This window comes from Devosia sp. ZW T5_3, assembly GCF_044987315.1.
GTDB lineage: Bacteria > Pseudomonadota > Alphaproteobacteria > Rhizobiales > Devosiaceae > Devosia.
The window spans coordinates 111,266-167,421 of the sequence record NZ_JBJDRE010000006.1 but is presented as its reverse complement, the minus strand read 5'-3'; the positions used below and the strand labels follow the sequence as shown (position 1 = coordinate 167,421).

Annotated in this window: 54 protein-coding genes (2 of these 54 running past the window's edge); 32 read left to right on the top strand and 22 right to left on the bottom strand. The window is 62.5% G+C overall.

Annotated features, from left to right (window positions below):
• The 7 genes from ACI3KW_RS09790 to ACI3KW_RS09760 all read right to left on the bottom strand — a co-directional run.
• On the bottom strand, positions 1-1,387 hold the 5' portion of the coding sequence (locus ACI3KW_RS09790; RefSeq protein ID WP_404847914.1) for an efflux RND transporter permease subunit. 1,727 nt of this gene lie to the left of the window's left edge; only the first 1,387 of its 3,114 coding nucleotides appear in the window; the start codon lies at positions 1,385-1,387; its stop codon lies beyond the left edge, outside the window.
• 16 nt (positions 1,388-1,403) lie between these two features.
• The gene (locus ACI3KW_RS09785; protein WP_404847913.1) at positions 1,404-2,573 is read right to left on the bottom strand and encodes an efflux RND transporter periplasmic adaptor subunit; all 1,170 of its coding nucleotides are present in this window, start codon (positions 2,571-2,573) and stop codon (positions 1,404-1,406) included.
• A 123-nt stretch (positions 2,574-2,696) separates the two neighbouring features.
• On the bottom strand, positions 2,697-3,527 hold the full coding sequence (sseA, locus tag ACI3KW_RS09780) for a 3-mercaptopyruvate sulfurtransferase (protein ID WP_404847912.1): 831 nt from the start codon (positions 3,525-3,527) through the stop codon (positions 2,697-2,699).
• Positions 3,528-3,620: 93 nt separating this feature from the next.
• Positions 3,621-4,688 carry an ABC transporter ATP-binding protein gene (locus ACI3KW_RS09775; RefSeq protein ID WP_404847911.1) on the bottom strand — a complete coding sequence of 356 codons (1,068 nt, stop codon included), beginning with the start codon at positions 4,686-4,688 and terminating at the stop codon, positions 3,621-3,623.
• Between the two features lies 1 nt (position 4,689).
• Positions 4,690-5,481, bottom strand: a complete 792-nt coding sequence (locus tag ACI3KW_RS09770) for an ABC transporter permease subunit (RefSeq protein WP_113121472.1) — start codon at positions 5,479-5,481, stop codon at positions 4,690-4,692.
• Complete coding sequence (locus ACI3KW_RS09765; protein ID WP_404847910.1) at positions 5,478-6,353, bottom strand: ABC transporter permease; 876 nt, start codon at positions 6,351-6,353, stop codon at positions 5,478-5,480. Before ACI3KW_RS09765 ends, ACI3KW_RS09770 begins: the two co-directional genes overlap by 4 nt.
• Positions 6,354-6,502: 149 nt before the next feature.
• A complete protein-coding gene (locus ACI3KW_RS09760) occupies positions 6,503-7,609 on the bottom strand; it encodes an ABC transporter substrate-binding protein (protein ID WP_404847909.1) in 1,107 nt (368 codons plus the stop codon).
• 721 nt (positions 7,610-8,330) lie between these two features.
• Between ACI3KW_RS09760 and ACI3KW_RS09755 the strand changes: the two genes are divergently transcribed.
• From ACI3KW_RS09755 to ACI3KW_RS09740, 4 genes are all read left to right on the top strand, one after another.
• Positions 8,331-9,587 carry an imelysin family protein gene (locus tag ACI3KW_RS09755; RefSeq protein WP_404847967.1) on the top strand — a complete coding sequence of 419 codons (1,257 nt, stop codon included), beginning with the start codon at positions 8,331-8,333 and terminating at the stop codon, positions 9,585-9,587.
• Positions 9,588-9,804: 217 nt separating this feature from the next.
• Positions 9,805-11,319, top strand: coding sequence for a di-heme oxidoredictase family protein (locus tag ACI3KW_RS09750; protein ID WP_404847908.1), 1,515 nt, complete (start codon positions 9,805-9,807; stop codon positions 11,317-11,319).
• The gene (locus ACI3KW_RS09745) at positions 11,319-12,386 is read left to right on the top strand and encodes an imelysin family protein (RefSeq protein WP_404847907.1); all 1,068 of its coding nucleotides are present in this window, start codon (positions 11,319-11,321) and stop codon (positions 12,384-12,386) included. Before ACI3KW_RS09750 ends, ACI3KW_RS09745 begins: the two co-directional genes overlap by 1 nt.
• 2 nt (positions 12,387-12,388) lie before the next feature.
• Complete coding sequence (locus ACI3KW_RS09740) at positions 12,389-13,480, top strand: DUF1513 domain-containing protein (protein ID WP_404847906.1); 1,092 nt, start codon at positions 12,389-12,391, stop codon at positions 13,478-13,480.
• Between the two features lie 52 nt (positions 13,481-13,532).
• Here ACI3KW_RS09740 and ACI3KW_RS09735 read toward each other — a convergent pair whose 3' ends face one another.
• Positions 13,533-14,120, bottom strand: coding sequence for a uridine kinase (locus ACI3KW_RS09735; protein ID WP_404847905.1), 588 nt, complete (start codon positions 14,118-14,120; stop codon positions 13,533-13,535).
• 227 nt (positions 14,121-14,347) lie between these two features.
• Positions 14,348-15,367: a substrate-binding domain-containing protein gene (locus ACI3KW_RS09730; protein WP_404847904.1), complete on the bottom strand. Its 1,020-nt coding sequence runs from the start codon at positions 15,365-15,367 to the stop codon at positions 14,348-14,350.
• Positions 15,368-15,852: 485 nt separating this feature from the next.
• Between ACI3KW_RS09730 and ACI3KW_RS09725 the strand changes: the two genes are divergently transcribed.
• From ACI3KW_RS09725 to ACI3KW_RS09690, 8 genes are all read left to right on the top strand, one after another.
• Positions 15,853-17,121: an ABC transporter substrate-binding protein gene (locus ACI3KW_RS09725; protein ID WP_262166219.1), complete on the top strand. Its 1,269-nt coding sequence runs from the start codon at positions 15,853-15,855 to the stop codon at positions 17,119-17,121.
• Positions 17,122-17,271: 150 nt separating this feature from the next.
• Complete coding sequence (locus ACI3KW_RS09720) at positions 17,272-18,189, top strand: ABC transporter permease subunit (RefSeq protein ID WP_390888843.1); 918 nt, start codon at positions 17,272-17,274, stop codon at positions 18,187-18,189.
• The gene (locus ACI3KW_RS09715) at positions 18,189-19,034 is read left to right on the top strand and encodes a carbohydrate ABC transporter permease (protein ID WP_262166222.1); all 846 of its coding nucleotides are present in this window, start codon (positions 18,189-18,191) and stop codon (positions 19,032-19,034) included. Before ACI3KW_RS09720 ends, ACI3KW_RS09715 begins: the two co-directional genes overlap by 1 nt.
• Positions 19,035-19,047: 13 nt before the next feature.
• Complete coding sequence (locus ACI3KW_RS09710) at positions 19,048-20,055, top strand: ABC transporter ATP-binding protein (protein ID WP_113123707.1); 1,008 nt, start codon at positions 19,048-19,050, stop codon at positions 20,053-20,055.
• Between the two features lie 186 nt (positions 20,056-20,241).
• Entirely contained in the window at positions 20,242-21,024 is a 783-nt protein-coding gene (locus tag ACI3KW_RS09705; RefSeq protein WP_262166226.1) for a ThuA domain-containing protein, read from the top strand.
• A 166-nt stretch (positions 21,025-21,190) separates the two neighbouring features.
• Complete coding sequence (locus ACI3KW_RS09700; RefSeq protein ID WP_404847903.1) at positions 21,191-22,234, top strand: Gfo/Idh/MocA family protein; 1,044 nt, start codon at positions 21,191-21,193, stop codon at positions 22,232-22,234.
• 215 nt (positions 22,235-22,449) lie between these two features.
• Positions 22,450-22,950 (top strand): hypothetical protein, encoded by a 501-nt coding sequence (locus ACI3KW_RS09695; RefSeq protein WP_404847902.1) that lies wholly within the window; start codon positions 22,450-22,452, stop codon positions 22,948-22,950.
• A 103-nt stretch (positions 22,951-23,053) separates the two neighbouring features.
• Positions 23,054-23,305: a GlsB/YeaQ/YmgE family stress response membrane protein gene (locus ACI3KW_RS09690; protein ID WP_113123704.1), complete on the top strand. Its 252-nt coding sequence runs from the start codon at positions 23,054-23,056 to the stop codon at positions 23,303-23,305.
• A 175-nt stretch (positions 23,306-23,480) separates the two neighbouring features.
• Here the strand turns inward: ACI3KW_RS09690 and ACI3KW_RS09685 are convergent, their stop codons facing one another.
• Entirely contained in the window at positions 23,481-25,085 is a 1,605-nt protein-coding gene (locus ACI3KW_RS09685; RefSeq protein ID WP_404847901.1) for a bifunctional metallophosphatase/5'-nucleotidase, read from the bottom strand.
• 197 nt (positions 25,086-25,282) lie between these two features.
• Between ACI3KW_RS09685 and ACI3KW_RS09680 the strand changes: the two genes are divergently transcribed.
• On the top strand, positions 25,283-25,930 hold the full coding sequence (locus ACI3KW_RS09680) for a ThuA domain-containing protein (RefSeq protein WP_262166232.1): 648 nt from the start codon (positions 25,283-25,285) through the stop codon (positions 25,928-25,930).
• A 4-nt stretch (positions 25,931-25,934) separates the two neighbouring features.
• Here the strand turns inward: ACI3KW_RS09680 and ACI3KW_RS09675 are convergent, their stop codons facing one another.
• Together ACI3KW_RS09675 and ACI3KW_RS09670 are read right to left on the bottom strand one after the other, a co-directional pair.
• Positions 25,935-26,573 (bottom strand): DUF1109 domain-containing protein, encoded by a 639-nt coding sequence (locus ACI3KW_RS09675; RefSeq protein ID WP_404847900.1) that lies wholly within the window; start codon positions 26,571-26,573, stop codon positions 25,935-25,937.
• The gene (locus tag ACI3KW_RS09670; RefSeq protein WP_404847899.1) at positions 26,570-27,121 is read right to left on the bottom strand and encodes a sigma-70 family RNA polymerase sigma factor; all 552 of its coding nucleotides are present in this window, start codon (positions 27,119-27,121) and stop codon (positions 26,570-26,572) included. Before ACI3KW_RS09670 ends, ACI3KW_RS09675 begins: the two co-directional genes overlap by 4 nt.
• Positions 27,122-27,288: 167 nt before the next feature.
• Between ACI3KW_RS09670 and ACI3KW_RS09665 the strand changes: the two genes are divergently transcribed.
• The 5 genes from ACI3KW_RS09665 (at position 27,289) to ACI3KW_RS09645 (ending at position 32,311) form a co-directional block, all read left to right on the top strand.
• Complete coding sequence (locus tag ACI3KW_RS09665) at positions 27,289-27,645, top strand: hypothetical protein (protein WP_404847898.1); 357 nt, start codon at positions 27,289-27,291, stop codon at positions 27,643-27,645.
• Positions 27,646-27,725: 80 nt separating this feature from the next.
• Complete coding sequence (locus tag ACI3KW_RS09660; protein ID WP_404847897.1) at positions 27,726-28,577, top strand: cytochrome b/b6 domain-containing protein; 852 nt, start codon at positions 27,726-27,728, stop codon at positions 28,575-28,577.
• Positions 28,574-29,365 (top strand): molybdopterin-dependent oxidoreductase, encoded by a 792-nt coding sequence (locus ACI3KW_RS09655; protein ID WP_113120846.1) that lies wholly within the window; start codon positions 28,574-28,576, stop codon positions 29,363-29,365. The genes ACI3KW_RS09660 and ACI3KW_RS09655 overlap by 4 nt, the downstream gene beginning before the upstream one ends.
• A gap of 416 nt (positions 29,366-29,781) precedes the next feature.
• On the top strand, positions 29,782-31,353 hold the full coding sequence (locus ACI3KW_RS09650) for a DEAD/DEAH box helicase (protein ID WP_404847896.1): 1,572 nt from the start codon (positions 29,782-29,784) through the stop codon (positions 31,351-31,353).
• Between the two features lie 67 nt (positions 31,354-31,420).
• Positions 31,421-32,311 carry a 2-dehydropantoate 2-reductase gene (locus ACI3KW_RS09645; RefSeq protein ID WP_404847895.1) on the top strand — a complete coding sequence of 297 codons (891 nt, stop codon included), beginning with the start codon at positions 31,421-31,423 and terminating at the stop codon, positions 32,309-32,311.
• 18 nt (positions 32,312-32,329) lie between these two features.
• Here the strand turns inward: ACI3KW_RS09645 and ACI3KW_RS09640 are convergent, their stop codons facing one another.
• The 8 genes from ACI3KW_RS09640 to ACI3KW_RS09605 form a co-directional block, all read right to left on the bottom strand.
• A complete protein-coding gene (locus tag ACI3KW_RS09640) occupies positions 32,330-33,742 on the bottom strand; it encodes a trehalose-6-phosphate synthase (RefSeq protein WP_404847894.1) in 1,413 nt (470 codons plus the stop codon).
• 70 nt (positions 33,743-33,812) lie between these two features.
• Entirely contained in the window at positions 33,813-34,589 is a 777-nt protein-coding gene (otsB, locus tag ACI3KW_RS09635; RefSeq protein ID WP_404847893.1) for a trehalose-phosphatase, read from the bottom strand.
• A gap of 93 nt (positions 34,590-34,682) precedes the next feature.
• Entirely contained in the window at positions 34,683-35,312 is a 630-nt protein-coding gene (locus ACI3KW_RS09630) for a nucleoside deaminase (RefSeq protein WP_404847966.1), read from the bottom strand.
• A 4-nt stretch (positions 35,313-35,316) separates the two neighbouring features.
• Complete coding sequence (locus tag ACI3KW_RS09625; RefSeq protein ID WP_404847892.1) at positions 35,317-36,075, bottom strand: META domain-containing protein; 759 nt, start codon at positions 36,073-36,075, stop codon at positions 35,317-35,319.
• A gap of 74 nt (positions 36,076-36,149) precedes the next feature.
• Positions 36,150-36,650 carry an ureidoglycolate lyase gene (locus ACI3KW_RS09620; RefSeq protein WP_404847891.1) on the bottom strand — a complete coding sequence of 167 codons (501 nt, stop codon included), beginning with the start codon at positions 36,648-36,650 and terminating at the stop codon, positions 36,150-36,152.
• The gene (locus ACI3KW_RS09615) at positions 36,650-37,477 is read right to left on the bottom strand and encodes a bifunctional allantoicase/(S)-ureidoglycine aminohydrolase (protein WP_404847890.1); all 828 of its coding nucleotides are present in this window, start codon (positions 37,475-37,477) and stop codon (positions 36,650-36,652) included. Before ACI3KW_RS09615 ends, ACI3KW_RS09620 begins: the two co-directional genes overlap by 1 nt.
• Positions 37,478-37,491: 14 nt before the next feature.
• Positions 37,492-38,175, bottom strand: a complete 684-nt coding sequence (locus tag ACI3KW_RS09610; RefSeq protein ID WP_404847889.1) for a glutathione S-transferase family protein — start codon at positions 38,173-38,175, stop codon at positions 37,492-37,494.
• A 49-nt stretch (positions 38,176-38,224) separates the two neighbouring features.
• Entirely contained in the window at positions 38,225-38,554 is a 330-nt protein-coding gene (locus tag ACI3KW_RS09605; protein ID WP_113120856.1) for a helix-turn-helix domain-containing protein, read from the bottom strand.
• Positions 38,555-38,606: 52 nt separating this feature from the next.
• Between ACI3KW_RS09605 and ACI3KW_RS09600 the strand changes: the two genes are divergently transcribed.
• The 3 genes from ACI3KW_RS09600 to ACI3KW_RS09590 are packed head-to-tail and all read left to right on the top strand — an operon-like array spanning position 38,607 to position 39,611.
• The gene (locus ACI3KW_RS09600) at positions 38,607-39,059 is read left to right on the top strand and encodes an SRPBCC family protein (protein WP_262166266.1); all 453 of its coding nucleotides are present in this window, start codon (positions 38,607-38,609) and stop codon (positions 39,057-39,059) included.
• Positions 39,056-39,418, top strand: coding sequence for a VOC family protein (locus ACI3KW_RS09595; RefSeq protein ID WP_404847888.1), 363 nt, complete (start codon positions 39,056-39,058; stop codon positions 39,416-39,418). The genes ACI3KW_RS09600 and ACI3KW_RS09595 overlap by 4 nt, the downstream gene beginning before the upstream one ends.
• Positions 39,419-39,470: 52 nt before the next feature.
• Entirely contained in the window at positions 39,471-39,611 is a 141-nt protein-coding gene (locus ACI3KW_RS09590; RefSeq protein WP_404847887.1) for a hypothetical protein, read from the top strand.
• Here the strand turns inward: ACI3KW_RS09590 and puuE are convergent.
• Together puuE and ACI3KW_RS09580 are read right to left on the bottom strand one after the other, a co-directional pair.
• Positions 39,591-41,006: an allantoinase PuuE gene (gene puuE / locus ACI3KW_RS09585; RefSeq protein ID WP_404847886.1), complete on the bottom strand. Its 1,416-nt coding sequence runs from the start codon at positions 41,004-41,006 to the stop codon at positions 39,591-39,593. The genes ACI3KW_RS09590 and puuE overlap by 21 nt on opposite strands.
• Positions 41,007-41,089: 83 nt before the next feature.
• Positions 41,090-42,073 carry a LysR family transcriptional regulator gene (locus tag ACI3KW_RS09580; RefSeq protein WP_404847885.1) on the bottom strand — a complete coding sequence of 328 codons (984 nt, stop codon included), beginning with the start codon at positions 42,071-42,073 and terminating at the stop codon, positions 41,090-41,092.
• A gap of 108 nt (positions 42,074-42,181) precedes the next feature.
• On the opposite strand from ACI3KW_RS09580, the gene uraH reads away from it, so the two are divergent.
• The 11 genes from uraH to ACI3KW_RS09525 all read left to right on the top strand — a co-directional run.
• Positions 42,182-42,538 carry a hydroxyisourate hydrolase gene (gene uraH, locus ACI3KW_RS09575; RefSeq protein ID WP_404847884.1) on the top strand — a complete coding sequence of 119 codons (357 nt, stop codon included), beginning with the start codon at positions 42,182-42,184 and terminating at the stop codon, positions 42,536-42,538.
• A gap of 3 nt (positions 42,539-42,541) precedes the next feature.
• Positions 42,542-43,999: a xanthine dehydrogenase small subunit gene (gene xdhA / locus ACI3KW_RS09570; RefSeq protein ID WP_404847883.1), complete on the top strand. Its 1,458-nt coding sequence runs from the start codon at positions 42,542-42,544 to the stop codon at positions 43,997-43,999.
• Positions 43,999-46,326 carry a xanthine dehydrogenase molybdopterin binding subunit gene (gene xdhB, locus ACI3KW_RS09565; RefSeq protein WP_404847882.1) on the top strand — a complete coding sequence of 776 codons (2,328 nt, stop codon included), beginning with the start codon at positions 43,999-44,001 and terminating at the stop codon, positions 46,324-46,326. Before xdhA ends, xdhB begins: the two co-directional genes overlap by 1 nt.
• Positions 46,327-46,390: 64 nt before the next feature.
• A complete protein-coding gene (xdhC, locus tag ACI3KW_RS09560; RefSeq protein WP_404847881.1) occupies positions 46,391-47,251 on the top strand; it encodes a xanthine dehydrogenase accessory protein XdhC in 861 nt (286 codons plus the stop codon).
• Position 47,252: 1 nt separating this feature from the next.
• Positions 47,253-48,785, top strand: coding sequence for an ABC transporter ATP-binding protein (locus ACI3KW_RS09555; protein WP_404847880.1), 1,533 nt, complete (start codon positions 47,253-47,255; stop codon positions 48,783-48,785).
• Positions 48,769-49,851 (top strand): ABC transporter permease, encoded by a 1,083-nt coding sequence (locus ACI3KW_RS09550; RefSeq protein WP_113120866.1) that lies wholly within the window; start codon positions 48,769-48,771, stop codon positions 49,849-49,851. Before ACI3KW_RS09555 ends, ACI3KW_RS09550 begins: the two co-directional genes overlap by 17 nt.
• Complete coding sequence (locus ACI3KW_RS09545) at positions 49,852-50,775, top strand: ABC transporter permease (RefSeq protein WP_404847879.1); 924 nt, start codon at positions 49,852-49,854, stop codon at positions 50,773-50,775.
• A 55-nt stretch (positions 50,776-50,830) separates the two neighbouring features.
• A complete protein-coding gene (locus ACI3KW_RS09540) occupies positions 50,831-51,916 on the top strand; it encodes a BMP family ABC transporter substrate-binding protein (protein ID WP_113120966.1) in 1,086 nt (361 codons plus the stop codon).
• Between the two features lie 165 nt (positions 51,917-52,081).
• A complete protein-coding gene (locus tag ACI3KW_RS09535) occupies positions 52,082-53,308 on the top strand; it encodes a urate hydroxylase PuuD (protein WP_404847878.1) in 1,227 nt (408 codons plus the stop codon).
• Positions 53,305-54,606, top strand: coding sequence for a guanine deaminase (guaD, locus tag ACI3KW_RS09530; RefSeq protein ID WP_404847877.1), 1,302 nt, complete (start codon positions 53,305-53,307; stop codon positions 54,604-54,606). Before ACI3KW_RS09535 ends, guaD begins: the two co-directional genes overlap by 4 nt.
• Positions 54,607-54,756: 150 nt before the next feature.
• Positions 54,757-56,156, top strand: partial view of a malate synthase G gene (locus tag ACI3KW_RS09525; RefSeq protein ID WP_404847876.1) — the 5' portion only. The gene runs 757 nt beyond the window's last position; only the first 1,400 of its 2,157 coding nucleotides appear in the window; the start codon lies at positions 54,757-54,759; its stop codon lies beyond the right edge, outside the window.

Sequence of the window (56,156 nt, the reverse complement as noted above, 5' to 3'; positions counted from 1 at the left end):
GTCCAGTTTGTCCAGAGAGGAAGGACAGCGGAATGAAGACGGCGGCGAGGGTGAGCGTCGTGGCGATGACAGCGAAGAACACTTCCTGGGTGCCCAGCACGGCGGCAGCGCGCGGGCCGGCGCCCATGCCTTTGCGGCGCACGATATTTTCGAGCACGACAATGGCGTCATCGACCACCAGCCCCGTCGCCAGCACCAAAGCGAGCAGGGTGATGATGTTGAGCGAAAAGCCCATGACGTAGATGCCGGCTACGGCGCCGAGCAGGGCGATGGGCATGGAAATGGCGGGAACGATGGTGGCGCGCCAATCGAGCAGGAAGAGGAAGATGATGGCGACGACGACGACCAGCGCCACGACCAGCGCGATTTCGACCTCGTGCAGTGCGCCTTCGATGAACACGGCATCGTCGCTCGAAATGGTCACCTGGACACCGGCGGGCAGCGTCTGGTTCAGTACTTCGACGGCATTGTGAATGCCCTTGGAAATCTCGATCGTGTTGGACTGCGCCTGCCGCACGATGCCCAGCCCAATGCCCGGCTTGCCATTGGAGCGGAGCGAAGAGGTGCTGGCGGAGGCGTCGAACACGACGCTGGCCACATCGCCCAGCAGGGTGCGGCCCTTGACGACGATGTTCTCGAAATCCTGCGGGGTGGTGACTTCGGAAATGGCGCGAACGGTGATGTTCTGGTTGGGGCCGTTGATCGAGCCGGTGGGAGTGTCGAGCGCGATAGTGGCGAGGGCGGTGCGCACATCGGCGACGGTCAGGCCGTGGCTGGCCAGCTTGATGGGATCGACATCGACATCGAAGGCGGTGTCGCGCGTGCCATAGACCTGTACTTCGGCGACGCCGGCGACGGCGCCGAGCCGCTCGGAGATCGTGTCTTCCACCAATTTGCTGAGATCGCCCATGCTCATGGCGTCGGAGGTGACGGCCAGTTGCATCACCGGCTGGGCATCGGAATCAGCCTTGAAGATCACCGGGTCATCGACATTGTCGGGCAGGGAGCGGCCGATGCGGCTGAGCGCGTCGCGCACGTCGGAGGTCGCGACATCGAGGTTAGTGCTGTCGGAAAATTCGAGGGTGACGCGGCTTTGGCCCGTCGAGGAGCTGGAGGAAATGCCGGTGACGCCCTGCACGCGGGCCACGGCGCCTTCCACGACGGCGGTGATTTCGCGGTCCACGGTTTCGGCGGCCGCGCCGGTGAAGGTGGTGGAAATGGAGAGGACGGGCTGCTCGACGCTGGGCAATTCGCGCACTTCGGCGCCGAGCAGGGCGGCAAGGCCGGCCACCACGATCATGGCGTTAACGACGACTGCCAAGACCGGCCGCCGCACGAACAGTGCGGCCAGGGTTCCGCCGCGTTCGTTTTTTTCGGCAATCGACATGCGGTCCTCCTCGCGATCAGTTTGGGGTGGCGGCGACGGCCTCTTGCGGCGGCAAGGTGCCATCGGGGCCGCTGAGCAGGGTCACGTCGGCGCCTTCGCTGAGCTGCAGAATGCCTTCGGTGATGATGGCGTCGCCGGGCGCCAGATCGGCGCGGACCAGCACGCCATCGCTGTTGCGCTGGATGATTTCGGCCATGACCTTGGTGGCCTTGCCATCCACATATTTCCAGACATAGGAGCCCTGGGCCGACCACAGAATGGCCAGCGGATTGACCGCCGGGAATTGCTCGCCGGGAAAGCGCAAAGCCACGGTGAAGGACATGCCGGCACGCAGGGCCTTGTCTTCATTGGGGATCTCGGCCTGGACCTGCAAGGTGCGGCTGGCCGGATCGATGCGATTGTCGACGGCATTGATCTCGCCATCAAAGACGCGACCGGGCAGGGCCACGGCGGTGACCGTCACCGGCATTTGCGGGGCGATGGAGACGGCATAGCGCTCGGGCACCCAGAAATCGACCAGGATTGCCGAGGTATCGTCGATGGTGGTGACGGTGGTTTGGGCGGGGACGTAATTGCCCGGCGTCACCTGAATGAGGCCCACCGTGCCGGCAATGGGGCTGGCAATGGTGCGGCGACTGAGGGCAACCTGGGCGTTGCGCAATTCGAGTTCGGCATTGGCGGCGGCGAGCTGCGCGGCGGTCACGACGGAGGGGGCGACGACATTGGAGCTGGCCAGCCCCTGCGTGCGCGCCAGCGTGGCCTGGGCATCATCGAGCGCCAGCTTGGCGCGGTCGAAGGCGATCTGTTCGGCATCGGAATCGAGCCGGGCGATGATGTCGCCGGCCGCTACGGTCTGGCCCGGGCGCACCAGCACATCGGCCAGGGTGCCGCCGACGGGGGAGGCGACGGTGACTGAATGGGTGGCCGTGCCCTCGCCGATGGCGGAAAGGGTGGAATTGATGGTGGCAAGGGTGACGCCCGTGGTCACCACATTGGTCTGGCGGGCGCCGCCCGGCCGGCCGCCGCCGGGGCGTTGGCCGGGGGAGGCGGCGCTGTCGTCGGGCGCAGTGAAGGGCAGGACGATGCCGTAATTAGCCAGGGTCTGGCTGGCGCCGGGGACGAAAAAGACCCAGGCCGCCAGGGCGGCGGCCAGAACGAAGAGTGAAGCCAGAAGCTGCCGTATCAAGCCTTGGACCCTGAAAAAGTGCTGAAAATATCGGTATCCGGCCGCCAGGGGCCGGAAATCAGCGGGACTGTAGCAGCGGCTTTCCCGCTACGACATTACAAAGCCGTAAGGATCGCGGGCTTGTTATTCGATTTCGGCGTCGGGGCGGCCGCCCCATTCGGTCCAGGAGCCATCATAGACGGCAACATTGTTGGCGCCGGTGAGTTCGAGCGCCAGGGCCAGCGTGGCCGCGGTGATGCCGGAGCCGCAGGAGGTGATGATTGGTTTGGCGGGGTCGATGCCGCGATCGGCGAAGATCTGCTGCAGCTCGGCGACGGGCCGCATCTGGCCGTTTTCGGTGAGCAGGCCCACGGGAACATTGGCGCTGCCGGGGATGTGGCCGCCGCGCAGGCCGGCGCGGGGTTCGGGCACTTCAGCATGGAAGCGCGGAGCGGGGCGGGCGTCGGCGATCTGGGCGGCGTGGTCGTGGCTGCGGTCGCGCACGGTTTCAAAATCAGCGACGCGGTTGCGATCGAAATGGGCGGCGAAGATCGCCGGGTGGCGAGTCACGGTGCCGGTCTGCACGGCGCGTTTTTCGGCGCGCCATTTGGGGCCGCCGCCGGCCAGGATGTGGACTTTGGCGGCGCCCATGGTGCGGAAGGTCCACCAGACGCGGGGGGCGGAGAAGAGGCCGAGTTCGTCATAGATGACGACATTGGATTGGTCCGAAATGCCCAAGGCGCCCACCATATGGGCGAAATCGGCCGGAGAGGGCAGCATATGCGGCAGATTTGAGCTGGTGTCGGCGATGCCGTCGATGTCGAAGAAGACGGCGCCGGGGATGTGGCCGGCGAGGTATTCGGCCTGGGCGTTGCGGGATGAATTGGGCATGTGCCAGCTGGCGTCGATCACCACGAGATCGGGATCGCTCAGATGGGCGGCGAGCCATTCGGTGGTGACGAAGGGGGTATCCATGCTGGGTGTCCTATGCGGGTTGTGAGCCTAGGATGGGCCTTCCGGTGCGCAACGTCAAACGCATAGGTGGCTGATATAACAGGGTTTTTACTGTCATATTTGAAGCGCCAGCAGGTCCTTGCTGGCGAGGCTGATGGTGACCGGCTCGCCCCGGCTGGGTGGTGCGGTGCGCTGGTCGTTGAAGGTGTCGAGGCTTAGGATGTTCTTGCCGAGCGCCACGCGCAGGCGGATCACCGAGCCCAGAAAGGTCACGTCGGCAATGGTACCGGTGAGGGTAATGTCATTGCCATCGCGGGCGCCGATGGACAGCACTTCGGGCCGTAATGTTAGCAGACTGTTAGCGCCGACGCGCGCATCGGCGGGCAATTGGCTAACGCGGACGGTCTGGCCGTCAATGGCGACGGTTTTGGCGGCGACATCGACGACACTCGCCTCGATAGTGTTGAGCTGGCCGACGAAGGTGGCGACGAAACGGGTGGCTGGTTTGTTGTAAATCTCGTGCGGCGCGCCGAGCTGTTCGATATGGCCTGCGTTCATCACCACGATACGATCGGAGATGGAGAGGGCTTCTTCCTGATCGTGGGTGACGAAAACGGTGGTGATGCCGAGGTCGAGCTGGATGGCGCGGATTTCTTCGCGCAGGGAGACGCGGATTTTAGCGTCGAGGGCGGAGAGGGGCTCGTCGAGCAGCAGCATGCGGGGGCGGGGGGCGATGGCGCGGGCGAGGGCGACGCGCTGCTGCTGGCCGCCAGACATTTCGTAGGGGTAGCGCTTTTCAAAGCCGGGCAGGCCGATGAGCCTGAGCATTTCATCGACGCGGGCGCGGCGCTGCTCGGTAGGCATGCCGGCGATCTTTAGGCCGAACCCGATATTGTCGCCCACATTGAGATTGGGGAAGAGGGCGTAGGCCTGGAACACCATGCCGAGCTGGCGCTGGTTCGGCTTGAGGTGGGTAATGTCCTCGCCGTCGATGCGGATGGTGCCGGTGGTGGGATTTTCAAAGCCGGCAATCATGCGCAGGATCGTGGTCTTGCCGCAGCCGGAGGGGCCGAGCAGGGAGATGAACTCGCCCTTGCCGAAGCCGAAGCTGACGCCTTTTACGACAGTATTATTGCCGAAGGACTTGGTGAGGTTTTCGACGGACAGGAAATCTTGGCTCATATCAATCGGTCCGTGCGGAGGTGCGGGGGGCAAAGCGGCCGAGCACATTGATCATGCCCATGGCGCCCCAGGTGATGATGAAGGAAATGATGGCGAGCGCGGCCGGCTCATAGGCGCGGTTGGCGCCGATATTTTGCAGATATGGCCCGAAGGCGGGGCGGTTGAGCAGGCTGGCAATGGTGAATTCGCCGATGACGATGGCGAAGGTGAGGAAGGCGCCGGACAGCACCGCGACCAGAATATTGGGCAGGATGATGCGGCCGATAATCTGGGGCGTGGAAGCGCCGGCAATCTGGGCCGCCTCGGTCAGGGTCTGCACGTCGATGGTGCGCATGCCGGTATCGACGGCGCGGTACATATAGGGCAGGGCCAGGGTTACATAGGCGCAGGTGAGCAGGATATCGGTGCCCAGGGCCGAGCCGGTGAAGGGGATGACCGAGCTGGAATTGTAGAGCCGGATATAGCCATAGACTAGAATGATGGCCGGGATGATCAGCGGCATCAGGGTGAGGAATTCGACGAAGGGGCGCAGCCAGGGCAGGCGCAGGCGGACGAAATAGACCGCCGGGACGACGACGAGAATGCCCACGATGATGGCGAGGAGGCCAATGACCACCGAATAGGTGAAAGTGGCCTGGAAATTCGGATCGGAAAAGACCGAGGCATAGGCATCCAGGCTGCGATAATCGCGCCGCATCCTGGTCGAAAACTCGAAGGTGGCGACCAGGGGGATGATGAAGTAGGCGGCGCCAAGCGCAAAAACCAGCCAGGCCCAGAACTTGTTGGCTTTCATTTCATCCACCTCTCGGCGCGGGCTGAGATGACGAGATAAATGATGTTGGCGATGGCGGTGATGAGGATCATGCCCAGGGCCAAGGCGGCGCCGAGGCCGGGATTTTGCAGGGCATCACCGCGGATCTGCGCATAGAGCAGGATGGGCACGATATTGAGCGAGGAGCCGGTCAGCGCATAGGCGGTGGCGATGGCGCCGAAGGCATTGGCAAAGAGCAGCGACAGGGTGCCCAAAAAACTGGGCCACAGGATGGGCAGGCCGACATAGCGCCAGAATTGCCATTGGCTGGCGCCCAGGATTTGCGCGGCCTCGTTCCATTCCTTCTTCAGCCCATCGATGGCGGGGGCGATGATGAGGATCATCAGCGGAATCTGGAAATAGAGATAGGTGAGGGTTAGGCCCCAGAAGCTGAGCAGGTTGAAGCCGGCCTTGTAGATATCGACGCCCAGGAATTTGAGAATGATGGTGACGAGGCCCAGGCGCCCCACGGTGGAGATGAAGGCGAAGGCCAGCGGCACGCCGGCGAAATTACTGGCGACGCCGGAAAAGGTCATGACGGCCGAACGCAGGCCCGAGGGCAGGCGGCCACGGATCAGCGCCAGGGCGACGGCGAGGCCGATCAGGGCGCCGATGATGGCCGAGGCGCCGGAAATGCGGATCGAAATCCAGTAGGCGGCGATGATCTGGTCGGTGAACAGGCCCGCGATATTGTCGAAGGTGAATTGGCCGTCGCGGCCGACAAAGGCGGCGCCGATGAGATAGAGCGTGGGCAGGATGAGGAACATCACCGCAAAGATGATGAAGGGCGCGACGCCCAGCCACTCGAAGGAGAGGCGGCGGCGGGATGAGGGTGATGTGGTGGCGTCAGTCATCAAGGAGCCCCAGTAGACCTCATGGTGAGCCTGTCGAACCACGAGGTCGTGGCACATAGGCCCGAGGATCCAGCCACGACCTCGTCCTTCGACAGGCTCAGGATGAGGTCTGTTGAAGTGGTCGTGGCTGGCTTAGTCGCGTCTAGTCGTTACTGAACGTTGGCGCCGACGACGGCGTCCCACTGGCTGGTGATGACGGCCTTGGCGGCGTTCTGTTCGTCGATGGTCGGGAAGACGGCCTTTTCATAGGCGGCGGCCGGCGGCAGGGCGTCGAGCAGATCCTGTGGGATCAGGCCCTTGGCAGCCAGGTCGTTGAAGCGGATCGGGTGGCAGTAGCCAGCGAGCCAGCCGAGCTGACCTTCGTCGGAATAGAGATATTCCATCCACAGCTTTGCAGCGTTCGGATGGGGCGCAAAGGCGGAGATGGCCTGGATATAGACGCCGGCGACGACGCCAGTGGTCGGGACGACGATCTCGGCGGCCGGGTTGCCTTCAAAGCCGGCCTTCCAGGCCAGCAGATTGTAATCCCAGGCGATGACGATCGGGGTGGTGCCCTGCGCCAGCGAAGCCGACTTGCCGATGACCGGGACGAAATTGCCGGCGGCGTTGACTTCGCCGAAGAATTTGAGGCCCGCATCGGCGGCGCCTGCAGCATCGGCACCAGTGGCAAGGCCAGCGGCATAGACGGACTGGATGGCCTGGGCGGAGGCGCGCGGATCACCAGCAAGGGCGACGGCATTGGCATAATCGGACTTGGTCAGATCAGCCCAATCGGTGGGGACGGTGGAAACCAGATCGGTGTTCACCAGCATGGCCATGACGCCATAATAATCGCCATACCAATAGCCATCGGCATCCTTGGCGTCGGCGGGGATGGAGTCCCAGGTGGAGACCTTATAGGGCTGGATCAGGCCATCGGCCTTGGCCTGCGGGCCGAACGCCAGGCCAACGTCGATCACGTCGGGGGCCTGTGGGCCGGTATTGCCCTCATTGGCCTTGATGGCTTCGATTTCGTCGGCCGAGCCGGCATCGGGATTGAGTTCGTTGACGGTGATGCCCGGATATTTGGCCTTGAAGCCGTCGATCACGGCGCCATAGCCGCACCAATCATGGGGCAGGGCGATGGTGGTGAGCTGGCCTTCGGCCTTGGCGGCGGTGTAGAGGGCGTCGAGATCGGTCTGGGCAAAGGCCTGGGCCGAAACGGAAAGCACGGCCAGCATCGAGACGGAGCCGGCGAGCACATTCTTGAAGGTCATGTTCAGTCTCCCTGAATTGGTCGTTCGTCGGCACCCATTGATGAGCGTCGCGGCGGACTGGCGAGGGAGTAGTGAGGCGGTGTGACAGTGCAATGACAGTGTCGGGAAGCCCATGTGACGATCGGCGTCGCCGCCGAAAAAGCCCGTCGATACGCTCCCTTAGCCGTTTCTGCCCGTGTCCCCCGCTGCCCTCCCAGCCGCAATTGTGACAGTGCCCCTTTGTGACAGTTTAGTCCAGATGGTCAAAAATTTTGGGTGGGGGTGAGTGGGTGGTGGCTGGGGCATCGGAGTACCCCCTCCTAGCCTCCCCCTGATAGGGGGAGGGACCGGCCGGTGGTTGGGACTGGATCGAGTTTTAGCCACAAGGCGGTCCCGCCCTGAAAGCGCCCCACCCACAGTGTCACCCCGGCGCAGGCCGGGGCCCATCTCGAGATCGTGCCGCTTGCCGCACGGTCGAGGATCGGAACAACCACCTCGCGGCTGGGGCGGCATCTCAGGATGGGCCCCGGCCTGCGCCGGGGTGACATCGTGGGTTGGGGAAGTGTTGTGTCCAACACGGAATACCGCAAGGTCCAGAAAGCATTGGGGAAAATTGGAATCGGCCATGCTTTCCGCCACCGTCGATACTTTAGACTTCTTCTAAACTATTGAATTTGAATTGCTTTCATAAGGTGAGAGGGATACTCCGCTTTCCAGATTTCAGCCTGGAGGACGATCCATGATTTCCAAGAGGACGCTGCGCGGCCTGGCCTTGGCGCTTACGCTTTCCGTTGCCCCGATATCGGCCTATGCGCAGGCGCCGAGTGAAGAGGCCGTGTTGGCCAATTATGCCGATCTGGCGCTGGCCGGGTATGAGGACGCGCTGAGCACAGCCGAGGCGCTGGACGCGGCCGTCGATGCGCTGATTGCCGAGCCGAGCGAAGCGACGCTGCTGGCGGCGCGGGAGGCCTGGAAGGCGTCGCGCATTCCCTATCAGCAGACCGAGGCGTTCCGCTTTGGCAATCCGATTGTCGATGAATGGGAAGGCAAGGTGAATGCCTGGCCGCTCGATGAAGGGCTGATCGACTATGTCGATGCCAGCTATGGCACCGAAAGCGACAGCAATGCGCTGTATGTGGCCAATGTCATTGCCAATCCCAAGCTGGTCATTGATGGCGTTGAGCTGGACGCCACCGAGATTACGCCGGCGCTGTTGCAGGACAATCTGCAGGAAGCGGCCGGGATCGAATCCAATGTGGCGACGGGCTATCACGCAATTGAATTCCTGCTCTGGGGGCAGGATTTGCATGGCACGGGGCCGGGTGCCGGCGAGCGGCCATTTACCGACTATTCGACGGCCGAGCATGCCGACCGCCGGGCGGCGTATCTAAAGGCGGCGACGAGCCTATTGGTCAGCGATCTCGAAGAGATGGTGGGCAATTGGACCGCCGATGGCGCGGCGCGAGCGGCGCTGCCGGAGCTGGGCATTTCGGCTATTCTGACCGGCATGGGGTCGCTGTCGTTTGGCGAATTGGCCGGCGAGCGCATGAAGCTGGGCCTGCTGCTGCATGATCCCGAGGAAGAGCATGACTGCTTCTCGGACAATACGCATGTCTCGCATCTCAATGACGCGATCGGCATCCGCAATGTCTATACGGGCAGCTATACCCGGGTGGATGGTTCGGTGGTGGAAGGTCCGGCGATTTCGGATCTGATCGCGGCCAAGGATGCAGCGCTCGATAGCGAGATTGGTGGGCTGCTTGATGACACCGTGGCCAAGATGAATGTGATGGCGGATCGCGCCGTGGCGGGTGAAGCCTATGACCAGCAGATTGCCGAGGGGAACACCGAAGGCAATGCGGTGGTGCAGGCGGCGATCGATGGGCTGATCGCGCAGACGCGCGGGATCGAGCGGGCCGTGGCGCTGCTGAACCTGCAGGATGCGGTGACCATCGAGGATAGCGATAGCCTGTCCAACCCGGATGCGGTGTTCCAGTAAGAACTAAGCTCCGGCTCACCGCGGTGTCGCCCCGGCGCAGGCCGGGGCCCATCCCGAGATATTTCAGCGACCGGCGTGCGCGTTGTTATCTCAGGATGGGTTCCGGCCTCCGCCGGAATGACACAGTGGGGTGATGGAGATGGTGCCCCATGGATGGAACGGATAAGGCAATTGCCGATACATCCCGCCGACGCGGGAATGACGCCATGGATTTAGCATGAAAACCCGCCTGACTATTGCCCTCGTCGCCCTGCTTGCCGGGGGACTTGCCTTTGCGCAGGACAAGGCGGTGCGATCCGACCTGACACCGGAAGACCTGGCACGGGTGGCGCGGGTTACGGCGCCGGCTACGGATTTCTCCGCGCCGGAAAACTTTGAGACCATGCAGGCGGGCAAGGGGACGACCAAGAAGATCGTCAACCAGGACGCGTTTAGCCATTTCCTCGCCAGTCTCACCTTTGAGCAGGAAGAGACGTTCAAGCTGGGCAATGCGCTGTTCCGCAAGGTGTGGGTCAGCTCACCCAGTTCGACCCAGGCGTCGGACGGGCTGGGGCCGCTGTTCAATGCGCGGGCCTGCCAGGCGTGTCACATCAAGGATGGGCGGGGGCATCCGCCATTCGACGCGAGCCGCGATAGCGGGGTGTCGATGTTCCTGCGGCTGTCGGTGCCACCGGGCGAGACGGATACGCGGATGGCGCTGGATGGGGTGTTTGCCGGAGAGGTGGGCGACCCGACCTATGGCACCCAATTGCAGGATTTTGCCGTGCCGGGGCTGAAGGCCGAGGGGCGGATGGTGATCGACTATACCGATCTGCCCGTGACGCTGGGCGATGGCAGTGTGGTCACGCTGCGCCAGCCGGCTTATTCGGTGGCGGACCTGGCCTATGGGCCGCTGGCTGAGGATGTGATGCTGTCGCCGCGGGTGGCGCCGCCGATGATCGGGCTGGGGCTGATCGAGCAGGTGCCGGCCGAGGACATCCTGGCGCTGGCCGATGCGGATGACCTCGATGGTGACGGCATTTCGGGGCGGCCGAACTGGGTGATCGATCCGGAAAGCCAGAGCGTCATGCTGGGGCGGTTTGGCTGGAAGGCGGGGATGCCCACCATTCGCAGCCAGTCGGCGGCGGCGTTTGCCGGAGATATCGGGATTTCAACGCCTTTGGTGAACAAGCCGCATGGCGATTGCACCGAGCGGCAGACGGAGTGCCTGGCTATGCCCACCGGGGAGCAGGCGCGGCTGGGGGTGTCGGAAGCGCCTGATCCGGTAATGGATCTGGTGACGTTTTATTCGCAGACGCTGGGCGTGCCCCTGAGGCGCGATGTGGGCGACCCCGCCGTGTTGCGCGGCAAGGCGGCGTTTTATGGGGCGGGTTGCGCCAGCTGCCACAATCCCAAATTCGTCACCAGCCGGGATGCGGAAAATCCGGCGCTGCGGTTTCAGCTGATCTGGCCTTATGCCGATTTCCTGCTGCACGATATGGGGCCGGGGCTGGCCGATCATCGGCCCGAGGGGCAGGCGGATGGCTATGAATGGCGCACGCCCCCGCTGTGGGGCATTGGGTTGACCCAGACCGTTTCGGGGCACACGTTTTTCCTCCATGATGGGCGGGCGCGGAGCCTCGTCGAAGCCATTCTGTGGCATGGCGGGGAAGCGCAGGCAGCGCGCGATGCTTTTGCCAATCTGGACGCGGCCACGCGCAAGGACATGATCGCTTTCCTGGAGTCGCTGTGATGCGTCTGCTGCTTGTTCTGCTGCTGTTTCTGGGTGCCGGGCCGGTCATGGCGCAGAAGCTGACCACGACTGCGGCGCTGGCCAATGCGGTCAATGAGGTGATCCGGCCGGGCTTTGCCGATCTGCGCGACGAGGCGCGTGGGCTGGTCGATGCCATGGCGGATTTGTGCGCCAGTCCATCGGCGGAAAAGCAGGCGCTGGCGCAGGACTGGTTCGGCAAGACCGCGACGGCTTATGGCCGGGTCGAATTCGTGCGGATCGGGCCGCTGATGGAGGACAATCGCAGCGACAAGCTGCTGTTCTGGCCCGACCGCAAGGGCATTGCGTTGCGGCAGGTGCAGGCCATTCTGGCCGATGAAGATGCGAGTGCCACGGCGCTCGATACGCTCAAGGGCAAGAGTGTTGCCGTGCAGGGGTTCACGGCGCTCGAATTCGTGCTCTTTGGCACTGGGGCGGAGGCTTTGGCCGGGGCGGAGGGACAGTTCCGCTGCCAATATGGCGCGACTATTGCCCAGAACGTGGCCGAGATTGCCGATGCGCTGGCCTCTGCCTGGAATGCTGATGATGGCACGGCGGCGCATTTGATGGCGCCTAATGAAACCTATGCCGATTATCGCACCAAGACCGAGGCGGTGGAGGCGCTGGTCGGGCTGGTGTCGCATGGCATCGAGGGACTGCGGGATACGCGGATCAATCCATTTATTGGGCAGGGCGGCAAGGCTGCGGCGCCCAAGCAGGCTTTGTTCTGGCGTTCGGGGCTGACCATGGCGATGGCCGAGGCCAATGTGGAGGGGCTGGAGGCGTTGTTTAGCGTTTCGGGCATGGCGCGGATCGGCCGGGCGGCCGATAGCGGGCTGGACAATTCGATCCGCTTTGAATTTTCCAATGCCAAACGGGCGATTGGGCTGGTCACCGCGCCGGTGGAAGAGGCGGTGGCTGACCCTAAACAGGCGCAGGCGCTGGCCTATCTGGTCATCGTCACCCAATCGCTGCAGGCGCTGGTGGGCGAGCAATTGTCCACCGCGCTGGGGCTGAGTGTCGGGTTTTCCTCGCTGGATGGAGACTGAGCATGTGGCAGCGGCGGGCGTTTCTCAGGGCGGCGGGCGTTGGCTTTGCGGCGAGCCTGATGCCGCGGCAATTGGTGGCGTTGGAGCGGAATGAACTGGTGTTTGCCTCCTCGGTGCAGACCAGTTCGGGCGGCTATGGCGCGGTGCTGCTGGGCGAGCGCGGCGATCTGATCGCGCAGATCGCGCTGCCCGATCGGGGGCATGACATTACGATCAGCCCCGAGGCGGGGCGCGGCGTGGTGTTTGCGCGCCAGCCGGGGACGTTTGCCGTGGTGTTTGACCCAGCCGCGCGGGAGGCGCCGGTGCCGCTGACCTCGATCGAGGGGCGGCACTTTTTTGGCCATGGCGTGTTCTCGCCGGATGGGCGCCTGCTTTATGCGACCGAAAGCGATTTCGAGGCGGCCAAGGGTGTGATTGGTATTTATGACGCGACCGATGGTTATAAGCGTATTGGGGAATTCCCCACCTATGGCACGGGGCCGCATGAAATGCTGCTGATGCCTGATGGGGTGACCTTCGTCATCGCCAATGGCGGCATCGAGACCCATCCCGATTATGGTCGGGCCGAGTTGAATCTCGATACGATGGACCCTTCGGTTGCGTTCGTCGACCGGCGGGACGGGCATTTGGTGGGGCAATTGCGGCTCGATGCGGGGCTACATCAGCTCTCGATCCGCCACATGGCGATCGATGCGCGCAGCCGGGTGTGGTTCGGCTGCCAATATCGCGGCGCGCCCAGCGATAGCCCGCAATTGGTGGGCTATGCCACGGCTGAGGGCGAAATCAAATTGATCGAATTGCCGCTCGATACGCTGCGCGACCTGCGCAATTATGTCGGCTCGGTTGCGGTTTCTGCCGATGGGACGAGCGTTGCGGTGTCGTCGCCGGAGGGCGATCTGCTGGTGGCCATCGATGCGGAGGGTGGGCGGCCAGTGTTGATTGAGACGCTGCGCAATGGCTGTGGGTTGGCGGCGGATGGTGCCGGGTTTGTGGCGACCAGCGGCATGGGGGAGATGATCGGGCTGGCGGGAGCGGAGCGGGAGCCGCAGAAGTTCGATTTTGCGTTTGATAATCATGTGTTGCGGGTGGGGTAGGTGTGGAGGCTTGGTGCCACGACCTCGTCCTTCGACCGGCTCAGGATGAGGTCTATTGGGGGTCCTGGTACCCGCGCCCCTTGACCAGATAATCCGCCCGGCTGCGTGGGTCGGTTTGGAGATAGAGCTCGACGCTGGGCATGAACAGGTCGTGCCATTCGTGTTCCCAGTCGCCGACGCCGCGCTTGAGTGCGGCGGTGAGGGTGGTGGAGGCATCGCTTTGCACCCAGAGGCGCAGGTCGTAAAGCGGAGCGAGGGCGGGGTGGAGGGATGACACGCCTTCGATGATGATGGGCCGATCCCGGGTGATGGTTCGGGCGGCGGCGCTGGCTTGGCCTGTTGCCCAATCGTAGGGGTGATAGGTGCAGTGTCCGTGCTGTGCCAGGCTGGTCACGGCGGCCAGAAAATCGTCGTAGCGGATATAGGCGAAGGGGAATGACGGCAGCACCTTGCCGCGCCAGTCCGCTTCGGGCCGCACAAAATCATCGAGGTAGATGGTTTGGGCGCCGATGGCTTGCTCCAGCCGCTCGGCAAGGGTTGACTTGCCGCTGACCGGCAGGCCGTCGATGGCGATGAAACGGGCGCTGGTTTGGGTGACAAGGGTTATGGTTTCGTTGAAATCGAGAGTTGGCGGGGTCATTTCGGTGCTGCTCCTAGCCGGTCAAGCAAGCTGAGCACATTGCAATGGCGGTGTCATTGCGGCGAGAGGGGGCGCTGTTTTTTGGCGGGTGGTAGAAAAAACAGAGGTTCCCGCCTTCGCGGGAATGACATTTTGGGGAGGTGGGCGAGCGCGTGGAGGCTTGGGTGCCACGACCTCGTCCTTCGACAAGCTCAGGATGAGGTCTACTGGGGGAGGGAGTAGGTGGGCTAGAGCGCCGGCGCTGGCCCCGAGCTTTCGCGTAGGACCAGTTCCACCGGCCATAGCTCATGCACGTCTTCGATGGGTTTGCCGGCGAGGATTTGCAGGATGAGTTCGGCCATGCGGGTGCCGGCCTGGCGCATGGAAGAGCGGGTGGTGGACATGGAGGGGTACATGTTGTCGGCGTTGAGATAGGGGAAGACGTCATCATGGGCGATCATGGAGACGTCTTTGCCGAGCTCAAGGCCGGCCTGGCGGATGGCGCGGAAAATTCCGAGGGCCGTCATCATCGAGCCGGCGAGAAAGGCGGTGGGGCGGGGGCGGAGTTCGAGCATGGCCTGGGTCATGCGGAAGGCGATTTCGTCGGTGAACACGGAATTGCCCATCAGGGCCGGATCGAAGGAGACGCCGCGCGCCGAGAGGGCGGCGAGGTAGCCGATTTCGCGGTGTTCGGCAAAGGTGCGGCCCTTGATGCCATTGAGCAGGGCGATGCGGCGATGGCCCAGATCGAGCAGGTGGCTGGTGGCGCGCTCGACGGCGCCGGTATTGTCGATATCGAGCCAGGCGACGGGCTGGCCGATATTGGTGCGGCCATGCAGCACGAAGGGCACTTTGAGGTCGAGCAGCAGTTCGGCGCGTTCGTCATGCAGGGTGGGGGAGTGGAGGATAAAGGCGTCCACTTTCTGGCTGGCGGCGCCGCGCTTATAGGCGGCCACTTCATCCTCGTAGCTCTCGACGGTGGTGAGCAGAATATCGATTTCCTCATCGGCCAGGCGTTCGCCGATGCCGCCGAGAAATTCGCTGGTATGGGGACCGAATTCATAGGAGCCGCGCAGCACCATGCCGATGGCGCCCGAGCGGCCGGTGGCGAGCCGCAGCGCGCTGGCATTGGGGCGGTAGCCCAGGCGCTTGGCGGTTTCGGCGACGCGCAGGCGCGTGGCTTCGTTGACCTCGGGATAGCCATTGAGCGCGCGGCTGACAGTGGTTTGCGACAGGCCGAGATGTTCGGCGAGGTCTTTCAGTCTCATTGGCGTTCTGGCCCGGGGCAAAATACGGCAGCCTGGCCGGACAAATCCGGCGCAAAGCCTTAAGCCGCATAGGCTTTAGGGCGAGCAGGCCGCTTTGACCAGCGGTTCCTGCGATCCTCCTCCAATGGCATTCAAAGCGATTTCAAATTTTGATGCAAGAGTGGATTTTTTCGCGTCCTGCGATGAGGTGCGTACATCAAGCCAATTTAGGGTGTTAAAAGACTCTTACGCATTTCACTTGGTTCAACCCATTGAATAATAACGGATAAATATATTTCAGTTCGCAAAGTCGTGCGAATCTGGCGCAGGGCTGCTTGACAGAAGTCCGGGCCTCTGGTTGTTTTTCGTTCAAAGCGCTTTGAAAATCATGCGGTTCAGCCGCTGGCGAAGAGCTTTTCGGGGGAGGAATGGACTGGGCGGCGCGTCAGGCGTGGGCCCGGTTGGCATGCTTCCTCATGAATCTGGTTTCATTCGGGAGGATTGTAATGAAAATCAACACACTGCTCGTTGGTCTGCTGACGAGCGTGACACTGGTCGTGGGCTCGGCCCAGGCCGCCGACTTGTCGATCGTGTCGGGCGATACCGGCAATGGCCTGGCATTCCTGCGCAGCCAGCTCGACAAGTTCGAGGCCGAGACGGGCAATAAGGTCACCGTGGTGCCGATGCCCTCGTCGACCTCCGACCAGTTCGGGCAATATCGCCTGTGGCTCGCGGCCGGCAATACCGATATCGATGTGTACCAGACCGACGTGATCTGGGCGCCGCAGCTGGCCGATCAGTTTCTCGATCTGACCGATGCGGCCAAGGATGTGGTGGGCGCGCATTTCCCATCGATCATCGAGTCGCAGACCGTGGACGGCAAGCTCGTTGCCCTGCCGGCCTTTACCGACGCGCCGGCCCTGTTCTACCGCAAGGACTTGCTGGAAAAGTACAGCAAGCCCGTGCCCACGACCTGGGACGAAATGGCGGCGACCGCCAAGGAAATCATGGATGCCGAACGCACGGCCGGGAATCCGGACATGTATGGCTTCGTGTTCCAGGGCAATGCCTATGAAGGGTTGACCTGCAATGCCTTGGAATGGGTCAAGTCCAGCGGCGGCGGGCAGATCGTGGAGGCCGATGGCACCATTTCGATCAACAATCCGCAGGCAGCAGCCGCCATCGATCGCGCGGCGACCTGGATCGGCACGATCTCGCCGGAAGGCAATCTGGCCTATCAGGAAGAAGAAAGCCGCGGCGTGTGGCAGCTGGGCAATTCGGTGTTCATGCGCAACTGGCCCTATGCCTATGCACTGAGCGGTGGTGACGATTCCGCCGTGAAGGGCAAGTTCGACGTGGCGCCGCTTCCCGCCGGTGAAGGCGAAGGCGCGGGCTCGGCGGCAACGCTGGGCGGCTGGAATGTCGCGGTTTCCAAGTATTCGCCGGACCCGGAAGAGGCGATCAAGCTCGCGCTGTTCCTGGCTTCGCCCGAAGTGCAGAAGGAACGCGCGATCAACCAGTCCAACCTCCCCACGATCGAAGCGCTCTATGACGACGCCGACGTGCTGAAGGCTTCGCCCTTCATGGCCAACTGGAAGGAGATATTCCAGAATGCGGTGCCGCGTCCGTCCGCGCCGACCAAGGTGAAGTATAACGAAGTGTCCTCGCTGTTCTGGAGCGCCGTCCACAATACCCTGTCGGGCAATGGCACTGCCGCCGAGAACCTGGAAGTTCTCGAGGCCGACCTGTCCGATCTCAAGGGCGACGCCTGGTAAGACCTCCCGATAGCGCCATGGCACGGACGGCGGTTTGCCCCGCCGCCCGTGCCGCTGAAGGACCTAGAGAAACGGGAGGAGTAGTGGATGGCTACCGATACCATCGCGTCCGCGGCCAGCGTGGGCCGGCCCAAGATCAAATCCGAATTGATGCAGCAACGGGTGCGCGCCGCGCGCTGGTTCCTGCTGCCCATGATGATCGCGCTGGCTGTGGTGGCCGGCTGGCCGCTGCTTCGCTCGATCTATTTTTCGTTCACCGATGCCTCGCTGACCAATCTTTATGGCGCGGAATGGGTGGGCTTTACCAATTACCTGAGCTGGCGCACGCTCGATAGCGGTCGCACCATCTACCGGGGCCTCTTGGTCGATCCGGCCTGGTGGAATGCGGTGTGGAACACGGTGCGCTTCGCCTTCTGGTCGGTGCTGTGGGAGACCGTGCTGGGCATGATCGTCGCCCTGGTGCTGAATGCCGAATTCAAGGGACGCGGCCTGGTGCGGGCGGCCATTCTCATTCCCTGGGCTATCCCCACCATCGTGTCGGCCCGCATGTGGAGCTGGATGCTGAACGACCAGTTCGGCATTCTCAACGATCTGGGGATGCGGCTGGGTCTGCTCAGCCAGAAGGTCGCCTGGACCGCTACGGCGGAGACGGCGATGACCGCGGTGCTGGTGGTGGATATCTGGAAGACCACGCCGTTCATGGCGCTGCTGATCCTGGCCGGGTTGCAGATGATCCCCAAGGATATCTATGAGGCCGCCGAAATCGATGGCGTGCATCCGATCAAGCAGTTCTTCAAGATCACGCTGCCGCTGGTGCGGCCGGCGCTGATGGTGGCGATCATCTTCCGCGTGCTCGATGCGTTGCGCATTTTCGACCTGATCTATGTGCTGACGCCCAATAGCGCGGCGACCAAGACGATGTCGGTGCTGGCACGCGAGAATCTGTTCGATTTCGACAAGTTCGCCTATGGCTCGGCGCAATCGACGCTGCTGTTCCTGATCATCGCCGCCTTCACCATCCTCTATATCTGGCTGGGCAAGGTGAATTTCGACGGGGGAGACCGCTAATGGTTGGCACGCTCAATCTATGGGGCCTCACCAAGACGGTGCTGTTCTATGCGCTGGTGGTGTTCATCGTCGTGGTGTCGGTGTTCCCGTTTTATTACGCGATCCTGACCAGCTTCAAATCGGGCACGGACCTGTTCCGCATTACCTATTGGCCCACTTCGTTCAGCTGGAACAATTACCTGGCGGTGCTCAATACCGGCAGCTTCCCGCGTAACCTGCTGAACTCCATCTTCGTGGCGTCGGTTACGGTGCTGCTGGCGCTATTCCTGGCGGTGACGGCCGCGTTTGCGCTGAGCCGGGTGCGGTTCCGGGGCCGGAGCCTGTTGCTGATGACGATCCTGGCCGTGTCGATGTTTCCGCAGATTGCGGTGCTGGCGGGGCTGTTCGAGGTGATCCGTGCGCTGGGTATCTACAATACGCCCTGGGCGCTGATCTTCTCCTACACGATCTTTACGCTGCCATTCACCGTGTGGGTGCTTACCACCTTCATGCGGGATCTGCCGGTGGAAATCGAGGAAGCGGCCATTGTCGATGGGGCCTCGCCCTGGGTGATCATCACCCGCGTGTTCCTGCCGCTGATGTGGCCGGCTTTGGTGACCACGGGGCTGCTCGCCTTTATCGGGGCGTGGAACGAGTTCCTGTTCGCGCTGACGTTCACTTCGTCCAACAATACCCGCACCGTGCCGGTGGCCATCGCGCTGCTGTCGGGTGGGTCGCAATATGAAACGCCGTGGGGCCTGATCATGGCTGCCTCGGTCATCGTTACCGTGCCGCTGGTGATCCTGGTTCTGATCTTCCAGCGCAAGATCGTCAGTGGGCTGACCGCCGGCGGCGTCAAGGGTTAGGGGAGTTACCATTATGGCAAGCATCGAGCTTCGCAAGATCCGCAAGGCCTTTGGCGCGGTGGAAGTCATCAAGGGGGTGGACCTGGAGGTCCGCTCCGGCGAATTCATGGTGTTCGTCGGCCCTTCGGGCTGCGGCAAATCTACCTTGCTGCGGCTGATTTCGGGACTGGAGGACATTACCTCGGGCGAAATGCTGTTTGACGGCAAACTGGTCAATGCACTGGCGCCGTCCAAGCGGGGTATCGCCATGGTGTTCCAGTCCTATGCGCTGTACCCGCATATGACGGTCTATGAGAACATGGCGTTCGGGCTGACGCTCGAAAAGGGCCATGGTAAGGAAGAAATCCGCCAGCGGGTGGAAAAGGCCGCCGACATGCTGCAGATCCGGCAATATCTGGACCGGTTGCCCAAGCAATTGTCGGGCGGGCAGCGCCAGCGCGTGGCCATTGGCCGGGCCATTACGCGCGACCCCAAAGTGTTCCTGTTCGACGAGCCGCTATCGAACCTCGATGCGGCGCTCCGCGTGGCGACCCGCATCGAAATCGCCAAGCTGCATGAGAGCATGAACAATGTCACCATGATCTATGTGACGCATGATCAGGTGGAGGCCATGACGCTGGCCGACCGCATCTGCGTGTTGCGCGACGGGGTGATCGAGCAGGTCGGCACGCCGATGGAGCTTTATGAGAAGCCCAATTCGGTGTTCGTGGCCGGCTTTATCGGCTCGCCAAAGATGAACTTCATCTCCGGGGAAAAGGCCGCTTCGTTTGGCGCCGATACGGTGGGCATTCGCGGCGAACACATCACCATCGTGCCGGACAATGGCACCTGGAGCGGCACGGTGATCCATACGGAAAACCTGGGCGCGGATAGCTATGTTTATCTGGAAATGGGCACCGAGGAGCCGGTCGTGGTGCGGCTCGATGGGGCCAATACCTATCACAGCGGCGACGTGGTGCACATTTCGCCGATGGACGACAAAATCCACCGCTTCGACGGCGCGGGCAAGCCGCTCGCCTGAGCAGACTTTTGCTGCATTCCAAAAGTAGACCTCACCCTGAGCTCGTCGAAGGGTGAGGTCGTGGCGCGATCAGGGGCACGCCCTCGTGGTTCGACAAGCTCACCAAGAGGTCTACTGAGCCGGCCGAACCAGCACCAATCAACCTGGCCCGCGGGCCAACTTTCTAGCATCTACAGGAGACTACAAATGCCGATCCGTACCCTGGTGTGGGGTGAAAATGTCCACGAGCAGAAGAACAAGATCGTGGCCGATAATTACCCCACCGGCATGCACAACCAGATCGCCAAGCTGCTGTCGAGCGACAGCAATATCGTGACCAAGACCACAACCTTGCAGGAGCCCGAGCATGGCTGCAGTGTCGAGGCGCTGGCCGAGACCGATGTGCTGGTGTGGTGGGGCCATGCGGCGCATGGCGAGGTGAAGGACGAGATCGTCGAGCGCATCGCCAAGCGGGTCTGGGAGGGCATGGGCCTGATCGTGCTGCATTCGGGCCATTTCTCCAAGATTTTCAAGCGCCTGATGGGTTCGCCCTGCGCGCTGCATTGGCGTGAAGCCGGTGAGCGCGAGCGGCTGTGGGTCACCAATCCGGGCCACCCGATCGCCAAGGGCCTGCCGGCCTATTTCGAACTCGAAATGGAAGAAATGTATGGCGAGCCCTTCAGCGTGCCCGAGCCGCTAGAAACCGTGTTCGTCTCCTGGTTCCAGGGCGGAGAAGTGTTCCGGAGCGGGCTGACCTATCGCCGTGGCGCGGGCAATATCTTCTACTTCCGCCCCGGCCACGAAACCTATCCGACCTATCATGACGATACGGTCGGGCTGGTGCTGCGCAATGCGGTCAACTGGGCGTATAACGCCAATCAGTTCCCGCAATTGCTGGATGCGCCGAATACGCCGGTCGATGAGGCGATCGAGAAGATCGTGGAACGCGGGCCCAAGCTGCATCATGGCCGCGAAGAGGGTTTTAAATAACAGAGCGCCAGACGCCGTTATCTACCACTGGGTCATTCCCGCGAAAGCGGGAACCTCCGTTGTGCGATGGCGCAGTCAAACAGGGGTTCCCGCTTGCGCGGGAATGACCCGGTGAATTGATAGTGACTCAGCGATCACCGCGGTGATCCATCAAGGAATAACGAAGATGCGGTTGCTCATTCTGGGTACCGGCGGCATGGCCAATCAACATGCCAAGCATTTTGCTGCCATCGAGGGCGTGACCCTGGCGGGGGGCGTGGACGTGGACCCGGCGCGGGTCGAGGCGTTCTGTGCGGCGCATAATATGGAGCGTAGTTTTGGCTCGCTCGATGCGGCGCTGGCCTGGGGCGAGTTCGACGCGGTGGCCAATGTGACGCCCGATAGCGTGCACCATCCGACGACCATGGCCGCGCTCAAAGGCGGCAAGCACGTGTTCTGCGAAAAGCCGCTGGCGACCGACCATGCCAAGGCCATGGAAATGACCGAGACGGCCGAACGGCTTGGGCTGGTCAATATGGTCAACCTGACCTATCGCAATGTCAGCCAATTGCAGAAGGCGCGCGAAATCGTGGCTTCGGGCGCGGTCGGCAAGGTCAAGCATTTCGAGGCGAGCTATCTGCAGAGCTGGCTGGTTTCCAAGGCCTGGGGCGATTGGCGCACCGAGAGCCAGTGGCTGTGGCGGCTGAGCAAGAAGCACGGCTCCAATGGCGTGCTGGGCGATATCGGCGTGCATATCCTGGATTTTGCCGCCTATGGCGCGGGCAGCGATTTTTCCAAGGTTTTCTGCCGCCTGGAAACGTTCGACAAGGCCGAAAATAACCGCATCGGGGAATATGACCTGGACGCCAATGACAGCTTTGCCATGACGGCGCAGCTGGAAAACGGCGCGCTGGGCGTGATCCATGCCACGCGTTGGGCCACCGGGCATTTCAACGAATTGCGGCTGCGGGTCTATGGCGAGCTGGGTTCGGTCGAGGTGCAGCACCGGCACGATTGGTCTAAGTTGTTCACGTGCCTGGGCGCGGATGCCGAAACCGGCACCTGGACCGAGGTCGAGGTCGAGACCGTGCCGACCAATTACATGCGGTTCGTCGAAGCAGTGCGGGCGGGGAAGAATCTCGAGCCCAGCTTCCGGCATGCGACCAATATCCAGAAGGTGCTGGACCTGGCGGTGGTGACGGACCGGGACCGGAGCGAGCATAAGGTTTGAGGCCATTTGTCATGAACGAAGAGGCCCGCAGCGATGCGGGCCTCATGCCCTTTAGCTGTCTGTGAATATCGCGGGCAGGGCTGCCAAGGGGATGCACGGTGGGGCGTTGCTCCGCCGCATCCTCCTACGGATTAGTTAGGCTGGCTGTGGCTCTTGTCATGGAGACCGGGTACGATTCTGGGATTCCCTTTGTGTCACGATTTCTCGGATGATCCATGCGCCTCGTTCTTGCTGCGGCTATCTGCCTGTCCATGTCTGCAACAGCATTCGCTCAGGCAGACTCAGCCCGATCGGAACTAGACACTGTTGCGCTCATTTTAGCCGGGGTCACCCCGGGTGAACTCGACTTGGGGGACATTGTCATTGTCACTGTGCGGACAGGCGATGGCGCCTACGAGATACGGAAAAAGGGAGCAGACCCTAGCCTGGGATACAAAGAATACTGGGTCAAAAAAGTTGACCACTGCAAGTATGCATTCGCCTCCAAACTTAGGAATGGCGAAGGGCTCAGTTACAGCACTCAGGCGGGCTGGTTAGATGCGATTGCCATCGAGAGTATGACTTACGAGACGGTCGCCGGGTACCCCTACCTATACTCGAAAAAAATACCGAACTTAGACCCGGCCAACTTCTTCGGCGATCCGCTACTCACAGCGGCCTTCAGCTTAGAGGATATGAACCGGATTGCGGCCGAATTTTTAGAGACCGTTTGCTAGGCTGCTGCCGTCCCCAACTGATCTGGTGTCCCTTTTTCTTGCCACGCTTGCAACCGTGGCGGCAGGTACCGATTTACCCAGCAACGAAATCAGGAGCGTCGTCATGAGTATTGTGTGGGCCATCATCATCGGGTTTTTCGCGGGGCTGATTGCCAAGTGGATCACGCCGGGGGATCGCAAGCCGAGCGGGTTTATCCTGACGACGGTGCTGGGCATTGTCGGCTCGGTGCTGGCGACGTGGTTGGGGCAGGCCGTGGGCTGGTATGGGCCGGGCGATGGCGCCAATTTCATCGGGGCCATTGTGGGCGCGGTGATTATTCTTTTGGCCTGGGGGCAGTTGGCAAAGCGGGTTTGAGGGCAATTTACCCACCCACGGTGTCATTCCCGCGAAAGCGGGAACCTCCGTTTCCCGGGCTCTCCAAGCAAACAGAGGTCCCCGCTTTCGCGGGGATGACACTGTGGTTGGGCTGAGGTCGAAGCAACAAAAAAGGCGCCCGCGGGCGCCCTTCGTGTTTGTGCTGAACCGAAACCTACTTGATCTCGGTGATACGACCATCGGTGTAGGGGGTGTATTCGCCGCCCAGCTTGGCGATGTAGTCGGCGACGACTTCTTCGAGCGGGGGGCCGAAATCGTAGGGGTTTTCGCCGTTGGCGAAGGCTTCGTAGCCGTCGCCGCCGCCGCGGACGTAATTGTTGGTGACCACGGTGTAGCTGGCCTCCTCGTCGATCGGCACCCAGGCGTCGCCATCCTTGACCTGCACGTCGCTGACACGGCTGCCGGCGGGTTGCTTGAGGTCGAACGAATATTTGAGGCCTGATACCTGGGCGAAGCGGCCGGCGCCGTTTTCGACGTCGCTGACGCCGTTTTCGAGCGCTTCGATGACGTCGCCGCCCGAGACCTGCACGGTGGCCAGGGTATTGGAGAAGGGCAGCACGGTGATGACGTCGCCTACGGTGATTTCGCCGGCATCGATGGAGGCGCGGATGCCGCCGCCATTCTGGAAGGCGATGGTGGCGCCCTGGTCGGCGACACGGTCGAGGATGGCGTCGGCGAGCAGGTTGCCCATCGAGCATTCCATGGCGCGGCAGACTTCGCGGGCGCCTTCGAGCGGGGCGGTGGCGGTGCCGATGACCTCGCCCATGGCCGCTTCGATCGGGCCGGCCAGTTCGGCCAATTGACCCTTGAAGTCTTCATTGCCCTTGACCGAAGCGTCGATCAGGAAGGGTTCGCCTTCGGCCTTGGTGACGACGCCATTGTCGTCCCAGGTGATGGCGATGTCGCCCAGATATTTGCCATATTGGTTGGCCTGCACCACGGGGACTTCGACGCCGTCCGGGTTGGTGACCATGGTGGGATAGGGGCCGGCAGCGCCCTCGGCGGTGTTGGAGAGCAGGGTATGGGAATGCCCGCCCACGATGACGTCCACCAGTGGCAGGGCGGCGGCGACCTGCTGGTCTACCGTGTAGCCGATATGGCTGAGCAAGATGATCTTGTTGACGCCGGCTGCGTCGAGCGCTTCGGAGGCGCCGCGCACATATTGGATCACATCGGTGAATTCGATATTGGGGCCGGGCGAGGCGATATCGGGCGTGTCCTCGGTGGTGGCGCCGATAATGCCGATCTTTTCGCCGCCCACTTCGATGACGAAGGAGCCCTTGATCTTGCCGCGCAGGTTCTCATCGCGGCTGACGTCGAAATTGCCGCCAATGATGGGGAATTTGGCGGCTTCGATGAATTTGAGGAATTCTTCGGGGCCATCGTCGAATTCGTGATTGCCGGTGGCGACCACGTCAAAGCCCATCTGGTTGAAGAAGTCGGAGACGACCTTGGATTTGTAGGTGGTGTAATAGAGCGAGCCCTGGAAATTGTCGCCGGCCGAGAGCAGCAGCGAATTGCCGGAGGCGTATTTGGCGCGGGTATCGTCGATAATGGTCTTGAGGCGCGCAATGCCGCCAAAGCATTCCCCGGCTGCGTCGGTTTCGGCGTCGCAATTGGAATCGGTGCCGGTGATCGGGTCGAACCGGGAGTGGAAATCGTTGATGTGCAAGATATTGAGCGTGAAATCGGCATAGGCCGCGCTGGAAAAACCGGCGCAGAGGGTTAGCGCCGTGGCGCCCAGAAGTAGCTTTTTCATCCCTGTTGTCCCTTTGATTGCTTTTGACGGCGACCCGCGACCGCCTTCCCGCCGGCCGCGATGAGAGAGCAGTTAAACAGGTCTTCGTGACGGACGAAAGTGGACCTTTTGGTCAATTTTCGGCGGCGCTGCCGAGGGTTCCAATCAGAACGCATTGCGATAAGCTCCGCCGCGTTTTGATTTGCGGGGAATTGGCTATGCGGAGTGCTTTGATTGTTTATGGCGGCTGGGAAGGCCATGATCCGGAGGAATGCGCGGCCATCTATCGCCGCTGGCTGCACGAGGATGGCTATTCGGTGCGCACCGCCACCGAAACCAGCGCCTTTGCCGATCCGTCGATCCATGATCTGTCGCTGATCATTCCGATCTACACGATGAGCAAGATCGCGGCCGAAGAGGTGGCGAACCTGACCAAGGCGGTGGAAGGCGGCGTGGGCCTGGCCGGGCATCATGGCGGGATGAGCGACGCCTTCCGCGAGGCGGTGGATTATCAATTCATGGTGGGCGGGCAATGGGTGGCCCATCCCGGCAATATCATCGATTTCAAGGTTGATGTGACCAAGCCGGACGATCCGATCATGGCCGGGATCAGCTCATTTCCCTATACGTCCGAGCAATATTACATGCATGTCGACCCCTCCAACGAGGTGCTGGCGACCACGACCTTTACCGGTGAACATGCCCCCTGGATCGATGGGGTGGTGATGCCCGTGGTGTGGAAGCGCCGGCATGGCGCCGGGCGGGTGTTTCATTCGACGCTCGGCCATTCGGCCAAGGAGTTCGACGTGCCCGAAATGGCAACGATCCTGCGGCGCGGCATGAATTGGGCGGCGCGCGAGGAATAGCGGTCTACCAGCGCAGCAGGAAGCGTCCAAGTAGCGCGCCCAGGCCGCCGACCAGCACGATGCCCAGCGTGTAGAACAGCGCGACGAACATCATGCCGTTTTCGGCGCAGGCGAAGGAATAGACCCAGGCGCCGGTGCCGCCGGCCATGATGCCGGCGGCAAAGCCGGCCAGGGGCGGATTGGCCGGCGCCAGGCGGCGCAGCACGAAGATGGCGGCGAACAGCACCGGCAGCGACAGCACGACGATGCGCCATGGGCAGACCAGCGAGGTGCCGCCCACAATCAGCGGCATCATCTCGCCCGGTTCGGCACGGGTGAGCTGGAACACTGCGCCGATGAGCAACAGGCCCAGTAAAGCCAGCGCTGCCAGCCAGGGCCAGCGGGTGCGGCCATCGGGCCGGGCCAATACCAGCGTGGCGCAGAAGCCGAACACGGCGATTGCCAGCGTATAGGTGAACTTGCTCCAGAACATCATCGTGGCCGGCGCGGTCTCCATGTCCGGGCGCATGCCCAGCCACATGTTCATGGCGAGGACGGCGATAATGCCGCTCAGCACCACTGCGCCCAGCAGCAGGCGCTGCATGGCCGTGCGGCGCACGGGCTTGAGGTCGGATGCGAGGCGGGCAATCAGCTCGTCGGTCATTTCGGACCTCCCGCAAAGCGCATGGCGAGCGCTTTGAGCCCGCGATGGATGGATACTTTGGCGGCTGTTTCGGTCATGCCATGGGCGGCAGCGGCCTCGGCAACGGAGGCGCCATCGACCTTGGTGCGATAAATGAGATCGCCGGTGCGGGCGGGGACGGTTTCCAGCACCACGTTGAGGTCGTGGCGGGCGAGGGCGTCGGCGCTGTCGTCATGGGCGATAATTGGGGCGTCGTCCTCAAGCGGCACGGTCAGCCGGATCGACTGGCGGCGCACATGATCGACGAATTTGTGGTGCGCCACCGCATGCAGCCAGGCCGTGAACGGGCGGTTGCGATCATAGGTCAGACGTCGGGTGTGAATGGCCAGCAAGGTCTCCTGCACGAGATCCTCCGCGTGCGCGGCAAAGGCGGGGGTGAGCCGCCGGGCGAAATAGGGGCGCAGGTGACGGCCGAGTTCGGCCAGCAGCGACCGATAGGCCGCAGCATCGCCGTCAAGCGAAGCGAGCATCAGGCTGCGCAATCGCATCTCGGTGGGATCAGTCTGCATTGCCCATCATTCGCTCCCTCGGGCCGTATTGTTACATCGGGCGACGAACTATGAAACGCAGAATTCCGGATCACGACGCCGTGACCGCGTAACGTCGGCACCAGACAGGGCGAATGGCAGGGCATGAACCGCGCGATGGGGCGTGGTCAAAATTCTGGAGACAGCTCGTGACACACACTCTGCGCACACTTTCCCTGGCGGCGATTGCCGCCTTCACCTTTGCTGCAGCGCCAAGCTTTGCGGAGGACGCCATGGCCCCGGCCGCAGGCGCAATGGCCAATGACGCGATGGCTCCCGCCGGTGCCATGGGTGCCATGGCTCCGGCTGACGCCATGGGCTCAATGACGCCGATCAGCGATGCCGATTTCAAGTCGTGCAACGAGCAAGCCGCGACCATGACCTTTCCTGCCGCCATGGAGGCGGCCATGGCGGCCTGCCACGGCTTGCATCAGGGTATGGATGTGATGGGCGCCATCAAGTCGATGGGCATGGAAACCGGTGCCATGGCGCCGGCAGCGCAATAACGTTTAAGTGATGTTCGACGCTTTCCCCGCGCGGTACCGTTGCTACGGACTGCGCGGGGCAACTGCGCGGAGGGGTATGGATGAGCGAGCAGACAATTTCAGATCGGGCGGGCAAAGGCCCGCTGATCTATCGCCAATCGATCTGGACGCGGGTGACCCATTGGCTATGGGCCATCTGTCTGTTCTTCCTGCTGCTGTCGGGGCTGCAGATCTTCAATGCGCATCCCGCGCTGTATATCGGGCAGCAATCGGGCTTCGAGTTCGACAATGCGGTGCTGGAGATCGGCGCGGTCAACACCGATGCCGGCGCGCGCGGGCAGACGACTTTGTTCGGGCAGACATTCGACACGACCGGCGTGCTGGGCATGAGCGGGCCAGCGGAGCAGCCGCAATTTACGGCGTTCCCCGGTGCGGTGACCATTCCCTCCTATCGCGACCTGGCGACGGGGCGGGTGGTGCATTTCTTTTTTGGCTGGGTGTTCGTTTTCACCATGTTCGTCTGGTTTCTGGCCAGCTTCATCAATGGGCATATTCGCCGCGATATCGTGCCGCTGGGTGACGATCTCAAAGGGGTGCCCAAGGATGTGGCCGACCATGCGCGGCTGCGGTTTCACCATGGCCGCAGCTATGGACCGCTGCAGAAGCTGAGCTATTTCGGCGTGTTCTTCATCCTCTTTCCGTTGATCGTTTTGACGGGGCTGACCATGTCGCCGGGCATGAATTCCATTGCGCCGTTCCTGCTCGATATTTTTGGCGGGCGGCAGACGGCGCGGACGATCCATTTCGTGGTCATGGTGCTGCTGGTGGGGTTCTTCATCATCCATATCGCCATGGTGCTGGCGGCCGGACCACTCAATGAGCTGCGCTCGATGATTACCGGTTGGTATCGCGCCAGCCCCGGCACGCCGGCCAGTGGAGGAGACAAGCCATGAGCGGGTTCAAGCTCAATCGCCGCAAGTTTCTGGGCGCCTCGGCTGCGGCTGGGTCGGGGTTGATCCTGTCGGGGTGTGACCAGTTCGACTTTTTGGGGCAGCGGGATAATCAGGTTCGGGCGGTGCTCGAACAGGCCAATGTGCTGACCTATCAGGTGCAGCGGCGGCTGATCGGGGCGCAGACATTGGCGCGCGAATATTCGCCCAGCGAAATCCGCCAGGGCCAGCGGCCCAATGGGTCGACCAATCCGAGCACGGCGGAATATTCCGCGCTGCGGGCCGCGGATTTTGCCAATTACAAGCTGACCATCAAGGGGATGGTGGAGCAGGAGGTTTCGTTCTCGCTGGCCGAATTGCGCAATATGCCGGCGCGCAGCCAGATCACGCGGCACGATTGCGTCGAGGGCTGGAGCTGTATTGCCAAGTGGACCGGCACGCGGCTGGGGGCGGTGCTGGATATGGCACGGGTGAAGCCCGAGGCGCGGTTCTGCGTCTATCATTGCTACGACAATATCCAGACGTCGCTGGCTGGGGACATTCTCTATTATGAGAGTTCGGACCTGATCGACGCCTATCATCCGCAGACGATCCTGGCTTATGGGCTGAACGATCAGACGCTGCCGGTGGCCAATGGCGCGCCGATCCGGGTGCGGATCGAGCGGGCGCTGGGGTATAAGCAGCCTAAATATGTGCACACGATCGAGCTGGTGGATGACCTGTCGCCGTTCGGGCAGGGCAAGGGCGGGTATTGGCCGGACAATGGCTATGATTGGTATGGCGGGATTTGAAGGGGGATACCCCCTCCTAGCCTCCCCCTGATAGGGGGAGGGACCGCCTTGTGGTTGTGGTGCGATCTCACTCTGAGAGAGCCCCAATCCCGCACACGCAACCCCGCCATGCATCCGCAAAACACGAATTGCCTTGCTATTTCAGCTCGCTTCCCCCATTTAGGCAGCATCGTCGCAGCTGGACATTGCCAGCAAGCCTATCAGCGACGGACTTCTCTTCTTATCGATCCTAGCGGTGAGCGGCGAAGTCAGCCCGGAAAACAGTATGTCCGGGTTCGAGCCAGCACCCGCGCGATATCTCCCTTTTATCGCCCGATTGCGTTTGTTGACCCTCGCCACCGCAGGTGCGGCTGGCGACATGCGCGCTGCATTGTTCTGCGCGCCGCCATGCGCTTGATGCGCAGAAAGACTAAACATTGACTGATTTTACTTCTCTCGGCCTGCCCGCCGTTCTGACCGACAGCCTCACCGCTGGCGGTTTCACCGTGCCCACCAAGATCCAGGCCCAGGCCATTCCCAAGCTGCTCGAAGGCAAGGACCTGATGGGTATTGCCCAGACCGGTTCGGGCAAGACTGCTGCTTTCGGCCTGCCGATCCTGGCGGGTCTGCTGACGCTGACCGGCAAAGCCCGGCCGATGACCACCCGCGCGCTGATCCTGGCGCCGACGCGTGAACTGGCCGTGCAGATCGACGAAAATATCCGCAAATTTGCTGGCTCCAAGATGGCGCTGTCCACCGTGCTCGTGCTGGGCGGCGTGTCGCGCTATCACCAGGTGCAGAAGATTGCCAAGGGCGTCGACGTCGTCGTTGCCACCCCGGGCCGTCTCAAGGACCTGATGGATGACGGCAAGATCAAGCTGAACGAAACCCGTTGGCTGGTGCTCGACGAGGCCGACCGCATGCTCGACATGGGCTTCATCGCCCCGGTCAAGCACATTGCCAAGGCTATCGGCCAGCGCCGCCAGACCATGCTGTTCTCCGCCACCATGGCGCCCGAGATCGCGGATCTGGCCAAGGGCCTGCTGAACGATCCGGTGCGGGTTGACGCTTCGGTTGCCGGCTCCACCGTGGTCAAGATCGACCAGCGCGTGATCCTTTCCGGCGCCAAGGCCAAGCGCGGCGTGCTCAACGAGCTGCTCGCCAGCGAAACCGAAAATATGGAACGCGTGATCATCTTTTCGCGCACCAAGCATGGCGCCGACCGCGTCGCCAAGAATCTCGATCTCGATGGCCACAAGGCCGCAGCGATCCATGGCAACAAGAGCCAGAATGCGCGCCAGAATGCGCTCAAGGGCTTTGCTTCCGGCGACGTGCGCATCCTGGTGGCGACCGATATCGCCGCCCGCGGCATCGACGTGCCCGGCATCACCCATGTGGTGAATTACGAGCTGCCGGATGACCCGGAAAATTATGTGCACCGTATTGGCCGCACCGGCCGTAACGGGGCTTCGGGCATTGCCATTACCCTGTGCGATGGCACCGAGCGCGGCAAGCTGCGCGATGTGGAACGCCTGATCCGCCGCACGCTGCCGGTGTCGGGCGACCTGCATCTGGGCAATGATACCGGCGTCAATGAAGCACCGCGTTCAGCTTACAAGAAGCCCTCCGGTGGCCGTCCGGGTCCGCGTTCGGCCAAGAACCCGCGCCAGCAGGTGGATCGCCGTTCGCCCGCCGAGCGTCGTCCCTTTGCGGAATTCGGCAGTGAGGGCAAGAGCCAGCCGCATCACCAGCCGTCGGAAACGCCGCGTGCCCGTCCGGCTGAAGCTGGTCGGACCCGTCCGGTGGAAGCTGCCCGCACCCGTCCGGCCGAGGCGCCCCGCGCTGCCCGGCCTGAGGGCCAGGTCAATCGCGTGCGCCGCGATCTTGAAACCGGCAAGCCGATCGGCGCCAAGCCCGACGCCAAGAAGCAGCGCTGGGGCAAGGCCCAGAAGGATGCAGCCCGCACCAATGGCCGCTCCAATGTGGATCGCCAGCGCGGCCGCGCATAAAGCGGCACGGAATCGGATATGAAGAGGGCGGCCCCAGTGGCCGCCCTTTTTGCTTTTGGAGGCTGCCATGACGACAATCGCCATTATTGGACCGGGCGCGATCGGGGGGACGCTGGCCGCATGGCTGGCGCAGGATGCGGCGCTCTCGGTGAGTGTCTGCGCGCGGACGCCGTTTGATGAATTGCGGGTCGAGACGCCAGAAGGGGTGATCACGGCCCAGCCCGAGATTTTCACCGATCCCGCCGAGGCCAGGGTGGTGGACTGGGTTCTGGTCTGCACCAAGACCTATGATGCCGATGCCACCAAGCCCTGGCTGGAACGGTTGGTGGGGCCGCAGACGCGGGTGGCAATCGTGCAGAATGGCGTCGAGCATGTGCAGCTGTTTGCCCATCTGGTGCCCGCTCAGAATATTGTGCCGGTTATGATCAACCTGCCGGCGGTGCGCAATGCGCCGGGGCAGATCGTGCAGCACCGGCATGGCATTATCGCGGTGCCGGCCGGGCCGAATGGCGAAGATTTCGCGGCGCTGTTTGCCAAGACCGAGATCGAAGCGGCGGCGCATGAGGATTTTACATCGCAGCTGTGGATCAAGCTGACCGGCAATAGCCACACCATCGTGCCGACGCTGACCCTGCGGGCGACGGGGCCGGTGTGGAACGCGGCGCTGGAAGGCATTGTGCGGGGCGTGGTGGAAGAATGTGCGGCGGTGGGGCGGGCCGAGGGTGCGACGATCCCCCAATCGGTCATCGACAATGCGGTTGAGGCAGCAAAGGCCATGCGGGAGGGCGCCGTGGCCGGCTCCTTCCACGCCGACCGGCTGGCTGGTCACCAGCTCGAGGTGGACGCCCGCAATGGGGTGATCGTGCGGCTGGGCCGCAAGCACGGGATTCCGACGCCGATGAATGGGGTGCTGGTGACGCTGCTGGAGGCTTCGGGGAGCCCCTGGATTTCGGGGTAGGGCTGGGGTCTCTTTCGATCACGCTACCGATGCAAGATAGAGAATATCCCTGGTGCCGCTGCCGGCGGTAGTGGCCGGCGCCAGACGATCGAGGAAGCGGGCGGCCCAGGCTTCGACATTGTGCTCGCGGGCGGCTGCCATGAGCGAGGTCCAGCGGGCGATGCGTTCGTCGAGCGGCATGTCCAGCGCGATGCGCAGGGCTTCGGCCGTTTCGTCGGTGTCGAAAGGATTGACCTCGATGGCGCCATCGAAAATCTCGGCGGCGCCGGCGAAGCGCGAGAGCACCAGTACGCCTGGATCGGCGGGGTTTTGCGAGCCGACATATTCGTGGGCCACCAGGTTCATGCCGTCGCGCAGCGGGGTGACCAGGGCCACCTTGGCGAGGCGATAGAGCCCGGCAAGGCTGGGTTGGCCATAGGCGCGTTTGACATAGGTCAGGGGTTGCCAGTCGGGTTCGGCAAAGCGGCCCATGACGCGGCCGCACATGGCGTCGAGGGCGTCGCTGGTTTCCTGATATTCCTTGATGGTGTCGCGCGAGGGCGGCGCCACCTGCAGCATATGCACGTGGCGGCGGAAGCGGGCATTGTTGGCGAGCAGCTTTTCATAGGCTTCGACGCGTTGCGGTAGGCCCTTGGAATAATCGAGCCGGTCGACGCCCAGGATCAGCTTTTGCTCGCGCAGCACGCGCTCCATGCGCTTGACCATCTTGGTCGCGGCGGGGCTGACCGAGAGCTTGGCAAAGGCGTCGGGATCCGAGCCGATGGGGAAGGAATCTACCTCCGTGCGGCTGAAGTCCACCGTTTTGAGCGGATTGCCCGAGAGCGAGGAGGGCGATTGGTGATCGGCGAATTCGGTGAAGGCGGCGACGTCGCGCTTGGCCTGCATGCCCACGAGGTCGTAGCGCGACAGGTCGCGCATCAGGTCATTGTGGTGGGGGATGGCGTAGAGCGCGTCGGAGGTGGGGAAGGGGATGTGGAGGTAAAATCCGATGCGGTTGCGGGCGCCCAGATTGCGCAATTCGCTGGCCAGCGGGATCAGGTGATAATCATGCACCCAGATCACGTCATCGGGCTTGAGCAGGGGCAGCAGGGCGCGGGCGAATTGCACATTGACGCGGCGATAGCCCTCATACCAATGGGCCTCGATGGTGGCGAGATCGAGCCGCAGGTGGAAGCTGGGCCACAGGATCGAGTTGGAAAAACCGGCATAATAATCGTGGTGATCGTCGCGCGTCAGATCGATCTGGGCGACGGAGAGGCCATCGATATCCTCGAAGCGCGCCTCGCGCTCGGGCTGCTCGACCAGGCGCCCCGACCAGCCGAACCAGAAGCCTTCGCGTTCGCTGAGGGTCTTGCGCAAGGCAACAGCCAAGCCGCCCGCGGCGGGGCCTTTTCCCGGCGTGCGATTGGAAACGACGATCAAACGGCTCATATGTTTTTGCCCCTATTTTAGTCCAGACGCCGAACTGCAGCTCCGCAAAGGGGGATGCAGTTCAGGCGCTTTAATGCGTTCGTTCATATTCCCGGTCGCGGGCGACGATGTCGCCCAGGCCCTGCAGCAGGGCGTGGACTGAGGCGACATTGGCGATGCGCATGCGGGCTGAGGTTTCGCCTTCGCCCAGCTTGATGCCGACGCCACCCAATTCCTGGGCGGCGATGAAGCCATCTTCGTCGGTGGTGTCATCGCCGATGAAAATCGGCAGGCGGCCGAGGAACGGTTCTTCCTGCATGAAGGCGCGGAGGGCCGTGCCCTTGCTCATGCTGCGAGGGCGGGCCTCTATGACCATCTTGCCGGCGACCAGAGTGAAATCGGGAATGCCGTTGACGGCTTCTTCCATGGCGTGGCGGCAGACGTCTTCGAGCTCGGGCGCCTGGCGATAATGCAGGGCAACGGCGCCTTCCTTGGCTTCGAGCACCAGATCGGGGTGCGTTTGGATCAACGGCTCAATGGCATGGGCGATTTCCTCGGCGGCGAGGACAGCGGCGGGATCGACGGTTTCAACAAACCCGTCGGCGCGGCGGCGCTGGGTGCCGTGGGCGCCGGCGACAGGCAGCGTGAGCGGGGCCAGATATTTGTCGATATCCTCGATCTCGCGGCCGGTGAGGACGGCAAAGGCGCTGTCGAGTTCGCGCGCGGTGCGCTCAAGCTGATGGGCCAGCGATACGGGAACATCGATGCCGTCCGGCGTTTCGGCCAGCTCGACCAATGTGCCGTCGAAGTCGGTGAAGATGGCCAGACGCGGGATGGCGTGCGGCTCTACCTGGTCGATCTGGGACATGACGTGCCTCGGAAGGGAACAATTCTGAAGCATCAACGCATGGTGCGGCGATTGGTTCGGCATGGCTGGTATGTGGGGAGTGTTGTTCCTCCCTCAGGCCAGTGGAATGCCTTTGTTGCCCTTGTCCTTCTGGTATGCCGCGGAGAGGTCGGCATAGAGGGCGTTTACGTCATCAAAGCGGGCCAGCAGGGTTTCACGGTGGCCACGGTCGAGACCGGCGATCATGCGGGCGATGTTGTGGCTGGTCCAATATTGGTTGGTGGCGTTGTAGAGCGGGCGGTCGGGGGAGACGGTGCCGGTTTCAGGGTCCGGCGTCGCATAGACCGCCTTGAGGATCTGGATGTCATAGGGGATGGCAAAGCTGTCGCGGCTGTCTTCGTGGCTGAACAGGAAATAGAAATTGTCGAAGCCGGACCAGGTGATGCCCGAGAGGCAGAGCGAGCAGGGCTCGTGGGTGGCAAGGAAGAGGCAATCCTTGGTGTCGGGGCGTTGGTCGGCGGGGAGTTCGAAGAAGCGCTTGATGGCGTGCATTTCGCCATGCCAGAGCGGGTTTTCGATCTCGTTATTGGTTTCGGCCACCACCACCGAGAGGTCGGATTTGCGCAGGATGGCCGCTCCGAACAGCTTGTTGCCGCGCGCTACGCCCGCTTGAGTGACAGGCGCAATATCCTGCTCGATGACGTCGAGCAGGCGATCAATGAGACCGGCAGAATCCATCTTCAGCTTTCTATTGGGCGGCGTGCAGCACGACCAGCGCGGTGCCGCCGGCGTCGTTGAGGTGGAGGATATTGCCCTTGATCTCGTAGCCTGCGGTCGCGGCAAGGGCGGCGAAGAGGGCGGCTTCCTGCGCCATGATGTCGGGAGCGCAGGCCATGCGGGTGCCGGCAACGGGGCCGAATTTGAGGCCATTATCGGCAAAGGCGGCTTCGCTGAAATAGCTGTTGCAGCTGCCATGGCCGCCGGCGCGGCCTTCGGGGGCGATGGAGAGGGTTGGCATGGCCGTGGCCAGCACGGGCGTGCCGCCGATGCTGTCGACGATCCATTCGGTTTCAAAAATGGTGGGCATGATATCGAGCGTGGCGACTGGATCGGCGGGGACGGGCAGGGGCTGCACGATAATGGTGACGGGGGCGATGGCTTGCAGGTTCACCGGCACGGGGGCAGCGTCGCGGAACACAACGGTGTTGCCGGAGAGGATTTCGGCGGAAAGGCCATAGTTCCCGCCGGCCGCGACCACATTGGAGCGCACGTCGAAGGCAAAGGAGAGCGGCACCTGGCCGGGGGCGGCGAGCAGGGCGGTGGCGCCGGCAATGGGCTTGGGTCCCTCGGCGGTGAGCGAGACCAGCGTCACGCGCAGCTGGGCATTTTCCGGCAGGGCGATGCGTTGGCGGTAGGTCACTTCGCCGGAAAAGGTCAGGTCCTCTGCCGCCATGGCGGAGCCAAATCCGGTGGTAAGCAGCAGCAGGGTCAGCACGATCTTGAGCATGGTGTCCTCCCTCTCAAGCTATCGGTCCCAAGGTAACGCCTTGGCAGCATTATGGATGCTCGCCCGCCTGGCTTTCAATCGGCGTTTTTGACGATGAATGGCGCGGGGTAAAGATATTCCTCCAGATTGTTGCCATCGCCGCCGCGATCGACCACGAGGAAATCGCTGTCGCGCTCCAGCGGCGTCAGTACGCCATGCCAGGTGTTCATCGCTATGTTGACGCCCTGGTCCGGCCCGGTGAGGAAGGCGCGGGGCGTACCCGGGATGCCGTCCATGTCAGGCGCGACAATGACGAGGAATGGTCGGTCGGAGAGGGGATAGAAGGCCTGACTGCCCAGGGGGTGCCGCTCGACCAGCTTCAGGTTGAGCGGAATGGCATAGGGCTGGCCGCGGAAGATCGAGATCAGCGGGCGGGGGTTGTCACCGGCCAATTGCACATTGGCCAGGTCGTGAAAGCGCTCGGTCATGCCGGCATTGATGGGGTAGTGATGGGCGCCGGCCGTCTGGATCACCTGGCCGAAGGGCGCGAAGGCTTCCGGGGTCAACGGCTCGATGAGGATGGCCGGGGCGCTCATCAGCGCAGGCTCAGCTGCATGTGGCGGTTGACGTCCTTATAGAGCAGATAGCGGAACCGGCCGGGGCCGCCGGCGTAGCAGGCCTGAGGGCAGAAGGCGCGCAGCCACATGAAATCGCCGGCCTCGACCTCGACCCAATCGCGATTGAGCCGATAGACCGCCTTGCCTTCGAGCACGTAAAGCCCGTGTTCCATGACGTGAGTTTCCTCGAACGGGATCGAGGCGCCGGGTTCGAGCGTGACGATATTGACATGCATGTCGTGGCGCAGGTCGGTGGGCTCGACAAAGCGGGTGGTGCCCCAGCGATCGTCGGTGCCGGGCATCCAGCGGATGGGGGTATCGCGTTCATTGGCGACAAAGGCGGTGGGCGCCTCGATGCCCTCGACGGCCTCGTAGCGCTTGCGCAACCAGTGGAAACGGGCGGGTGCGGCGCTGGTGTTAAACAGGGTCCAGACGCAGCCGGGGGGCAGGAAGGCATAGCCGCCTGCGGTCAGCAGGTGGGGCTGGCCGTCGATGGTGAGGCTGACTTCACCCTCGACCACGAAGAGTACGCCTTCTGCTCCCGCATCGGGCTCAGGCCTGTCGCTGCCGCCACCGGGCAGGACTTCCATGATGTATTGCGAAAAGGTCTCGGAAAAGCCCGAGAGCGGGCGGGCGATGACCCAGGCGCGGGTGTCCTGCCAATGCGGCAAATAGCTGGTGACGATGTCGCGCATCACCCCATGCGGGATGACCGCATAGGCCTCGGTGAAGACGGCGCGGCCGGTGTGGAGGGCGGTCTGGGCGGGCAGGCCAGCAGACGGGGTGGCATAGGTTGAATCGGCCATAATATTCCCAGCGTTCAGGCAGTCTGGCGATAATCGGCGACGATGCGGCCGGCGGCAAGGGCTTCCCGCTCATAGAGTGCCTTGCGCCAGGTTTCCTTGAGCGCTGCGGCATACCAATCCTGCATCGAGGGCAGGGCCAGCAGGCCCTGGGCATAGGCAGCGGCAGGGGCGCTGAGCTTAAGATCGTAGATCTGCACGCGGAAGGCGACGGCGCTGAAGAAGGCGTCAACGGCGGTGAATGTCTCTCCGGCAAGGAAGGGCCCGCCGAAGCGGGTGAGGCCGTCGTTCCATAGCGCGTCGATGCGGGCGATGTCATTGGCGAGGCCGTCAGGAATGGCCGAGAGCTCGACCCGGATGCCGACATTCATGCCGCAGATATTGCGCAGGTGGGGAAAGCCAGAATGCATTTCGGCGGCGGCCGAACGCGCAAAGGCGCGGGCGATTTTGTCGGCCGGCCAGACCTGTTCATGGCTTTCGGCCAGGTATTCGGCGATGGCGAGCGAGTCCCAGACCAAGGTGTCGCCATCGATGAGGCAGGGGAAACGGCCGCTGGGCGAAACGTCGCCAAAAGCCAGGGTCGGACCATCGTTGAAGGGTCGCAGCTGTTCGTCGAAAGGGATGCCGAGTTCGCGCATCAGCACCCAGGGACGCAGCGACCAGGACGAATAATTCTTGTTGGCGATGTAGAGCTTGAACATGGGACCCTCCAATGGCCGTGGCGTAGCGTCTCGGCAGAGTCGAAGCAAGTCAGGCCGGCGTCTCCACCTGCCGTTTGAGCTTGCTCAGCATGGCGGCGGCATAGGTGGCGTAGGGGCCGATCCAGCGCTCGTGCAGGGCGTGGATGGGCAGGGCGTCGAGATGGTTCCAGCGCTCGCGGCCGCGCCGTTCGACCACGATCAGCCCAGCGTCTTCCAGCACCTTGAGATGCTGCATCACGGTGCAGCGGTCGAGCTCGGGTAGCAGATCGCAGAGCATGCCGGTGGTGCGGGGTTCATCCTTGAGTAGATCGAGGATGTGCCGACGGGCGCGGTGGCTCAGGGCCTTGAAGATGCTGTCGTTTTCGTCTTCAGTTGACATGTTATATTTTTATAACATATCGTGGGTGCAGTCAAGCATGAGGAGAGACGAAATGGCTTATGATTTCAGGGTCAGTGGGCGCATCGCCAAGCCGGTGCATGAGGTGTTCGAGGCCGTGGCGGACCCCAAGCAGCTATCGGGCTATTTCACCACGGGCGGCGCCAAAGGGCGGCTGGAGACTGGCGCGACGGTGAGCTGGGACTTTGCCGATTTCCCCGGGGCCTTTCCGGTGAAGGTCGAGCGGGTCGAGAAAGACAAGGAAATCGTGCTGCATTGGCAGGCGGCCGATGATGGCGGGCCGGCTTATGACACGACGGTCACCATGAGCTTTTCGGGGCTCGATGACGGCCGGACACTGGTGACGATCGCGGAGAAGGGCTGGCGCGACGGCGATGCCGGGCTCAAGGCGGCCCTGGGCAATTGCGAGGGTTGGACCGGCATGCTGTGCGCGCTCAAGGCCTATATCGAGCACGGCATCAATCTGCGCGAGGGATTTTATAAGTGAGCGCGGAGATCGGCGGCGGCATCAATATTGCCATGAAGGTGCCCACCCATTGCTACGAGGCCACATTGGCGTTCTACCGGGATACGCTCAAGCTGCAGCGCGTTCCGGAGAAGCCGGATGTGGTCGGCTTCATCTATGGACCGAACCGGCTATGGATCGACCAGGTGCCGCAATTGTCGCAAGCCGAGGTGTGGCTCGAGCTGTTTACGCCGGATTTTCCCGCCGCGGCAAACGCATTGGAGGGGGCGGGTGTGGTTCGCAATGATGGCATCGAACCGCTGGGCGAGGGTTTCGCGGGCGGGTGGTTCTTTAATCCGGCTGGTATCGTGCATCTGGTGCGCACGCCGGACGCCTGGTAACGCGGCGTTAGGCTTACCAAATCATCAACTATTGGCGCGCATGATGGTGCTCATGAGTGAACATGAGCACCATAGCGGGCGGCAAACGGCGGACTGGCTGCGGCACAATGTGCCCTGGCTCGGGCTGTTGGCCTTGCTGGCCACCCTGTTGCGGGAAGCCGACCTGCCGGATTTACGGCAGGATCGCCTTTAGCCGCAGCAGCGCAATGCGTTCGACCTGCGCGCAGGCCGCTTTGAACTCTTCGGCGGCGCTGTTGGTGATGCGTGCCTCGAAGGCGGCCAGGATCGAGGCCTTGGTATTGTCCTTGACCGCGATGATGAACGGGAAGCCGAATTTTTCTACATAGGACGTGTTGAGCGCGGTGAATTTCTCACGCTCGGCATCGGTCAGGGCATCGAGCCCGGCTGAGGCCTGTTCTTCGGTCGAGGCTGCGGTCAGCCGCTTGGCGGCGGCCAGTTTGCCGGCCAGGTCGGGGTGGGCACGTAGCACGGCCAGGCGTTCTTCGTCAGTGGCTAGGCGGAACTGGGTGCGCAGCGCGAATTGCAGGCCGATGGCGGTGTCATTGACCGGGGCCAGTTCGCCCTCCCAGGCGCGTTCGGCAATCCAGGGGGAGTGCTCGAAGATGGAGCCGAATTTTTCGACGAACTCGGCTTTGGGCAGCTGGGACGGGATGAATTCGGGCGCCTGGTAAGGATGCTCTTTGGCCCAGTGCTGGGCGATCTCGAGGCGGGTGGGGACCCAGACTTTGTCGAAGCTTTTGATGTAGTCGACGAACTTTTTGAGCCCTTGGAAGCGGCCGGGCTGGCCGACCAGGCGGCAATGCAGGCCGATCGACATCATTTTGGGCGAGCCGGCCTGGCCCTCGGCATAGAGGCAGTCGAAACTGTCCTTGAGGAACTGGAAATATTCCTCGCCATTGTCAAAGCCTGAGGCGGTGACGAAGCGCATGTCATTGGCCGAAAGCGTATAGGGAATGATCAGTTGCGGATTGCCCTGATGCACGCGCCAATAGGGCAGGTCGTCGTCATAGGTGTCCGAGATATAGGCAAAGCCACCGGCCTCTGAGACCAGATCGACCGTGTTGAGTGAGCAGCGGCCGGTGTACCAGCCCAGGGGGCGCTCGCCCGTCGCGATGGTGTGGAGGCGGATTGCCTCGGCGATCTGCTGGCGCTCGACTTCGGGCGTCATGTCCTTGTGTTCGACCCATTTATAGCCGTGGCTGGCGATTTCCCAGCCGGCGTCCTGCATGGCGGCAAGCTGGGTGGGCGCGCGCATCAAGGCGGTGGCGACGCCATAGATGGTGACGGGCAGGGCGGCTTCGGTAAACAGGCGATGCAGCCGCCAGAAGCCGGCCCGCGCGCCATATTCATACATGGATTCAACGTTCCAATGGCGCTTGTCGGGCCAGGGCGCAGCGCCCACCACGTCGACGAGGAACGCCTCGGACGCGGCGTCGCCATGCAGGATATTGTTTTCCCCACCCTCTTCGTAATTGAGCACGAATTGCACCGCCACATGCGCGCCGCCGGGCCAATTGGCATTGGGCGGAGTGGGGCCGTGGCCGTGCATGTCGCGGGGGTAACGCATTGGACTGTCTCGTGGAAAGGTCGGAGGGAGGCGGTAAGGTAAGCAGATGTGGACGCGGGGCGCTAGATGCCCTGGCGCAGGGCTCACACCGCCCCCGGCAGCGACACGCCTTCGAAATAGCCTTTGGCATGGTCGAAAAATATCGCGGGGGCCAGGTGCAATGCGCTGCCGCCGCGGACCAAGATGCCGAAGCGGTTGGTGGGCAGGCCGCTGTCTTCGAGCGGGCGGAAGACCAGGGTGCCGCGCTCGATTTCGTTCTGGGCGCCGATGGGGGTCATGATCGAGGCGTAGTGGCCGCCCAGAGCCAGCTCGACCATGAGGCGGATAGAATCGACTTCGACCAGCGGGGGCAGGATGGTGGCGGAGCCGCGCAGGAAGGGCTCGATGACTTCGCGGATGGAGATTTCGGGCTTGGCCACGGCCAGGGGATGCTCGATGCATTGGCGGAAGGTGAGGTGTTTGCTGGCGGCCAGCGGGTGGTCCGGCGCCATCACCGCGCCGATCCGCACGTCGCGGCGGAAGGCAACGTCGATCTGGCGGGGCGGCTTGGCGATAAAGCCCAGCCCGATATCGACGCGCTCGTCCAAGAGCCGCTCGATGACGCCCGAGGAGGAGGTGAGCGAGACATCGAGGTTCAGCCGGGGATAGCGCCGGCCGAAATCGGTGATGAGGCGGGGCAGGAAGGATAGGCCAATGCTTTCCGCCGCCGCGATGCGCACCGAGCCGGATTTGATGCCGCGCAGCATCTCGATTTCGGACACTGCCGCCTCGATGGGCGCGGCCAGCCGGCGCGAGTGACGGAACAGGATTTCGCCCGCCGGGGACAACCGCAGGCGCCGTTTTTCGCGGATGAAGAGGGCAATTCCCAAGGCATCTTCGAGCTGAGCGACCTGCCGCGTGATGGCCGATGAGGCGATATCGAGGCGTCGCGCCGCCTCGCGGATCGACAAATGCGTCGCCACGGCGTTGAAATAGATCAGCGATGGCTGGTGGAATACCCGCGCCAAAAGGCCCGTGGAAAGGGCGTGTTCGCGGGGGCGGTCCGGTGGCTTTGGTTTGGAATCCATGATTTTACAATGCTGCCGATTTGGCAGCATAATGCTCCCAAATTGAGAGTATCAAGAACAATTCCACGCGCGCTATGGTTTGGGCGGGGACGACGCAAGGAGCAGCTTATGGCGGGTAATGCACGCCTGACGACGCACGTATTGGATACGATGCATGGCAAGCCGGCCAAGGGGATGCGGCTTGAGCTGCTCTATGTGCATGGCGACCATACGCATCACATTACCGATAGCTATACCAATGGGGATGGTCGGGTCGATCAGCCGCTGCTGGACGAGCAGCAGTTCCAGCATGGCGAATATGAAATCCATTTCCATGTCGGGCAATATTTCGAGCGCCTGGGCGTGGAGCTGGAGGCGCAATTCCTCGACGTCGTGCCGATCCGGTTCACGATTTCCGAGGACAAGCATTATCACGTGCCGCTGTTGGTCAGCCCCTTTGCCTATTCGACCTATCGGGGGAGCTAGGGCATGGCCGAGATCGCCAACGCCATCCGCTTCATCCTCAATGACGAGGAAATCGCGCTGACCGATGTGGCGGCCGATACGACGCTGCTCGATTTCCTGCGGCTGGAAAAGCGGCTGCGCGGTTCCAAGGAAGGTTGCGCCGAGGGCGATTGCGGGGCTTGCACCGTGTTGGTCGGGCGACTTGCTGGCGACGAGATGATCTATGACTCGGTCACCGCCTGCATCCGCTTTGTGGGGAGCCTGCACGGCACTCATGTGGTGACGGTGGAGCATTTGCGCGCCAAGGATGGCACGCTGCATCCCGTGCAACAGGCCATGGTCGATCAGCATGGTAGCCAATGCGGGTTTTGTACGCCGGGCTTTGTGATGAGCCTTTATGGGCTGTGGATGCGCGATCCCCATCCGAGCCAGCCGGCGATTGAAAAGGCATTGCAGGGCAATCTCTGCCGCTGCACCGGCTATGCGCCGATCATTCGCGCGGCCAAGGCGATTTCCTCCTATGGCGCGCCGGAGGCCGATCCGCTGCGGGCCGAGCGCATTGCGCTCAAGGGCAAGATCAAGGCGATCCATGATGGGCGCCGGGTCGAGATTGCCGACCAGATTATTGTGCCGGCGAGCCTTGATGATTTCGCTGCGGTTTATGAGGCCAATCCGGGCGCGACCATTGTTGCCGGCTCGACCGATGTGGGGCTGTGGGTCACCAAATTCATGCGCCGCATCGGCCCGGTGATTTTCATCGGCCATTTGCAAGAGCTCAAGCGCATCGCGGAAAACGACAGCGAATTGCGGCTTTATGCCGGCGTCAGCTATTCGGAAGCCCTGCCGTCCATAGCGGCCAATTTCCCGCAATTGAGCGAATTGTGGGATCGCATTGCGGGCGAGCAGATCCGCAATATGGGGACGATCGGCGGCAATATCGCCAATGGCTCGCCGATTGGCGACACGCCGCCGCCGCTGATCGCGCTGGGCGCCAGGCTGCATCTACGGCGCGGCGAGCATCGTCGCGAGATCAAGCTTGAGGACTATTTCCTCGCCTATGGCAAGCAGGACCGTCAGCCGGGCGAGTTCGTCGAAAGCGTCACCATTCCCTATCTGCCGGCGGGCGAGCATTTCGCCACCTACAAGATTTCCAAGCGGCGCGAAGAGGATATCTCGGCGCTGTGCGGGGCGTTCCGCGTTTTCGTGAGTGATGCCGGCGTGGTCGGCATGGTTCGCATTGCCTTTGGTGGCATGGCGGCGACGCCCAAGCGTGCTAAGGCCGTGGAAGCGGCTTTGGTGGGCAAGCCGTGGACGCTGGAGACGGTGGAAGCGGCTATCGGGACTTTCGCTGAGGATTATCAGCCGATTTCCGACATGCGCGCCTCGGCCGAGTATCGCCTGCTGACGGCGCAAAACCTGCTGCTGCGGTTTTTCCATGAGACGAATGGGCATGGGCAGAGATTGCGGCGGGCGGTGGCGTGATGAACAAGCACCCGACCATTTCCCGCTCGACCCTGCACGAATCCACCCGCCATGATAGCGGGCCCAAGCATGTGTCCGGCTCGGCCGAATATATCGATGACATGATCGAGCCGGCCGGCACGATGCATGCTTATCTCGCGCTGTCGACCAAGCCGCATGCCGAGATTGTTGCCATCGACTATGCGGCGGTCAAAGCCGCGCCCGGCGTGATTGGCGTGCTCACCGCCGAGGACATTCCCGGCGAGAATGACGTTTCGCCCAGCCACAAGCATGACGAGCCGATCTTTGCCGCGGGCAAGGTGCATTTCTGGGGCCAGCCGCTGTTTGCCGTGATCGCGGAAACCCGCGACCAGGCGCGGCGGGCGGCGCATCTCGCCAAGGTCGAGTATAAGGACCTGCCGTTCGCCCTTGATGTCCGCGCCGCACAGGCCGCGGGCGGGCAATTGGTGACTGAGCCGCTTAAGCTCGAGCGGGGCGACGTCGCGGCGGGCTTTGAAAAATCGCCGCGCCGGGTCAAGGGCAGCGTCACCATTGGCGGGCAGGATCACTTCTATCTTGAGGGCCAGATCGCCATGGCCGTGCCGGGCGAGGACGAGGACGTGACCGTCTTTTCCTCCACCCAGCATCCCAGCGAAGTGCAACTGATGGTGGCGCATGTGCTCAATATTCAGCAGCATGCGGTGACGGTGAATGTGCGTCGCATGGGCGGCGGCTTTGGTGGCAAGGAAACCCAGGGCAATCTGTTTGCGGCCGTCGCGGCCGTTGCAGCCAAGAAATGGAACCGCGCCTGCAAAATCCGGCCCGACCGCGACGGCGACATGACCGCCACCGGCAAGCGGCACGATTTCGTGGTCGATTACGATGTCGGCTATGACGAGACGGGCAAGATCCGGGCGGTCAACGCGGTTTATGGCGCGCGCGCCGGCTTTTCCTCGGACCTTTCCGGCCCCGTCACCGACCGGGCTTTGTTCCATGCCGACAATGCCTATTGGTATCCGGCGGTGCGGGTGCGGTCCGAGCCGCTTTATACCAATACCGTTTCCAACACGGCTTTTCGCGGCTTTGGTGGTCCACAGGGCATGATGGCGGCTGAGCGCTGGATCGAGGATATTGCCTATGATCTGGGCTGCGACCCGCTCGATATCCGCAAGGCCAATTTCTATGGCACCGACAGCGAGAATGTGACGCCGTATCACCAGGTGGTGGAGGACAATATCGTCCATCGCGTGGTGGACGAATTGGAGCAATCCTCGGACTATCAGGCCCGGCGCAAAGCGATCCTTGAGTACAATGCGGGCAGCGCTATCCTTAAAAAGGGTATTGCGCTGACGCCGGTCAAATTCGGCATTTCCTTCACGGCCACCTGGTATAATCAGGCTGGCGCGCTGGTGCATGTCTACAAGGATGGCTCGATCCATCTCAGCCATGGCGGCACCGAAATGGGGCAGGGGCTCTATATCAAGGTGGCGCAGGTTTTGGCCGATGCCTTCTGCGTCGGGCTCGATGCCATCAAGATCATGGCGACCTCGACTGGCAAGGTGCCGAACACCTCGGCCACCGCCGCTTCGTCGGGCTCCGATCTCAATGGCATGGCAGCCTGGGACGCAGCGCGGCAGATCAAGGCGCGGCTCGTCACCCATGCGGCCAAGCTCTATCAATGCGATGAAGCGGCGGTGGAGTTTGTGCCCGGCGGCATTCAGGCGGGCGAGCAATTCGTGGAATTCGCCGAGCTGATTGCCTCGGCCTATCTCAATCGCGTGCAGCTTTCCGCTGCCGGTTTCTACCAGACGCCGAAAATCCACTGGGACCGGGCGACGGGGCGCGGGCATCCGTTCTATTATTTCGCCTATGGCGCTTCGGTCAGCGAGGTCACGATCGATACGCTGACGGGCGAATATGTCGTGGACCGGGTGGATATTCTCCACGATGTCGGTCGCTCGCTCAATCCGGCTATCGATATCGGGCAGGTCGAGGGTGGGTTCGTGCAGGGCATGGGGTGGCTGACCACTGAAGAGCTAGTGTGGGACGACAAGGGCCAGTTGCGCACCAAGGCGCCGTCTACCTACAAGATTCCGGTGGCGAGCGATGTGCCGCCGATTTTCAATGTGCGGCTGGCCGAATGGTCGGTCAACAAGGAGCCGACCATTGGCCGCTCCAAGGCCGTGGGCGAGCCGCCGTTCATGCTGGCGATGAGTGTGGTTGAGGCGCTGTCCATGGCGGTGGCGAGCGTGGCGGACTATAAAATCGCGCCACGGCTGGATACGCCGGTAACGCCCGAACGAGTGCTGATGGGGTGCGAACGGCTGAAGCGGGAGGCGCGGGGGTGACGGCTTTGTGCCAAGACCGCCGACCCCCACTTCCAACCTCTTCCCGCAGGGGGGAGGCCACCCTATGACCCGCTCCGCCGAACTCGCCGATTTTCTCGCCGCGCACCGCACCATCATCGCCTCTGAACTCACCTCCGTGCGGGGCTCGTCGCCGCGTGAGCAGGGGACGTTCATGCTGGTCAGCATGGGCTCGATTTTCGGCACGATTGGCGGTGGGGCGCTCGAATACATGGTCATCGACCATGCTCGCCGCCTGATCGCCGAGGGGCGGGCCGAAGAGGCTATGGATGTGCCGCTGGGTCCGGAAATCGGGCAGTGTTGCGGTGGCCGGGTCGGGGTCAGCCTGCGCCATGCCGATGCGGTTGTGCGGGCCAATCTGGTCGAACGCATTGCCGCCGAAGAGGCCAGGGAACCGCAGATCTATATTTTTGGCGCCGGGCATGTGGGCCGAGCGCTGGCGCAGATTCTGGCGCTGCTGCCGGTGCGGTCCGAAGTGATCGATACGCGGCAGGAGGAATTGAGCACTTTGCCGCCGGGCGTGGCGTGGCGGCGCGTGGCCATGCCCGAGGCTGTGGTGCGGTCGGCGCCGCAGGGGAGCAGCTATGTCGTGCTCACTCATGATCATGCGCTGGATTTCCTGATCGTGGCGGAAGCGCTGAAGCGCAGCGACAGTCCCTATGTCGGTATGGTGGGGTCGCAGACCAAGCGCGCCAAATTCTCCAGCTGGTTTGCTGCCGAAGGGGGCGATCCGGCATTGCTCGCGCGGCTGATTTCTCCTATTGGCCGCCAAGGGCTTGGGGATAAAAGGCCTTCGGTCATTGCAGCACTGGCGGCGGCAGAAATTATGGTCCACATTGGGCAGTGGGAAGCTGAAACTGCGCGGGCACGCGCCCCCACAAAACTGGGGGCGGTGATTGGACGCTAGTATGCCGTATCGGCTGGAATTGACCGGTATCACCAAGCGCTTTCCCGGCGTGCTCGCCAACGACAATGTCAGTTTTGCGGTCAAGCCAGGCGAAATCCATGCGCTGCTGGGCGAGAATGGCGCAGGCAAATCCACCCTGGTCAAGATGATCTATGGGATCATGCAGCCCGATGCCGGCGAAATCGCCTGGGACGGGCAGGTGGTGAGCGTCGCCAATCCCAAGGCTGCGCGTAAACTCGGCATTGGCATGGTGTTCCAGCATTTCTCGCTGTTTGAAGCGCTGACGGTGCTGGAAAACATCGCCCTGGGCATGGACGCCAAAATTCCGGCGCGCGACCTTGAGGCCCGCATTCGTGAGGTGATGAGCACTTACGGCCTGCTGCTCGATCCGCATCGCACCGTGGCGACGCTGTCGGTGGGTGAGCGCCAACGCATCGAAATTGTGCGCGCTTTGCTGCTCGATCCGAAATTGCTGATCATGGACGAGCCCACTTCGGTGCTGACGCCGCAGGAGGTCGAGCAATTGTTCGACGTGTTGCGCAAGCTCGCGGCGCAGGGCTGTTCGATCCTCTACATTTCCCACAAGCTGCATGAAATCAAAGCTCTATGCGATACGGCAACGATCCTGCGCGGCGGCAAGCTGGTCGATACCTGCGATCCCAAGCAGGAGACTAGCCGCTCCATGGCAGAGAAGATGATCGGTGCGGGTCTCAAGGATATTGTGCGCCAGCCGGGCCGCAGCATGGGCCTGCCCAAGCTGGTCGTGTCGCGGCTTTCCACCAAGAAGACCGGGCATTTCGATGTGCCGGTCGACAATGTGAGCTTTACCGTCCGGGCCGGGGAGATTTTCGGCATTGCCGGGGTCGCCGGCAATGGGCAGAACGCTTTGCTCGATGCGTTGAGTGGCGAAATCATTGGCGATGACAAGGATGCCGTGACCATTGATGGCTATCCGCTGGGCCTACTCGACACGACCGGGCGGCGCAAGCGCGGCCTTTGTGCGGTGCCTGAGGAACGCAATGGCCATGCGGCGGTGGGCGATTTTTCGCTGAGCGACAATTCGGTGCTGACGGCGCGCGACCGGCTGGGCATGGTCATGCTGGGGCTGATCAATTCAGGCGCCGCCAAGACCTATACCGGCAAGGTGATTGCCGATTTCGCCGTCAAGGCGCTGGGGCCGGGCTCGACTGCGGGTTCGCTCTCGGGCGGGAATTTGCAAAAATACATTATGGGCCGCGAAATCCTGCAAAAGCCCAGCGTGCTGGTGGTCAGTCAGCCGACCTGGGGCGTTGATGCGGGTGCTGCCGCGGCGATCCATCAGGCATTGGTCGATCTGGCGGCGGCGGGCTCCGCCATTGTGGTGATCAGCCAGGATCTGGATGAACTGCTGGCGCTGTGCGACACGCTGGCGGTGATCAATCTGGGGCGGCTATCGGCGTCCCAGCCGGTGGGCGAAGTGTCGGTGGAAGAGATTGGCCTGTTGATGGGCGGAGTGCATGGCACGATGGAGGTCGCTGATGCAGTTCCGGCTTGAAAAGCGCCAGGAGCCGTCCCGGCTCATGCTCTATACGACCCCGATTGCGGCCGTGTTGCTGACCATGCTGGTGGGCGCCATCATCTTTTCGCTGATTGGCTATGACGGCATTGGCGCGGTGCGCGAAATCTTCTTCACCCCGCTGACCAATGCCTACAAATGGCAGGACCTTGGCGTGAAAGCCGCGCCGCTGATCATTATCGGAGTGGGGCTGTCCATCGCCTATCGCGCCAATGTCTGGAATATCGGCGCCGAGGGGCAATACATCATCGGGGGTCTCGCCGGCACCTGGGTGGCGCTGGCCACCTATGGCATGACTGGGCCGTGGATTTTGCCGCTGATGATCCTGGCCGGGGTCGTGGGCGGGGCGCTTTATGCGGCCATTCCGGCTTTGCTCAAGACACGCCTCAACGTTAATGAAATCCTGACTTCGCTGATGCTCACCTATGCCTCGGTGCAGCTGATCTATTATCTGATCCGCGCGCCCTGGAAGGACCCGATGGGCATGGGCTTTCCGCAGACGCGGCTCTTCTCCGAGGCGGCACGGCTGCCCAATATCATTCCCGGCACGATCGTGCATCTGGGCGTGCCCATCGCCATTGTGGTGGCGCTGGTGGCCTGGTTCATCATGTCGCGTTCGGTGTTCGGTTATCAGATGCGGGTGGTCGGCGCTGCGCCTCATGCCGCGCGCTATGGCGGGTTTTCCGAGAACAAGACGATCTGGCTGGCCATGCTGGTCAGTGGCGCGCTTGCCGGGTTGGCGGGTGTGCTCGAAGTGGCGGGACCGTTCCAGCGCATGGTGCCGGGCTTTCCCACCAATTACGGGTTCACCGCCATCATCGTGGCGTTTCTGGGCCGGCTCAATCCGCTCGGCGTGATCTTTGCCGGCATTGTCATGGCCATCACCTTTGTCGGTGGCGAAGTGGCGCAGACCACGATTGGCCTGCCCAATGCCGCCACCGGGATTTTCCAGGCCATGGTGCTGTTCTTCCTGCTGGCGGGCGACATTCTGGTGCGCTACCGGCTCAAGCGCGTGGTCAATCAACCGGCGGCGGGGGCGGCGTAGATGGATATCTATATCGCCATCATCGTCACCCTGGTTGGCGCCGCCACCCCGATCCTGATCGCGGCTTTGGGCGAATTGGTCGTCGAAAAGAGCGGCGTGCTCAATCTGGGCGTCGAGGGCATGATGCTGGTCGGGGCCATTGCTGGCTTTGCCGGGCAGTTTTATACGGGCAATCCCTATTTTGCGCTGCTCTGTGGGGCCTTTGCCGGGGCGGCTGCCTCGTTGATCTTCGGGTTTTTGACGCTCAGCCTCTCCGCCAACCAGACCGCGACCGGGCTGGCGCTGACGATTTTCGGCACTGGGTTCTCGGCGCTGGCGGGCGCGCCGTTCTCGGCCAAGCCGGTGCAGTTGATGCGGCCGCTGTTTCCGGCGGAACTGGCGACCCACCCGGTCTGGCGGGTGCTGTTCGGCTATTCATTTCCGGTCTATTTTTCGTTCTTCATGGTGGCGGCGATCTGGTGGTTCCTGCACCGCACCCGCTCGGGGCTGATCCTGCGCGCTGTGGGGGAGAATGATCTGTCGGCCCATTCCATCGGCTATTCGGTCAAGGGCGTGCGCTATGCGGCGGTCATGTTCGGTGGTGCCATGGCCGGCATTGCCGGGGCCTGTTTCCCGCTCATGCTTACCCCCCAATGGGCCGAACGCATGACGGCGGGCCGGGGCTGGATCGCGGTGGCGCTGGTGGTCTTCGCCTCGTGGAAGCCGTTCCGCCTATTGGCCGGCGCTTATCTGTTCGGGCTCGTGATGACCATGGAGCTTTATGCCAAGGCCGGTGGCGGTCCGCTGTCGGTCATTCCATCCGAGCTCTGGGCGGCTCTGCCCTATCTCGCTACCATTATCGTGCTGGTCCTGATTTCGATCCGGCGCGACGCAACCAGCAACGCACCGGCCTGCCTCGGCAAGCCGTTTCTGCCCAGCAATTGAGCCGGCGCCAATGACCGGTTCAATCGAATACGAAAAAGTCATTCAGGAGAGACAAATGACCCTTTCACGGCGCAATATTCTGAAGATCGGCGGCGCTGCCGCGGCCCTGCCGCTGCTCGGCTCCAAGGCTTTCGCCCAGACCGAGCCGCTCAAGATCGGCTTCATCTATGTCGGCACCATCAACGACAATGGCTATAACTACGCCCACAACCAGGGCCGTATCTATGTCGAGGAGCAACTGGGCGACGCGGTCGAGACGACCTATGTCGAGAACGTTCCGGAAGGCCCGGATTGCGAGCGTGTGCTGCGCGAACTGGCCCAGCAGGGCAACAAGCTGATCTTCGCCACCAGCTTCGGCTTTGGTGACTCGGTGATCAAGGTTGCTCCGCAATTCCCCGACGTGAAGTTCGAGCATGCCACCGGCTATATGAAGGCCGACAATGTCGGTCTCTACAATGCCCGGTTCTATGAAGGCCGCGCGGTTTGCGGCACCATTGCCGGCCACATGTCCAAGACCGGCAAGGCCGGCTATATCGGCTCATTCCCGATCCCCGAAGTGGTGATGGGCATCAATGCGCTGGCGCTGAGCGGCCGCCGCATCAACCCCAACTTCACCGTCAAGCCGGTCTATATCTCGACCTGGAACGACCCCGCCAAGGAAGCCGACGCCGCCCGCGCCATGATCGATCAGGGCATCGACATCATCGCCCAGCACACCGACGGCCCGGCAGCCCTGCAGGTTGCCCAGGAGCGCGGCATTATCGGCGGCTTCGGGCAGGGCGCCGACATGAGCGCCTTTGCTCCGGAAACCCAGCTGACCGCCATCATCGACCATTGGGGTCCGCATTACCTGGCCTCGGCCAAGGCCGTGATCGATGGCACCTGGGTGGCCGGCGATACCTGGGAAGGTCTCAAGGAAGACGTGGTCCAGATGGGCCCCTATAACGAGAAGGTGCCGGCCGATGTCGTGGCCGATGCCGAGAAGATCCGCACCGGCCAGATCGACGGCTCGTTCCACATCTTCACCGGCCCGATCAAGGACAATACCGGCGCCGAACGCGTCGCCGCCGGCGTGACCATGACCGATGCCGAACTGCTCAGCATGGACTGGTATGTCGAAGGCGTTGAACAGCCGGTTTAAGGGTTGTTTGACTGAGTTGAGGGGGCGGGCCTGCGCCCGCCCCTTTTCACGACCACCAAGTAGACCTCATCCTGAGCTTGTCGAAGGACGAGGTCGTGGCGCGGTCGGTGGCACGACCTCGTGGTTCGACAGGCTCACCATGAGGTCTACTAAGAGGACTGGTTGATGGGCGATTTTGCAATTTTTTATGAATGGCTGATGTTTGCGGTCCGGTGGCTGCATGTCATCACCGCCATCGCCTGGATCGGCTCGTCGTTTTATTTCATCGCGCTCGACCTGGGCCTGCGCAAGACGCCCAGCCTGCCCCCGCTCGCCCATGGCGAGGAATGGCAGGTGCATGGCGGCGGCTTTTATCACATCCAGAAATATCTGGTGGCGCCCGAATTCCTGCCCGAGCACCTGACCTGGTTCAAATGGGAAAGCTATTGGACGTGGCTGAGCGGTTTCATGCTGCTGGTGCTGGTTTATTATGTCGGCGCCGATATCTATCTCATCGATCGCAATGTGCTGGACGTGCCCAATTGGGCGGCGATCCTGATCTCGATGGGCTCGATCGTGCTGGGCTTCGTGGTCTATAACCGCCTCTGCAAATCACCGCTGGGCGAGAGCCAGAACGGGCTGATGCTGGTGCTGTTCGTGATCCTGACGGCGATGGCCTGGGGCTATACCCAGCTCTTCACCGGCAGGGCGGCGATGCTGCATATGGGGGCGTTCACCGCCTCGATCATGGCGGCCAATGTGGCCATGATCATCATCCCCAACCAGAAGATCGTGGTGGCCGATCTCAAGGCCGGCCGCGTGCCTGACGCCAAATATGGCAAGATCGCCAAGCAGCGCAGCCTGCACAATAACTACCTGACGCTGCCCGTCATTTTCTTCATGCTGTCGTCCCACTATCCGCTGGCCTTTGCCACGCAGTGGAACTGGATCATTGCCTCGCTGATCTTTTTGGTCGGCGTGGTCATCCGGCATTATTTCAACACGCGCCACGCCCGCAAGGGCAATCCGCACTGGACCTGGGCGGTGGCCGTGGTGCTGTTCCTGATCATTGCGTGGCTTTCCACCGCGCCCAAACTGCCGGGCTCGGCGGGAGAGGAGGTGGCGTCTCGGGCGGCCGAACCCTTTCTCGCAGCCAGCCATTTCAAGGACGCCAGCCTGACCGTGCAGACCCGCTGCGCCATGTGCCACACGGCCGAGCCGGTCTGGCCGGGCATTTATGAAGCGCCCAAGAATGTCATTCTCGACAATGACATCGCGGTGGCCAATCACGCCAGGGACATCGCCATTCAGGCCGGCTATTCGCACGCCATGCCGCCGGGCAATGCCACTGAAATGACCACGGCGGAACGCGCCTTGCTGGTCGAGTGGTTCCGCGAAGGCTCGGGCCAATGAGCCGGACCGTCTTACGCGGGCGGGTACTGAGTTTTGTCAGCGAGCCGCAGGGCATTGATGACACGGCGAGCTATCGCTATTTCGCCGATGGTATGGTGGTGATTGCCGATGGCAAGGTGCAGAGCGTCGGCGATTTCGATGCCAGTGTGGTGGGCGAAGCCGAGGTCATCGATCATCGGCCGCACCTGATCCTGCCGGGCTTTATCGATCTGCATCTGCATTATGTGCAGAGCCAGATGATTGCCTCCTATGCCGGTTCGCTGCTGGAATGGCTCAACACCTTCACCTTTGTGGAAGAACAAAAGTTCAGCCAACAGGGGCATGCCGGCGCCGTGGCCTCGGCATTTTATGACGAGCTGATCCGCAATGGCACGACGAGTGCCGTGGCCTATTGCTCTAGCCATCCTCGAAGCGTCGATGCCTTTTTCGCCGAGGCCGAAAAGCGCAATATGCTGATGGTGGGCGGCAAGGTGATGATGGATCGCAATGCGCCCGAAGCGCTGCGCGATAGTGCCCAATCCGGCTATGACGACACCAAGGCTTTAATCGAGCGCTGGCACGGGCGGGGCCGCGGGCTCTATGCCATCTCGCCGCGCTTTGCCATTACCTCGACCCCGGCGCAGCTGGAGGCGTCGCGCGCGCTCGTGGCCGAGCACCCCGAGTGTTATGTGCAGACGCATCTGAGCGAGAATGCCGCCGAGATCAGCTTCTCGATGGAGCTCTATCCGGATTCACCGGACTATGCGGGCATCTACGAGGATTACGGCCTGCTCGGCCCCAAGACGCTGTTGGGGCATTCCATCCATCTCAATCACCGTGAAACCCAGGTGTTGGCCGAAACGCAATCGGTGGCGGTGTTCTGCCCGACATCGAACCTGTTTCTGGGCTCTGGGCTGTTCGACCGCGAGCGGCTGGCCAAGGCCGGGGTGCGGATCGGCATTGCCACTGACATCGGCGGGGGCACCAATTACGGCATGCTGGCGACGCTGGACGAGGGCTACAAGGTGCTGCAATTGCGCGGCCAGCGGCTGACCCCGCTCAATTCCTTCTATATGGCGACGCTGGGTAATGCTCGGGCGCTATCGCTCCAAGGCACAATCGGGTCGATCGAGCCGGGTTGCGCTGCTGATCTGGTGGTGCTCGACGCCAGCGCCACGCCGGCCATGCGGCTGCGCATGGAGACGGTCACCAGTCTGGTCGAAGAGCTCTTCCTGCTGCAGACGCTGGGCGACGATCGTTCGATTGCAGAGGTCTATGTGGCTGGCGCACGGGCGAAGTCAACTTTAGGCGGGTTGTGAGGACGCTGGCCTTGTCTTAGGGTCGGCGTGGTTTTAGCGCTGAATCTCCTGCCTGTGCCGGGCTGTCCGTTCGCTCCCTTGCGGGGCCGCGGGAAAGATCGCGCCCTATGCAATTACCTCCGACAAGGAGGAGACGAAGAAGGAACGACAATGACCTACGCGACAAAATCCGGCCTTTCAGTTCACCCCCTGCTGGTCGATTTTGTTGAGAAAGAAGCGCTTCCCGGGCTCTCCGTATCGGCCGATCAATTCTGGAGCGGGTTTGCCGCGCTGGTGGCCGAGCATGGCCCGACCAATGCGACGCTGCTGGCCAAGCGCGAGGATTTGCAGGGCCGGATCGATGATTGGCATCGCCGCTATGGCCCGGTTGCCAACAACCCGCAGGGCTACGAATTCTTCCTCAGGGATATCGGCTATGTGGTGCCGGAGCCGGCTGATTTCACCATCGAGACCACGGGGCTCGATCCTGAAATCACCACGCTGTGCGGCCCGCAATTGGTGGTTCCGGTCAGCAATGCGCGTTATGCGCTTAACGCCGCCAATGCGCGCTGGGGCAGTCTTTACGACGCGCTTTATGGCACTGACGTTATCGAACGCAGCGGCGATCTGGCGCTGGGCAAGGGCTATAATGCGGCGCGCGGGGCAGCGGTGGTCGATCGGGCCGCGAGCTTCCTCGACGAGGCTTTTCCGCTGGAAAGCGGTAGCCATCGTGATGTCACCGGTTATCATGTGATCAAGGAAGACGGCGTCCGCCGCCTGGTCGTTGATACGGCAGCAGGCCGCACGGCGCTCAAGGATCAGGCCGCGTTTGTCGGCTATGGCGGCACCGAGACCAAGGGCGAACTGGTGCTGCGCCACCATGGGCTGCATGTCATCCTCGTTATCGAGCCGGGTAGCGTGATCGGCGGATCGCACAAGGCGGGGCTGAGCGACATCATTGTCGAGGCCGCACTGACGACCATTCAGGATTGCGAAGATTCGGTCGCGGCGGTCGATGCCGAGGATAAGGTCGGGGTCTATCGCAATTGGCTGGGCCTGATGAATGGCAGCCTGGAGGACACGTTCGAAAAGGGCGGGCGGCAGGTGACGCGCAAGCTTAATGCCGATCGCAGCTACAAGGACGTGAACGGTGCGCCGCTGGTGCTCAAGGGGCGTTCGCTGCTGCTGGCGCGCAATGTGGGCCATCTGATGACGACCGACGCCGTGCTAGCCGATGGCAAGCCGATTGGCGAAGGGCTGATGGATGCGGCGCTCACCGTGCTCTGCGCCATGCATGACACGCTCAACAGCACGACGGGCGCGATTTATATCGTCAAGCCCAAGATGCATGGACCTGAGGAAGTGGCCTTTGCCTGCGCGATTTTCGCCTCGGCGGAAAAGATGCTGGGGCTCAAGCCGCTGACCATCAAGATCGGCATCATGGACGAAGAGCGGCGCACTTCGGCTAACCTCAAGGCCGCGATCCATGCCGCACGCGAGCGGGTGTTTTTCATCAATACCGGGTTCCTCGATCGCACGGGCGACGAGATCCACACCTCGATGGAAGCCGG

What these genes read in the sequence shown, in the direction of transcription:
- xdhC (WP_404847881.1), top strand. Translation starts at nt 46,391, where the DNA reads ATGACCCGCTCCGCCGAACTCGCCGATTTTCTCGCCGCGCACCGCACC.
- ACI3KW_RS09655 (WP_113120846.1), top strand. Translation starts at nt 28,574, where the DNA reads ATGAGCGGGTTCAAGCTCAATCGCCGCAAGTTTCTGGGCGCCTCGGCT.
- uraH (WP_404847884.1), top strand. Translation starts at nt 42,182, where the DNA reads ATGGCGGGTAATGCACGCCTGACGACGCACGTATTGGATACGATGCAT.
- xdhB (WP_404847882.1), top strand. Translation starts at nt 43,999, where the DNA reads ATGAACAAGCACCCGACCATTTCCCGCTCGACCCTGCACGAATCCACC.
- ACI3KW_RS09550 (WP_113120866.1), top strand. Translation starts at nt 48,769, where the DNA reads ATGCAGTTCCGGCTTGAAAAGCGCCAGGAGCCGTCCCGGCTCATGCTC.
- ACI3KW_RS09620 (WP_404847891.1), bottom strand. Translation starts at nt 36,650, where the DNA reads ATGAGCGCCCCGGCCATCCTCATCGAGCCGTTGACCCCGGAAGCCTTC.
- ACI3KW_RS09700 (WP_404847903.1), top strand. Translation starts at nt 21,191, where the DNA reads ATGCGGTTGCTCATTCTGGGTACCGGCGGCATGGCCAATCAACATGCC.
- ACI3KW_RS09610 (WP_404847889.1), bottom strand. Translation starts at nt 38,175, where the DNA reads ATGTTCAAGCTCTACATCGCCAACAAGAATTATTCGTCCTGGTCGCTG.
- ACI3KW_RS09735 (WP_404847905.1), bottom strand. Translation starts at nt 14,120, where the DNA reads ATGACCCCGCCAACTCTCGATTTCAACGAAACCATAACCCTTGTCACC.
- ACI3KW_RS09705 (WP_262166226.1), top strand. Translation starts at nt 20,242, where the DNA reads ATGCCGATCCGTACCCTGGTGTGGGGTGAAAATGTCCACGAGCAGAAG.
- ACI3KW_RS09760 (WP_404847909.1), bottom strand. Translation starts at nt 7,609, where the DNA reads ATGACCTTCAAGAATGTGCTCGCCGGCTCCGTCTCGATGCTGGCCGTG.
- guaD (WP_404847877.1), top strand. Translation starts at nt 53,305, where the DNA reads ATGAGCCGGACCGTCTTACGCGGGCGGGTACTGAGTTTTGTCAGCGAG.
- ACI3KW_RS09625 (WP_404847892.1), bottom strand. Translation starts at nt 36,075, where the DNA reads ATGCTCAAGATCGTGCTGACCCTGCTGCTGCTTACCACCGGATTTGGC.
- puuE (WP_404847886.1), bottom strand. Translation starts at nt 41,006, where the DNA reads ATGCGTTACCCCCGCGACATGCACGGCCACGGCCCCACTCCGCCCAAT.
- ACI3KW_RS09580 (WP_404847885.1), bottom strand. Translation starts at nt 42,073, where the DNA reads ATGGATTCCAAACCAAAGCCACCGGACCGCCCCCGCGAACACGCCCTT.
- otsB (WP_404847893.1), bottom strand. Translation starts at nt 34,589, where the DNA reads ATGTCCCAGATCGACCAGGTAGAGCCGCACGCCATCCCGCGTCTGGCC.
- ACI3KW_RS09720 (WP_390888843.1), top strand. Translation starts at nt 17,272, where the DNA reads ATGCAGCAACGGGTGCGCGCCGCGCGCTGGTTCCTGCTGCCCATGATG.
- ACI3KW_RS09615 (WP_404847890.1), bottom strand. Translation starts at nt 37,477, where the DNA reads ATGGCCGATTCAACCTATGCCACCCCGTCTGCTGGCCTGCCCGCCCAG.
- ACI3KW_RS09605 (WP_113120856.1), bottom strand. Translation starts at nt 38,554, where the DNA reads ATGTCAACTGAAGACGAAAACGACAGCATCTTCAAGGCCCTGAGCCAC.
- sseA (WP_404847912.1), bottom strand. Translation starts at nt 3,527, where the DNA reads ATGGATACCCCCTTCGTCACCACCGAATGGCTCGCCGCCCATCTGAGC.
- ACI3KW_RS09775 (WP_404847911.1), bottom strand. Translation starts at nt 4,688, where the DNA reads ATGAGCCAAGATTTCCTGTCCGTCGAAAACCTCACCAAGTCCTTCGGC.
- ACI3KW_RS09690 (WP_113123704.1), top strand. Translation starts at nt 23,054, where the DNA reads ATGAGTATTGTGTGGGCCATCATCATCGGGTTTTTCGCGGGGCTGATT.
- ACI3KW_RS09535 (WP_404847878.1), top strand. Translation starts at nt 52,082, where the DNA reads ATGGGCGATTTTGCAATTTTTTATGAATGGCTGATGTTTGCGGTCCGG.
- ACI3KW_RS09670 (WP_404847899.1), bottom strand. Translation starts at nt 27,121, where the DNA reads ATGCAGACTGATCCCACCGAGATGCGATTGCGCAGCCTGATGCTCGCT.
- ACI3KW_RS09770 (WP_113121472.1), bottom strand. Translation starts at nt 5,481, where the DNA reads ATGAAAGCCAACAAGTTCTGGGCCTGGCTGGTTTTTGCGCTTGGCGCC.
- ACI3KW_RS09545 (WP_404847879.1), top strand. Translation starts at nt 49,852, where the DNA reads ATGGATATCTATATCGCCATCATCGTCACCCTGGTTGGCGCCGCCACC.
- ACI3KW_RS09730 (WP_404847904.1), bottom strand. Translation starts at nt 15,367, where the DNA reads ATGAGACTGAAAGACCTCGCCGAACATCTCGGCCTGTCGCAAACCACT.
- ACI3KW_RS09600 (WP_262166266.1), top strand. Translation starts at nt 38,607, where the DNA reads ATGGCTTATGATTTCAGGGTCAGTGGGCGCATCGCCAAGCCGGTGCAT.
- ACI3KW_RS09645 (WP_404847895.1), top strand. Translation starts at nt 31,421, where the DNA reads ATGACGACAATCGCCATTATTGGACCGGGCGCGATCGGGGGGACGCTG.
- ACI3KW_RS09695 (WP_404847902.1), top strand. Translation starts at nt 22,450, where the DNA reads ATGCGCCTCGTTCTTGCTGCGGCTATCTGCCTGTCCATGTCTGCAACA.
- ACI3KW_RS09725 (WP_262166219.1), top strand. Translation starts at nt 15,853, where the DNA reads ATGAAAATCAACACACTGCTCGTTGGTCTGCTGACGAGCGTGACACTG.
- xdhA (WP_404847883.1), top strand. Translation starts at nt 42,542, where the DNA reads ATGGCCGAGATCGCCAACGCCATCCGCTTCATCCTCAATGACGAGGAA.
- ACI3KW_RS09710 (WP_113123707.1), top strand. Translation starts at nt 19,048, where the DNA reads ATGGCAAGCATCGAGCTTCGCAAGATCCGCAAGGCCTTTGGCGCGGTG.
- ACI3KW_RS09640 (WP_404847894.1), bottom strand. Translation starts at nt 33,742, where the DNA reads ATGAGCCGTTTGATCGTCGTTTCCAATCGCACGCCGGGAAAAGGCCCC.
- ACI3KW_RS09675 (WP_404847900.1), bottom strand. Translation starts at nt 26,573, where the DNA reads ATGACCGACGAGCTGATTGCCCGCCTCGCATCCGACCTCAAGCCCGTG.
- ACI3KW_RS09555 (WP_404847880.1), top strand. Translation starts at nt 47,253, where the DNA reads ATGCCGTATCGGCTGGAATTGACCGGTATCACCAAGCGCTTTCCCGGC.
- ACI3KW_RS09685 (WP_404847901.1), bottom strand. Translation starts at nt 25,085, where the DNA reads ATGAAAAAGCTACTTCTGGGCGCCACGGCGCTAACCCTCTGCGCCGGT.
- ACI3KW_RS09745 (WP_404847907.1), top strand. Translation starts at nt 11,319, where the DNA reads ATGCGTCTGCTGCTTGTTCTGCTGCTGTTTCTGGGTGCCGGGCCGGTC.
- ACI3KW_RS09715 (WP_262166222.1), top strand. Translation starts at nt 18,189, where the DNA reads ATGGTTGGCACGCTCAATCTATGGGGCCTCACCAAGACGGTGCTGTTC.
- ACI3KW_RS09540 (WP_113120966.1), top strand. Translation starts at nt 50,831, where the DNA reads ATGACCCTTTCACGGCGCAATATTCTGAAGATCGGCGGCGCTGCCGCG.
- ACI3KW_RS09680 (WP_262166232.1), top strand. Translation starts at nt 25,283, where the DNA reads ATGCGGAGTGCTTTGATTGTTTATGGCGGCTGGGAAGGCCATGATCCG.
- ACI3KW_RS09660 (WP_404847897.1), top strand. Translation starts at nt 27,726, where the DNA reads ATGAGCGAGCAGACAATTTCAGATCGGGCGGGCAAAGGCCCGCTGATC.
- ACI3KW_RS09750 (WP_404847908.1), top strand. Translation starts at nt 9,805, where the DNA reads ATGAAAACCCGCCTGACTATTGCCCTCGTCGCCCTGCTTGCCGGGGGA.
- ACI3KW_RS09590 (WP_404847887.1), top strand. Translation starts at nt 39,471, where the DNA reads ATGAGTGAACATGAGCACCATAGCGGGCGGCAAACGGCGGACTGGCTG.
- ACI3KW_RS09740 (WP_404847906.1), top strand. Translation starts at nt 12,389, where the DNA reads ATGTGGCAGCGGCGGGCGTTTCTCAGGGCGGCGGGCGTTGGCTTTGCG.
- ACI3KW_RS09765 (WP_404847910.1), bottom strand. Translation starts at nt 6,353, where the DNA reads ATGACTGACGCCACCACATCACCCTCATCCCGCCGCCGCCTCTCCTTC.